The sequence below is a fragment of the Gordonia marina genome (assembly GCF_052036135.1).
Classification (GTDB): Bacteria; Actinomycetota; Actinomycetes; order Mycobacteriales; family Mycobacteriaceae; genus Gordonia.
Genome location: NZ_JBPSDN010000001.1, coordinates 1 through 44,865 on the forward strand (window position 1 = coordinate 1; position 44,865 = coordinate 44,865).

The 44,865-nt window shown below is 72.4% G+C and carries 24 protein-coding genes; 8 read left to right on the top strand and 16 right to left on the bottom strand.

The genetic code is table 11. The features are described from left to right. Positions 1 to 826: 826 nt before the first annotated feature. The 3 genes from ACSEEN_RS00005 to ACSEEN_RS00015 all read right to left on the bottom strand — a co-directional run bounded on the left by ACSEEN_RS00005 (position 827) and on the right by ACSEEN_RS00015 (position 4,054). Complete coding sequence (locus tag ACSEEN_RS00005; RefSeq protein ID WP_371308094.1) at positions 827 to 2,560, bottom strand: hypothetical protein; 1,734 nt, start codon at positions 2,558 to 2,560, stop codon at positions 827 to 829. Between the two features lie 145 nt (positions 2,561 to 2,705). After that, positions 2,706 to 3,425, bottom strand: a complete 720-nt coding sequence (locus ACSEEN_RS00010; RefSeq protein ID WP_298443783.1) for an SDR family oxidoreductase — start codon at positions 3,423 to 3,425, stop codon at positions 2,706 to 2,708. After that, complete coding sequence (locus tag ACSEEN_RS00015; protein ID WP_298443780.1) at positions 3,422 to 4,054, bottom strand: isochorismatase family protein; 633 nt, start codon at positions 4,052 to 4,054, stop codon at positions 3,422 to 3,424. The genes ACSEEN_RS00010 and ACSEEN_RS00015 overlap by 4 nt, the downstream gene beginning before the upstream one ends. A 23-nt stretch (positions 4,055 to 4,077) precedes the next feature. Between ACSEEN_RS00015 and ACSEEN_RS00020 the strand changes: the two genes are divergently transcribed. Next, entirely contained in the window at positions 4,078 to 5,655 is a 1,578-nt protein-coding gene (locus ACSEEN_RS00020; RefSeq protein WP_371308093.1) for a (2,3-dihydroxybenzoyl)adenylate synthase, read from the top strand. 31 nt (positions 5,656 to 5,686) lie between these two features. On the opposite strand, the gene ACSEEN_RS00025 is transcribed toward ACSEEN_RS00020, so the two are convergent. The 5 genes from ACSEEN_RS00025 to ACSEEN_RS00045 all read right to left on the bottom strand — a co-directional run bounded on the left by ACSEEN_RS00025 (position 5,687) and on the right by ACSEEN_RS00045 (position 26,338). Next, the gene (locus ACSEEN_RS00025; RefSeq protein WP_371308092.1) at positions 5,687 to 6,571 is read right to left on the bottom strand and encodes a siderophore-interacting protein; all 885 of its coding nucleotides are present in this window, start codon (positions 6,569 to 6,571) and stop codon (positions 5,687 to 5,689) included. Between the two features lie 38 nt (positions 6,572 to 6,609). After that, positions 6,610 to 11,127 (bottom strand): non-ribosomal peptide synthetase, encoded by a 4,518-nt coding sequence (locus ACSEEN_RS00030; RefSeq protein WP_440711903.1) that lies wholly within the window; start codon positions 11,125 to 11,127, stop codon positions 6,610 to 6,612. After that, positions 11,124 to 17,528, bottom strand: a complete 6,405-nt coding sequence (locus ACSEEN_RS00035; RefSeq protein WP_440711904.1) for a condensation domain-containing protein — start codon at positions 17,526 to 17,528, stop codon at positions 11,124 to 11,126. The genes ACSEEN_RS00030 and ACSEEN_RS00035 overlap by 4 nt, the downstream gene beginning before the upstream one ends. After that, positions 17,528 to 18,562 carry an ABC transporter substrate-binding protein gene (locus ACSEEN_RS00040; RefSeq protein WP_247867195.1) on the bottom strand — a complete coding sequence of 345 codons (1,035 nt, stop codon included), beginning with the start codon at positions 18,560 to 18,562 and terminating at the stop codon, positions 17,528 to 17,530. Before ACSEEN_RS00040 ends, ACSEEN_RS00035 begins: the two co-directional genes overlap by 1 nt. 267 nt (positions 18,563 to 18,829) lie before the next feature. Continuing rightward, on the bottom strand, positions 18,830 to 26,338 hold the full coding sequence (locus tag ACSEEN_RS00045; protein ID WP_440711905.1) for a non-ribosomal peptide synthetase: 7,509 nt from the start codon (positions 26,336 to 26,338) through the stop codon (positions 18,830 to 18,832). 130 nt (positions 26,339 to 26,468) lie between these two features. Here ACSEEN_RS00045 and ACSEEN_RS00050 point away from each other — a divergent pair, with 130 nt between their 5' ends. From ACSEEN_RS00050 to ACSEEN_RS00060, 3 genes are read left to right on the top strand one after another with little or no spacing between them, the layout of a single operon-like run. Then, a complete protein-coding gene (locus ACSEEN_RS00050) occupies positions 26,469 to 27,536 on the top strand; it encodes an iron chelate uptake ABC transporter family permease subunit (RefSeq protein ID WP_298443138.1) in 1,068 nt (355 codons plus the stop codon). Next, positions 27,533 to 28,597 (top strand): FecCD family ABC transporter permease, encoded by a 1,065-nt coding sequence (locus ACSEEN_RS00055; RefSeq protein WP_298443139.1) that lies wholly within the window; start codon positions 27,533 to 27,535, stop codon positions 28,595 to 28,597. Before ACSEEN_RS00050 ends, ACSEEN_RS00055 begins: the two co-directional genes overlap by 4 nt. 17 nt (positions 28,598 to 28,614) lie before the next feature. Continuing rightward, entirely contained in the window at positions 28,615 to 29,475 is an 861-nt protein-coding gene (locus ACSEEN_RS00060; protein WP_247867962.1) for an ABC transporter ATP-binding protein, read from the top strand. Here ACSEEN_RS00060 and ACSEEN_RS00065 read toward each other — a convergent pair. Continuing rightward, entirely contained in the window at positions 29,435 to 30,739 is a 1,305-nt protein-coding gene (locus ACSEEN_RS00065; RefSeq protein ID WP_440711906.1) for an MFS transporter, read from the bottom strand. The two genes, ACSEEN_RS00060 and ACSEEN_RS00065, sit on opposite strands and share 41 nt — an antisense overlap. 63 nt (positions 30,740 to 30,802) lie before the next feature. Here ACSEEN_RS00065 and ACSEEN_RS00070 point away from each other — a divergent pair, with 63 nt between their 5' ends. Further along, complete coding sequence (locus ACSEEN_RS00070) at positions 30,803 to 31,033, top strand: phosphopantetheine-binding protein (RefSeq protein ID WP_247867200.1); 231 nt, start codon at positions 30,803 to 30,805, stop codon at positions 31,031 to 31,033. On the opposite strand, the gene ACSEEN_RS00075 is transcribed toward ACSEEN_RS00070, so the two are convergent. Beyond that, positions 31,023 to 32,195: an isochorismate synthase gene (locus ACSEEN_RS00075; RefSeq protein ID WP_440711907.1), complete on the bottom strand. Its 1,173-nt coding sequence runs from the start codon at positions 32,193 to 32,195 to the stop codon at positions 31,023 to 31,025. The two genes, ACSEEN_RS00070 and ACSEEN_RS00075, sit on opposite strands and share 11 nt — an antisense overlap. 129 nt (positions 32,196 to 32,324) lie before the next feature. Between ACSEEN_RS00075 and ACSEEN_RS00080 the strand changes: the two genes are divergently transcribed. Then, entirely contained in the window at positions 32,325 to 33,605 is a 1,281-nt protein-coding gene (locus ACSEEN_RS00080; protein ID WP_247867202.1) for a lysine N(6)-hydroxylase/L-ornithine N(5)-oxygenase family protein, read from the top strand. Positions 33,606 to 33,712: 107 nt separating this feature from the next. Here the strand turns inward: ACSEEN_RS00080 and ACSEEN_RS00085 are convergent, their stop codons facing one another. The 6 genes from ACSEEN_RS00085 to ACSEEN_RS00110 form a co-directional block, all read right to left on the bottom strand. Further along, complete coding sequence (locus ACSEEN_RS00085; protein WP_247867203.1) at positions 33,713 to 35,167, bottom strand: NAD-dependent succinate-semialdehyde dehydrogenase; 1,455 nt, start codon at positions 35,165 to 35,167, stop codon at positions 33,713 to 33,715. A 32-nt stretch (positions 35,168 to 35,199) separates the two neighbouring features. Continuing rightward, entirely contained in the window at positions 35,200 to 36,531 is a 1,332-nt protein-coding gene (gene gabT / locus ACSEEN_RS00090) for a 4-aminobutyrate--2-oxoglutarate transaminase (protein ID WP_440711908.1), read from the bottom strand. A gap of 61 nt (positions 36,532 to 36,592) precedes the next feature. After that, entirely contained in the window at positions 36,593 to 38,131 is a 1,539-nt protein-coding gene (locus tag ACSEEN_RS00095) for an APC family permease (protein WP_247867205.1), read from the bottom strand. Further along, positions 38,132 to 38,992 (bottom strand): universal stress protein, encoded by an 861-nt coding sequence (locus ACSEEN_RS00100; protein WP_247867206.1) that lies wholly within the window; start codon positions 38,990 to 38,992, stop codon positions 38,132 to 38,134. It abuts the gene before it with no gap. A 21-nt stretch (positions 38,993 to 39,013) separates the two neighbouring features. Then, positions 39,014 to 40,996: a primary-amine oxidase gene (locus tag ACSEEN_RS00105; protein ID WP_440711909.1), complete on the bottom strand. Its 1,983-nt coding sequence runs from the start codon at positions 40,994 to 40,996 to the stop codon at positions 39,014 to 39,016. A gap of 47 nt (positions 40,997 to 41,043) precedes the next feature. Continuing rightward, positions 41,044 to 42,468 (bottom strand): aminobutyraldehyde dehydrogenase, encoded by a 1,425-nt coding sequence (locus ACSEEN_RS00110; protein ID WP_247867208.1) that lies wholly within the window; start codon positions 42,466 to 42,468, stop codon positions 41,044 to 41,046. Positions 42,469 to 42,582: 114 nt separating this feature from the next. Here ACSEEN_RS00110 and ACSEEN_RS00115 point away from each other — a divergent pair, with 114 nt between their 5' ends. Beyond that, positions 42,583 to 44,109, top strand: coding sequence for a helix-turn-helix domain-containing protein (locus ACSEEN_RS00115; protein WP_440711910.1), 1,527 nt, complete (start codon positions 42,583 to 42,585; stop codon positions 44,107 to 44,109). An 18-nt stretch (positions 44,110 to 44,127) separates the two neighbouring features. After that, positions 44,128 to 44,811: an endonuclease NucS gene (nucS, locus tag ACSEEN_RS00120; RefSeq protein ID WP_298440999.1), complete on the top strand. Its 684-nt coding sequence runs from the start codon at positions 44,128 to 44,130 to the stop codon at positions 44,809 to 44,811. Positions 44,812 to 44,865: the final 54 nt, after the last annotated feature.

The following is a 44,865-nucleotide window of genomic DNA, read 5'->3' on the forward strand; positions in this document are numbered from 1 at the left end:
ACCGGACCCGCTCCCGACGGGAGCTCCTCACAACTTCGCCCGAACCGGGCGAACAGCAGTAACCAACCATCAAAGGGGGTCAGGTTTCAGACGTCGATAGGGGGTCAGATTTCACCCGCCGTTGACAGAGGTGTCGCCCTGTGACAGGGTGCCCGGCACCCACCCCCGTTCTCGGACCCTCGGCGATGGGGCGAAGACGAGTGACTGGATGAAGGGAGCAGGAATCTTGGTGCAGGGCTACTGCTGTCGCGGTCCCGAGCATGGGTGGCTGACCGAAGCGACGACACCGCGGTCGAAGGGCGCCCGTCTCGGACTGCGCTCGACCATCGTGGGTGCGCTTGACCGGCATAGCGGTTCCACACGGCCGGGACGGGGACCCGAGCCCGCTCGACCGTACTATTCGTGCATTCGACCGTTCCGGGATGGGGGGGTGCCGCGTTCGACCGTCATCGGGGCTCACCGGGAGCGGTGGCAAGTGTCGCCCCGTGGCAGGGGTGCCGGCACCCATACCTCGTTCTCGCCCCCTCGGCAGTGGGGGCGAGAACGAGGTACCGGGCGAAGGGGCGAAAGCCCGGAGTCGGGTGACTCTGATCTGGCCTGTGCCGTTCCGGGTGTGGGCGTGGTCTCGACTCCGCCGGTCCCGCGCATGGGTGTCCGACCGAAGCGACGACCCTCGGTCGAAGGGCGCCCATCATGGACTCCGCTCGACCGCCGGCGGAGCCGATCGACCACCGGGGCCGCGTTCGCCGGTCAGGGGAGGTCGACCATCATCGACCTCCGGTCGACCCGTCGTCAACTTCCTCGGACCGTCGCGGCCCGGCCGGCGCTACGAAGGTGTGGCGGAGCCGGTGGGAGGCGTCGTGCGGGACGGGGGCGTCCGCTTGGACGGGGTCTGTCGCGGCGTGGAGTGGGACCGCTTCGGCTGGCGCGCCTTCGACTTCGCCGCCTTCGACTTCGTGGCCTTCGCGGCGTCGGCCTTCTTCTTGGCGGCGACGGCCTTGTCGTGGGCGGCCGGGTCGAGCTTGTTGGCCTCGGCGCCGCGGCCGGTACCGGTGGTGTCGTCCTCGATCAAGCACATGCTGCGGACCACGTGGTGGAAGGTCACCAGGCCGTAGGTGAGCGGCAGGCCGAGAACGGCGCCGATGACCCGCACCGGGCTGAGCGGAAGCGGATCGATGCCGGTGGCCTGGTAGATCGGATCGAGGGCGAGCCCGCCGACGGTGGTGAAGAGATACAGCGAGAAGTAGTACGTGTAGTAGGCCGCGGTGAGTGACTTGGTCACCGTCAGATCGTGCAGGCTGACCATCTCGCCCATGTCGTCGCCCTGGCCGATGTTGTGGCCGAGGCCGATGAGGATGTCGAGCGGGGCGCCGCCGATGTACGGAACCATGTTGCCGGCGAACGACGCGATCGATTCGACGTTGCTGAAGTCGGCGGGATCGGCCGGAATCAGATTGTGCGGCACACGGGTGGTCTTCATGGTGCGCAGGATCTTCGCCACCTCGGCGTCGATCCGGCGCTTGGTGGCGGCGTTAGGCGCCGTCGACTTGGCGTAGTCGCCGGTGCGGGTGACGATCCGGGCGAGAGTGAGGTCACCGATCGGCTGGCAGGTGTCGCTGTCGGCGAGCGCGAGCTGATCGGCGGCGCCCTGGATCAGCGGGTGGATCGGGATGTCGTACTTGACCTTCTCGCTCGGCTTGCCCGCGCGCTCCTTCTGCTCCTCGGTCACCTGCGCGACGCACTGGTTGAGGATCGCGCTCGACGTCCCCTGGTACAGGTACTGCATGCCGAGCTGGCTCATGGTCAGGCCGAGGCTGAGCAGCGTGTTGTAGGTGACGAAGCCACCGAGGAACGACAGCGGCGTGGCGGCGAGCGGCGGCTCGCTGAACGGACTGCCCAGGCTCGGCACGAACGACAGGCCGAATTTGGCGGGCGCCAGGATCCCGACGAACACGTACAGCCACACCGATTCGACGGCCTGGCTCAGCGTGATGTTGGCGACCGGGATGGCGTCGTTCTGCTTGCCGTCGCGGATCTTCAGCAGATCGTCGACGACCAGCTGGGAGAGGGCGGTGCGGTATTGCGGATCGTCGAGGTCGGCGCCGCGGGTCAGCGGATTGTTCGAGACGGCGAGGGTCGAGACGGTGACTTCGCGCATCCACTTCTTGATCCCGGCCTGGTTGGCGGTCGCGGCCTCCCGCAACTGCGGCGGGAGGCTCGGCAGCAACGACTCGACGACTGAGTCGAAGACCACGTCGAGGGTGGTGAACTCCGCGCTCACACAGGTGGTCTGCTTACCCTTGTTCTCGGCGAGCGGCGCCAGCATCGACCGCTGGGACCCGCCGATCCGCTGCTGGCGCTCCTGGTAGGTCTCCGCCGGCTTGGTGCGCTTCTTCTTCAGCGTCGCCGCCGGTGTGGCGGCCGGGGCGGTCACGGTGCGCTGCGGTACGAACAGTTCCGCCGCCCGGGCATCGGGGACCGCGTCGTTGAGCGCGAGCGTGCTCAGCATGCCCACGGCGGCGAGGCGGACGGCCCACTGCTGGGCAGATTTCGGCGTCATCGATCCACTCCTTGTCGGTGCTGAGTGGATGTCCGCGCGCGTTCTCGTCCGCGTGGCCCCGACCCACCCAAGAATGGACTTAGCTTAGCCATAAGTCATGGTGTTCGATTTGTCGGGGTGGCGAGGGTCACGCCGTGCCGGGAGCTCACTGGTCGAGGGTGGCTCCGCCGTCCACGCGCAGGTCGTGAAGGGTGATGTGCCGCGCGGCATCGGACGCCAGGAACAGGACCGTTTCGGCGATGTCCGCCGGTGCGGCGATCCGGCCGAGCGGGATCCCCAGGCGGAAGCGGGCTGGATCGCCGTCGAGCACGGCCTGGCGGGCGGTGTCGTCGTCGAGCAGCTGGGTGAGCATCGGGGTATCGGTGGAGCCGGGCGAGACGATGTTGACTCGAACCCCGGCGGCAGCCGCATCGATGCCGCGGCTGCGTGTATAGGCGGTCGCCGCGGCCTTGGAGGCGGCGTACGACGGCATCGCCGCGCGCGGGGTGGCCGCGGCATTGCTGGAGATCACGACGACCGACCCCCGGCGCCGCTCGATCATGGCCGGCAACGCGGCGTCGAGCAGATTGCGCACTCCGCCGGCGTTCACCGCCAGGCAGCGGTCCCAGTCGTCGCTCATCACGCCGGCGGCGCAGATCAGTCCGGTGATGGGGCCGTAGCGGCGCTCGGCGTCCACCCACGCCGCGGCGACGGCGGCGGTGTCGGTGACGTCGAGCGGTTCGATACCGTCGCCGGCCAGATCCCAGGCGACGACGGTCGCGCCGGCCGTGCGCAACGCCGCGCACACCGCCGAGCCGATACCGCCGGCGGCACCGGTCACGGCGACCGTCTCGCCGGTGACGCCCGGAACGACGGTGCCGGTCACGGCCGGTCCAGGGCCGCGATGACGTCTGCGGCGGACAGCACGCGCCCGGCTCGCTTGCCGATGTACTCGGCGGCCATCTCGTGTTCGTCGCGGCTGAAGTCGGCCATCGCGTCGACCACGAAGAACGGTTCGACGTCGCTCATGAAGGCCTCGGTCGCGGTGATCATGCAGCCCATGTGCGCGTACACGCCGACGACGATCAGCTGGTCACGTCCATGGTGCGCGAGCAGCTGCCGCAGGTCGGTGCGCTGGAACGCCGAGTAGCGCCACTTGGTGACCTGGATGTCGTCGCCGGTGGGCGCGAGTTCGGGGACGATGCCCTCGTCCGGGCCGCCGGCCAGACCGTCGCCCCAGAAATCGGCGAGGATGCCGCGGCGGGACGGGTGCTGATCGCCCGGCTGCGCCGTGTAGATCACCGGCACGCCCGCGCGATGGCAGGCCTCCCGGATGGCGACCATGTTCGGCAGTGCGGTCGCGATCGGTTCGGCGTCGGGCCGGTAGGCGGTGATGAAGTAGCGCTGCATGTCGTGGACGAGGAGAGCGCTGCGCCCGGGTTCGAGGTCCCAGTCCACGCGCTGGGGGAACGGGCCGCTCGGAATCGGATAGGGGGCGATGGCGGGGATAGGCACTGTATTAGGCTAGCCTGACCTTCATGCGAGTGACACCGTGGCCCCCCGAACTCCGTGCTCAGTACCTGGCTGACGGCGTGTGGACCGACCAGGTCTTCGACGACCTGCTCACCGCCCGGTCGACGGACCCGGCGTTCGCCGGCCGGATCGCCGTGGCCGACGCCGAGCGCGCGCTCACCTACGCCGAACTGGACGAGCGGGTGGGCGCCTTGGCCGCCGGATTCGCAGCCCGCGGAATCGGCCCGGACACCCGGGTGCTGTTGCAGATCCCGAACTGCGTGGCCTTCATCGAGGCGCTGTTCGCGCTCTGGCGGGCGCGGGCGCTGCCGATCTTCGGCCTCCCCGCGCACCGGGAGAGCGAGCTCGTCGGCATCGCGCGGGCGGCCGGCGCGGCGGCGATCATCTCGCCCGCGGCCCGGCCCGGATTCGACTACCGGGCACTGGCCGAGACGGTCGCCGCACAGGTCGACAGTGTGACTCAGCTGATCGACTGCGACGGTCTGGAGGACCTGTGGGCGCCGCCGATCGACCACGGCCGGGCCGATCCGGAGGACCTCGGTTTCCTCCAACTGTCCGGTGGCAGCACCGGCACCCCGAAGCTGATCCCGCGAACCCACGCCGACTATCTCTACAGCGTGCGCCGCAGCAACGAGGTCTGCGGCGTCGACGACGCCACCGTCTACCTGGTGGTGCTGCCGTGCGGTCACAACTTCCCGATGAGCTCGCCGGGCATCCTCGGCGCGCTGCACGCCGGCGGCACGGTGGTGCTCGCCGATTCGCCCGCGCCGTCGGCGGCCTGGCCGCTGCTCGAGGCGCGGCGCGCGACGATGGTGGGCCTGGTTCCGCCGCTGGCCCGGCTCTGGACCGAGACCGCGGAGAACGGCGCCGCGCACGACCTGTCGAGTCTGCGCACGGTGCAGGTCGGCGGGGCGCGCTGCCCCGACGAGCTGGCCCGGCGCATCGGCCCGGCCCTCGGCGTGGAGCTGCAACAGGTGTTCGGCATGGCCGAGGGGCTGGTCTGCTACACCCGGTTCGGCGACGACGAAGACGAGGTCGTCACCACCCAGGGCCGGCCGATGTCGACCTGGGATCAGCTGCGGCTGGTCGACGAGGACGGCGCGCTCGTCACCGACGGTCCCGGCTTCCTGGAGACCCAGGGGCCGTACACGATCCGCTCGTACTGGGACGGGGTCAGCCCGTCGTCGTTCGCCCCGGACGGCTGGTACCGCACCGGAGACGTGGTCGAATTCTCGCCGGCCGGTAATCTGATCGTCCGCGGGCGCGGCACCGACCGGATCAACCGGGGCGGCGAGAAGGTCTCGGCGGAGCAGGTGGAGGAGCACCTGCTGGCGCATCCGGCCGTCCGCGATGCCATCGTGGTGGCCGTCGCCGACCAGTACCTCGGCGAACGCACCTGCGCCTACGTGATCCCGGCGGACCTCGAGGCGCCGCCGAAGCTGGCCGAGTTGCGGTCCAGTCTGCGCGGCGCCGGGCTGGCGGAGTGGAAGCTGCCGGACACCGTGAAGATCCTCGAGACGTTCCCGGAGACCGGGGTCGGCAAGGTCAGCCGGCGCGCCCTGCGCGAGGCGCTCTCCGGCTGAGCCGGCGCTCGGGACGGCTCAGCCGGCGTGCTCAGCGCTTCCGGCTGAGCCGGGAGGCCAGGCGCGCGGCGCCGCCGCGGACGGTGTCGCCGACGCCGTGGTGGTCGTGGTCGTCGTACTCCCGGTCGTCGCGGTCGTGGTTGGCCTTGCGGGCGTACCCGTTCTCGTCGAGGCCTCGCCGCCAGTAGCCGATCACCAGCATCTTCCGGCGCTCGACGCCGCGGCCGCGCAGGTCCTTGCGGATGGCCAGGACCTCCGCCGACTCGGCGGCGGCCCAGGCGAAGGTGCCGTCGGTGACCGGGTGATCGGCGACGGCCGCCGAGAGCAGGGTGGCGGTGCCCGCCGGGGCGCCCTCCCGGCAGAGCCACCGGATCTCGAATCCGGCCGGGGCGGTCAGCTCCTGCCGTGCGGACTCGTCGCCGACCTCGATGTACGCGGTGCCGCGCGCGTGCGCGGGCAGATTCTCCAGGATGTTGCCGATCGCCGGGAGCGCGGTCTCGTCGCCGGCGATCACGTAGTCGTCGGCGGGGCTGATCGGGCGCCCACCGCCACCGGCGATGCCCAGGGTGGTGCCGGGCTGCGCGCGGTGCGCCCACGCGGAGGCGAGGCCCTCGTCGCCGTGCAGCACGAAGTCGATGGCGAGGGTCTGCTCCTGCGCGTCGTACCGCCGCACGGTGTAGGTGCGGACGCGTTCGTGCAGTTCGGGGATCGTCCGGATCGCGGTGTCGGCGCCGCACGACGGGTCGTCGAGCTCGGGCACCCCGTACGACCCGTCCGGCCGCGGCAGCAGGATCTTGATGTTCGGGAACTGGCCGGTGGCGATGTACCGGGCCACCGGCTCGCCGCGGAAGACGATCCGGCGCATGTGCGGGGTGATGTCCTCGACGGACTCGGCGGTGAACAGGAGGGCAGGCATGGCGTCTTTCTGTGATCGGCGGAGGATGCTCGCCGGGGTCAGGCGAACAGGGCGGAGAACTCGTCGATCTCGTCCTGGGTCAGGTCGTCGACGAGCGAGTCCGAGGGGGTGGCACCGCCGAGCGCGGGGTGCAGCTCGGGGTCGTCCAGCAGGGTGAGCAGCGCGGTCCAGGCCCGGGCGATCTCGTCGATGTGCGCGTCGTCGACGACTCCCGCGGCCCAGGAGAACTCGGCGCGGACCACACTTCCGGAGACGGCGGGCACCGTCACGGCGTTGACCTCGAGCGGGTGCGACGCGGGCATCGCGTCGTCGTGGAGGACCAGGAGCGGACGCTGCGGCCAGAGCGACGAGAACGGCGCGTCTCCCTCGCCGGTGGTGAGCCGCCCCAGGTAGTTGAACAGCACGGGCGACGCCGGGCGTGCCGTCGCCGCGGGACCCAGCTCGGTGAGCAGCCCGTACTCCAGACCGGAGAAGCGCGGTGCGGCGAGGGTCTCCTTGACCTGCTTGATCACCGCGTCGACCTCGGCCGCGTCGATCTCGGCCGGGCCGGTCCCGGACGGCAGATCGACCGGTATCGGCCGCAGCGCGGTGAACCAGCCGACCGTGCGCGACAGATCCGTGCCGGGGACCAGTGCCTCGTCACGGCCGTGACCTTCGACGTCGACGAACAGCCGCCGGGAGCCCGGCACCGCGGCGACGGTGCCGATCGCCACCGCGAGGGTGCCGAGCAGGATCTCGGTGGGGCCGGTGTTGTACAGCTGGGGCAGGCGCCCGACGGCCGCGTCGGCCGGGAACTCGATCTCCCGGCGCCGCATCCCGGTCGCGGTGTCGACGGCCGGGTCGAGGGGACGGGTCCCGAGGCCGATCTCGGACGGCGCGCCGCCCGGGTGCGCCCACCGCGGGGACGAGTCGAGGATGTCGGGCTCCTGAGCACGCGCGGTGAGCGCCAGCGCCCACTCCCGCCACGACGTGCCCTCCGGGTCGGGGGCGGCCGCCCGGGCACGGGAGAGCTGCCCGGTCACCGCGCGCAGATCCTCGGTGAGGATCCGCCACGACACCCCGTCGACGGCCAGGTGATGCACCACGAGGACCAGCGCGTCCCAGTCGTCCTCGCCCGGGAGGCCGCGGAGCAGCAGCGCCCGCAGCAGGCCCGGGCCCGCGGGGTCGAGATCGCGAGCGGCGGCCGCGGCGAGGGCCTCGACGCGCGCCTCGAGGTCGACGGTGCCGGACAGGTCGTGCTCGGTGAGGGCGACGGCCGGTGTCGCCTCCGGCCCGGGTACGACGAGGGCGTCGCCGTCCAGGGCGGCGGCCAGCACCGGGTGGGCGTGCACGACGGCGGTCAGCGCCTCGTCGAGCAGCCCGGTCCCGAGCCCGGCGGGCACCCGCAGTACCCGCGCCTGTGCGAAGCCGCCGATTCCGCCGTGGCGCAGCACCCGGCGCATGAGCGGGGTCAGCGGTGCCCGGCCGGCCGCGTGCACCGGGTCGGCCGCTCCCGCGGGTCCGGCGCTGTCGGTGGCGGCCGCGGCGAGGGCCCGCGGAGTACGCAATTCGAAGACCTGGCGGGGCGTCACGGTCAGGCCGGCGGCGCGGGCCCGCGAGGTCACGCCGATGGCGATGATGCTGTCCCCGCCGAGCGTGAAGAAGTCGTCGTCCGGGTCCACCTCGTCCAGGTCGAGGAGATCGGCGACGATCTTCGCGAGGATCGCTTCGGCGCCGTCGCCCGGCGCGACGATCGCCCCGGTTCGGCCCGCCCAGGGGTCCGGCAGCGCGGCGCGGTCCGTCTTGCCGGACGGGGCGCGCGGCAGCGTCGCCGCCGGAACGAAGACGGCGGGCACCAGGTGGGCCGGCGCGGTCGCGGCGAGTGCGGCGCGGAGCCCGGCGAAGTCGTCGCCGTCGGTGCCGACGAGGTACGCCACGAGCCGGCGCGTCCCGCTCGGGGCGGGCCGGACGTCGGCGACGACACGCTCCACACCGATCCCGGTCTGCCGGGCCGCGGCCTCGACCAGCGCCTCGACCTCGCCGAACTCGATCCGGAAGCCGGCCAGCTGCACCTGGTCGTCGGCGCGGCCGAGGTAGTCCAGCCCGCCGAAGGCGTTCCAACGCACCAGATCACCGGTGCGGTACAGGCGTGTTCCGTCGCCGAACGGACTCGCCACGAAGCGTTCGGCGGTGAGCGCGGGCCGGTCGTGGTAGCCGCGTGCCAGCTGCGGCGTGCCGACGTACAGTTCCCCGGTCGCCCCCTCGGCGACCAACTGCAGATGGGCGTCGAGCACGTACAGCCGCGCGCCGAGCGCGGGCACCCCGATCGACGGGACGGGGGTGTCGGTGACCTCGGTGTAGGTGATCTCCACCGTGGCCTCGGTCGGGCCGTACAGGTTGAAGACGGTCACGTCGGGACGGTCGGTCAGTCGCTCCCACAGCCCCGATGGGAAGGCCTCGCCGCCGGTGGAGAGCGTGCCAGGGACATGCCGCCTCGCCGCGGGCTCGATCAGCCCGGCGCGGACGTACTCCTCGATCAGGACCGGCACCGCGTCGACGTAGTCGATCCGGTGCCGGCGCACGTAGTCGACCACCAGGTCCGCGGAGGTGACATCGGCGCGCTCGATGACGTGCAGCGTGTGGCCGTCGCACAGCCACGCGATGTTCGAGACCGACGAATCGAACGAGAGGGTGTGGGTGGCGAGCAGTCGCTGCCGCGGTGCCCGCATCGTGAAGTTCCGGTGCGCGCCGAGCAGGGTGGCGATCGCCCGCTGGGTGATCACCACGCCCTTGGGCGTGCCGGTGGAACCGGAGGTGTAGATCACGTAGGCGGCCGCATCCGGGTGCGAGCGTCGTCCGGCGGATTCGCCGGACGACGCCGGGTGCCCGGCGAGGTCGAGGATCGTCGCGCCGGTCAGACCCTCCACCAGACCGCGATCGGGCGCGCCGACCAGCACCGCCGCGGGCCGGCTGTCGGTGAGCTGATGAGCGATCCGCGCGGCCGGATACGACGGGTCGACCGGCACGTACGCCGCTCCGGCGCGCCAGACGCCGAGGATCGCCGCCAGCGCGGCCGCCGACGACTCGGCGACGACGGCGACGCGGTCCTCCGCCTCGACCCCCGCCGCACGCAGCGCGACGGCGACCCGGCGTGACCGTTCGGCCAGCGCGGCGAAGGTGAGCGTCGCGTCGTGGGCGACGACGGCGAGCGCCTCGGGCTGCGCGGCGACGGTCGCGTCGAAGCGGTCCAGCACCGGGGTCGTGCCCTCCGGATTCGTGCCGCCGTCCCCGAGGGCGAGCACGTGGGCGCGCTGTGCCGCGGTGGTCAGCGGCAACGACGCCAGCGGGCGCCCGGCGGCCTCCGGCGCCGCGAAATCCTGCAGGAACGCCGCGAAGGCATCGAGCAGCGCGGTGGCTTCCGCGACGTCGTACCGGGCGGCGTCGGCGTCGAGGATCACCTCCGGACGGCCGTCGGGGCCGATCGCCACGGTCAGCGCGTAGTCCTGCACGGGCCCGCGGTCGATCGAGTGAACGACGCCGCGGATCCCGGCGAAGTCGAGGACGGTGGCGAAGGGTTTGACGTTGACGACGGTGCCCGCGTGCCGGGCCAGGCCCGCGGTGAGAGTGGGGTCGTCGCCGATGAGTGCACCGCGATGGCGCTGGTGCGCGGAGACCGTGCGCATCGCGGTGGCGGTGGCCTCGATGACGGCCGCGACCTGGTCCGCGGGCCGGGTCGGCACGGCGAGCGGCACCAGATTCACCGCGGTGGTCGGGACGCGGGCGGCGGCGAGACCGAGCCGGTTCATCAGCAGGAAGCCGAGGCTCTGGTGGCGGGTACCGGTGCGGCGGGCCCCGAAGGCGGCGGCCGCGGCGACCACCGTCGCGGCCCAGTTCCCACCGGTCAGCGGCGCGATGGTGGTGCGGATGCTGCGGACCGTGCGGGCCTGTGCGGCGTCCGCCGGGCGATCGCTCGACCCGTCGAGCCGTCCGGCCCAGAACGCGGCGTCGTCGGCGCAGGTGGGGGAGTCCAGGTAGTCCAGGTCGGCGGTGATCACCTCGTGCAGGGAACCGAGCCGTCGGCCGGCGGCGTCGTCCCCGGCGGCCAGGCCGCGGTAGATCTCGGCGCCCCGGGTGAACACCAGCGAGAGCCCGTACGCGTCGATCAGCGCGTGGTGAGCGGCGAGGATCCAGAGCGTGCGGTCGCCGCCGTGCAGGATCCAGTGCGCCACCCCCGGTTCGGCGGTCAGGTCGTGCGGCCGGGCGGTCCACGCGGAGATCACCTCGTGCGCGCGGTCCCAGAGGTTCCCGGTCCCGGCGGCCAGTACCGGCGGCGGATCGAGGACGGCATCGCCCGGCAGTTGCCGGATGCCGTCGCCGGTCTCGACGAACCGGGTGGTCAGCGCGTCGGACTCGGTGACCGCGAGATGCGTTGCGCGGGTGAGGAGTTCGAGGTCGATCTCGCCGGACAACTCGACCGCGTCGCAGACGTTGAAGGTCGGGTTCTCCGGGTCGAGGGTCTGGCCGAACCAGAGCGCGGCCTGGCTCATGGTGAGCGGGACGGGGGTGCGGTTCGTCATGCGGTGGGATCTCCGGCCAGGAAGTCGGTCAGCGCCGGGCCCCACGCCGCGACGGCGTCGGGTCCGAGGAGGTCGCCGTGCGCCCACGGCACGGGCAGGTGCCGGCGCGGTGCCAGGGTGCCGCCCCAGGTGGCCAGCGAGCCGGCGGGTTCGGCCTCGACATAGAGCACGTCGGCATCGACCGGCGTCTGTCGGGCGGGCAGCTCGCGCATCACCCGCAGCGACCACGCGCTCGAATCGAGCACGGCGGCGACGAGTTCCGCGTCGAGACCGGCGAACACCGAGGCTCCGCCGCGAACCAGGTCGATGGCCTCCTCGCGGCTCAGGTCGGTGCCGCGTCCGCCGGGCACCGGTACCCCCAGTGCGCCGAGCGCCGAGGCGTCCGGCGAGAGCGTGTCCAGATACGCGAAGTACTCGTCCGGGGACTGCGCCCAGGCGTCGAGCAGCACCAGCGCGTCGATCGACCGGCCGCGCCGGATCAGTTCGTCGGCGACGGCCGGCGTCAGCGAACCGCCGAACGACCAGCCGAGCAGTACGACCGGCCCGGCGGGGACCGCCGCATCGATCCGGTCGGCGAAGGCGGCCACCACGTCCGCCGGACGCTCCGGGGCATCGTCGCCGCTGATCTGCGGGGACTGGACCGCGTACACCCCGCGCTCTTCGGGCAGGTGCGGCAGGAGCTGGCCGAAGCGCCAGCCCAGGCCGGTGCCCGGCGGGAGCACCACCACCGGGGCGGTCCCGGGGCGGCCGGTGCGGAAACCGATCACCGGCGCGCGGAGCCGGTCGGCGGCGGCGGTGTCGCCGTCGAGCATCGCCGCGATCGCCGCGATGGACGGATCAGCGAAGACCTGGGAGACCGCGAGTTCCACACCGAGCCGGGCGCGGACGGCGTCGGCGAAGGTCATCAGTTGCAGGGAGTGTGCGCCCAGGTCGAACAGATTGGCGTCGACGTCCACCTCGGGCAGCCCGAAGGTCTGCGCGGCGATCTCGGCGAGGACCCGTTCGAGCAGCGATCCGGTCCGTGAGCCGTTCGCGAGTTCGGCGGCCGGGGCCGGCAGCGCCGCCAGATCCCGCTTGCCGTTGACGGTCACCGGGATCTCGTCGATGAGCGTGTACGACGACGGAATCATGTACGGCGGCAACGTGATCGCGAGTGTCCGGCGCACCTCACGGAAGTCTGGTGGTGTGCCGTCCGGTACCAGATATGCGGCCAGCGTGGCCTGCGCGCCGGTGCCGCGGGCGGTGACCACCGCGCGGCCGATGCCGTCGATCGCGACGAGGGCGGCCTCGATCTCGGTCGGTTCCACCCGGAATCCGCGGATCTTGAGCTGGAAGTCGGTGCGGCCCAGGTAGTCGAGCAGACCGTCGGTGACATTCGGCCCGCTCGCCGCGCTCCCGGCGCCGGCCCGGCGCCGCATCAGGTCGCCGGTGCGGTAGAGCCGGCGACCGGGATCGTCCGGATGTGCGACGAAGCTCAGCGCGGTCAGACCGGGCCGGTCGTGATAGCCCCGCGCCAGGCCGTCGCCCTCGACGTACAGTTCCCCGGCGACGCCGGGCGGTACCGGCCGCAGCCACGGATCGAGCAGATGGACGACGGTGTTGCCGATCGGGCGGCCGACGGTCGGTGACGCCGAATCGGTGGTGCCGCCGCCGAGCGTGTTGATCGTGTACTCGGTGGGGCCGTACAGGTTGTAGCCGAGGGTGCCGGGCTCGTCACGCAGCCGGTCCCACACCCCGGTGCCGACAGCCTCGCCGCCGAGCAGCACGAGCGCCGGCCGATGGTTGTCCAGCAGACCGGCGCCGATCAGGTATTCGGCGTAGGTCGGGGTCACGTTGACGACGTCCACCCGGTGGGCATCGCAGTAGGTGACGAGCGCCTGCGGATCGCGGCGCAGGTCCTCGTCACAGATGTGGACGGTGTGCCCGTAGGTGAGCCACAGCAGTTCCTCCCACGACATGTCGAAGGCGAAGGAGACGGTGTGGGCCACCGCGAGGCGCCGGCGGCCCTCCCGGCTCGCCAGCGCGACGGACGGCCGGAAGATCTCGTCCTCGTGGTTGAGATACATCGTGGTCAGGCCGCGATAGCCGGTGACGACGCCCTTGGGCTTCCCGGTGGAGCCCGAGGTGTAGATGAGATAGGCGGGATGGTCCAGGCGGCGCGGCCGGTCGTGGGCGAACGCGCCCAGTTCGGTGTCGTCGAGCGGGTCGCCGGACAGCTCGTCCAGCCGGGCGCGGACGTCCGGGGCGCGCAGGTCGAGCGGGGGCCGCCGTCCGTCGAAGATCACGTCGAGATCGCCGGGATCGGCCCCGGCCGTCAGCGCCAGCACCGGGCGCGCATCGTCGACCAGACCGCGCAGCCGCGATGCCGGATGGACCAGTTCCAGCGGCAGGTAGGCCGCGCCGGTCCGCAGCACCGCGAACAGGGCGACGACCATCTCGATGGACCGCTCGATCGCCAGCGCGACCACCGTCTCGCAGCGTGCGCCCTCGGCGAGCAGCAGCCGGGCGAGCCGGTTGATCTCGGCGTCGAGTTCACCGAAGGTCAGGGTGGCGTCGGCGAAGACCAGTGCCGGGGCCGCGGGCTCGCGGGCCGCGGTGGCGGCGAGCAGTTCCGACACCGACAGGCCGGGCACGTCGAGGGTGCGCCCGCGGTCGGGCGGCTCGGCGGCCGTCACCGGGAGCCGGGCGAGCGGCACGTCGTCGACGTCCGGGCGTGACAGCGCGGTGAGCAGTGCGAACAGGTCGTCGGCCAGGCCCGCGGCGGTGGCGTCGTCGATCAGGTCGTCGCGGGTCTCGACGGCGACCGCGAGCTGCGGCCCGCGCGTCGCGACGACGGTTAGTGCGAAGTGGGTGTGATCCTCGCTGTCGTGGTCGGTCACCCCGTGCTCCGCGCCGAGCCGGCCGTCGTCGATGAAGTTCTGCAGGACCAGGAGCACGTCGAACAGGGCGGGGGTACCGGCGGCCGCGGCGATCTCGCCGAGGCTGAGCCAGTCGTGCCCGAGGACGTCGAGGCGGCCGGCCTGCTGCTCGCGCAGGAACTCGGCGACGCCCGGGGCCGGGCGCAGCCGGGCGCGGACGGGGACGGTGTTGAGGAACATGCCGACGGCAGTATCGGCGCCGTCCACCTCGCTCGGGCGGCCGGCGACGGTCTGACCGATCACCACGTCGCCGCGGCCGGACCACCGGCCGGTCACCAGGGCGAGCGCGGTGGCCAGCACGGTGTTGAGGGTGACTCCGGCGCGCTGCGCGGTGGCGGTGAGACCGGCAGAGGCCGCGGCATCGAGCGTCCGCCGGACGACGCGGGTGCCGCCGCGGACCACCGGGTCGGCGCCGGGGCGCAGCAGCGAGGGCTCGTCGTAGCCGTCGAGGTAGCCGGCCCAGGCGGCGGTCGCGGCGTCGCGGTCGCGCTCGTCGATCCAGCGCAGATAGCGGGCGAAGACCGGCTCGCCGGTGTCGCGGCGGGCCGGTGCGGTGCCGGCGTAATGGGCGAGGAGACCGCCGATCACGAGGCCGTTGGACCAGCCGTCCCAGAGCAGGAAGCGGCGGGAGACCACCAGCGCGTCGCCGCCGGTCCGGCGGACCAGGGTGACGCGCCACAGCGGCGGCGTGTCCAGGTCGAAGCGGCGGATGCGATCGGCGGCGATCACCTGATCGGTGGCGGCGGCCAGCGCGTCACCGGTGAGCCCACGCAGGTCGACGGTCTCCAGCGGCGGCTTGAGGGGGTCGACCAGGAACTGGACCGGCGCGGGCCGGCCGTCGTGGGTGAACCCGGCACGCAGCACCGGGTGATCGGCCATCAGGGCGGCGAGGGCGCGGCGCAGGCGCCCGGGTTCCAGGGCACGGTCGAAGGTGAGGACGAACTGAGCGTTGTAGACGTCGTGCTCACCGGAGACCGCAGACTGGAAGTAGAGGCCTTCCTGCAGCGGTGACAGCCCCCAGACCGCGGCGATCGGCCGGTTCGCCGGATCGGCGGCCGCCGCGGCGAGCAGTTCCAGGGCCCGGCGCAGCGCCTCGAGGAAGGTCTCGGGGGCGGCGGCACCGGGCGGCCGGGCGCGCAGGGTGATCGTCGTGCCGGCGTCGCCGAGACTCAGGTGCAGGTCGGGGTGGGCCGCGGTGCCGTGGTCGACGACGGTCAGTCCGCGGTCGTCGTCGGCGCCGACGGTGAACAGCGGACCGGGCGGGGTGAGCGCGGGTCCGGCCTGCGGATGCAGGTGGCGCAGCAGACCGAAATCGGCCGTCGTCGACGCGCCGTCCTCGAGTGCGGCGCTTCGTGCGTCGCGCAGCGCCGCGGCCGGGTCGGTGCCGATCCGCACGACGGCGGGTGTCGCCACGCCGAGCGGCAGGGTGGTGCGCACGCCGTCGCGCCGGTCGTCCGCGGCGGCGACGACGCTGTGCGCCGACTCGCCCAGCAGGCCGAGCGCGAGGCCGAGGGCGGCGAGTGCCGCGCCGGTGGGCGTCAGGCCGGCGGCGGCGAAGACCGCCGTGTCGAGGCCGTCGACCACCGCCGTCCGCGGGGCGTCGAGCGGTGCCGCGGGCAGCGCACGGACGGTCAGGTCGCGCCAGCGGTCGAGCCGTGCCAGCACCTCGGGGGCACCGGCGCGCTGCGCGCACCGGTCGAACAGGGCGGCCGGTTCGTCGGCGGCGGGCGGCGCGGGTGGCTCACCGCGGCCGATGGCCGCGAACGCCTCGGCCACCTCGTCGCGCAGCAGGGCGCGGCCGGGACCGTCGACGAGGAGCGGATGCGCGCTGATCACCAGGGTGCCGGGCACCGCGCCGGTGCCGGGGATCCAGCCGAAGGCGGCGCCGTCCGGGCCGGGCACGTACTCCCACAGGCCGGGGATCGGCCGCTCGGGGCGCAGGGCCAGCTCGGGATGGGCGGCGCTCACGGCCGCGCACACCGCGCGGACCTGAGCCGGCAGCGCACGCGGCGGGGTCGGGACGGTGAAGACGGCCGGAGTCACCGCCGGGGCATCCTCGTCCAGGTCGTCGTGCGCGATGACCCACTCCTCGGTACCGGGCAGGGTGCCGACCGGTACGTCGTGCGGGTGCCCGGCGGGGAGCACGGATGCCGGCCGCAGCGGCGGACCGATCGGGGCATCCGTCCCGGTCAGCAGCTCGCGCAGGTAGTCGGCGTACTCGGCGGCGAGCCGGGTCATCTCCGGCCGTTGCGCGCCGGGGCCGTGGAAGAAGATCGCGACGGAGCGGGCCGCCGCGTCGACCTCGAAGAAGACGTCGACGTCGCCGGTGGGACCGGACGAGAGGATCTCCAGGCGGGCGTCCAGACCGGCGGCGGTGAACGCCCGGGTGGTGATCGGCAGGATGTTGGCGCCGACCCCGAAGAGCGGGCGCGGGGGCGCGACGTCGCGCAGGGCGCGGCGCAGGTCCTCGCCGCGGAAGCGGCTGTGCGGGTGGACGTCGCTCAGGAGCGTGTCGATGTCCCCGGCGAGCTGTCGCCAGGTGGTGCCCGCGCGCAGTCGTACCCGCAGCGGGAGGACGGTGGCGAGGGTGCCGAGGTGGGCGCGCAGATCGGGTTCGCTGCGTCCGGACATCGGGGTCGCGAGGAGCAGATCGGGTTGGCCGGTGCGGCGGTAGAGGAAGCCGGCGAGGGTCGCCAAGAGCAGTCCCGCGGTGCGAACCCGCAGTTCCCGGGCCCGGCCGTAGAGTGCCGTGCTCTCATCGGAGGTCAGCGGCACGGCGACGATCTCGGCGCGCCGGGCGCCGGGTTCGACGTTCTCCAGCAGCCGCGGCGGGACCGGGGCGTCGGCCACCTGACCGAGCCAGAAGTCCCGGTCGGCCGCGAACCGCGGCGAGGTGCGGTAGGTCTCGTCGGCGGCGACGAGGGTGTCCAGCGACCAGGCGGTCTCGTCGGATTCACGGTCCGCACGGGCCCGGGTCCCGGCTTCCCTGCTCCGGGCGTAGCGGGTCAGCGCCGCCGACAGCAGCATGCCGACGGCCGTGCCGTCGAGCACCAGATGATGGGCGGCGAGGAAGGCGAGCGTGCGGTCGTCGGTGACCCGCAGCAGGCACGCGCGCAGTAGCGGGCCGGCCGCGGTGTCGTAGGGCCGGGCGAGTGCGTCGTCGATCCACGCGCGCGCCGCCGATGATGGATCAGTCTTCCCCCGGAAGTCGATCACCTCGCACCGCGGGTCGCGGTCGGTGATCTCCTGCCACACCTCGCCGCCGGTGGTGACGAACCGCACGCGGGCCGCCTCCGAGCGGGCGAGGGTCGCATCGATCGCGGCCGTCATCGCGGGGAAGTCGACCGGTCCGGCCGTGTGCGCGACCAGGGCGGTCGAGTACGCGGTGGCGTCGTCGGCCACCCGGTCGGCCAGCCAGATCTCGCGCTGGGCCGCGGTGAGCGGGGTGAGGGTGCGGGTGGGGGAAGACTGATCCGTCGTCATTACGGCGCGGGCTTCGCGGCCTTCACCGCGGCGGCGATGTCCTGTGCCTGACGCTCGACGGCGGCCGTCGTGTACGAGTACGGCGTGCGGTACGGGAACAGGTTGCCCGCCTTGACCGCGGGCAGTTCCTTGAACGCCGGGTTGTCGAGCAGGGCCTGGGTGCGCTTGGTGGGCTTACCCTCGTAGTCGGCCTCGTAGAACAGCACGTTCGCCGACGACAGGCGGCCCAGATCCTCCATCGAGATCTTCTGGTTGAAGCGCTGCGGATTCGGGACGGCGTCGAAGTACTTCAGGCCGGCCATGGTGAGGCGCTCGTAGACCAGGGACTTGCTGGTGGCCACGGTGTAGGTGCCGGGCTCGGTCGACGCCTCGACGTAGCCGACGCTGCCGAGCTTGGCGATGGCGTCCTTGTTGTCGGTGCCGATCGCCTTGAGCTGGTCGTCCAGGCCGGCCAGCCGCTTCTTGGCGAACTCACCGCAGCCGATCGAGTCGGCGACCTTCTGGTAGTCGTCCCAGACGTCGGTCGGCTCCTGGATCTCGAAGGCGACGGTCGGCGCCGCGATCTCGTTGACCTCCTTGATCGCGAGCTTGTCGGCGACGTCCTTGCGGACGTACGAGATCACCATGTCCGGGTTGAGCTTGAGCACCTGCTCGGTGTTCACGCCCGCGGTGATCGAACCGATGTCCGGCACGCCCTGGACCTTCTTCAGCTCCTCGGGGGTGGCGTTCTGCTTGTAGTCGTCGAGCATGCCGACCGGCGTCACGCCGAGGTCGATCAGCTGGGTACCGACCAGCCAGCCCGAGACGATGCGCTTCGGCGCGGCGGGGACCTTCACGTCGCCGAGGTAGGTGCCGGTCACGGTGCGCTCGCCGCTCAGGTCGCCGGATGCGCAGGGCACCGCGGGATTGGCGCCGGTGGAGGGCGACGACGAGTCGTTGCCGTCGTTGCTGCTGCACGCGGCGAGCAGGGTGCCGGTCGCCAGCAACGCGGCGGCCAGGCGCACCCGGCGACGCCGGGGAGAAAGGGTTGCCATCGTGGGATTTCCTTCGCGGGTCGGGGCCGACGGTCTCGGCACTGAGGTTAGGGTAACCTACAGTTCACGAGGTGGCGGCTCGGGGGATATGCCCGGTACGCCGCGCGCGGTCGTGCCGCGACACCCGCACCACGTCGGCGACAGCCGGCGGCGATGCGACACCCGCGGTCGTCGCGTCACCGCCGGCTGTCGTGTGGGCGGAAGGAGTGTCGCGGGCGAGCCGAGACGGTCTTCCCGAGCGGGCGTTTTGGGCCGAGACCCGGATCGTCAGGCCGGGGCGGGGAGGGCGGCGCCGAGGTGGGCCGCGATCGCGTCCACGTCACCGTCGGTGAGTACGGTGCACGACCAGGTCAGTTCCACCACCAGCGTCTGGGCGCCGTCGGCCGCGACCTCCACGCGGCCGTCGACGGTCAGCGGGTGGTCCACCTCCAGATCCGCCGCCGGGGTGGTGCGTGTCCACCGCGACTGCGGGGCCGGCCGCCACGGCTGCTCCGCGCCGAGGTCGAGTACGCCCAGGAAGTTGACCAGCACCTGCGCCCGCGGGGACCGCGCCAACAGACGAGCGGTGCGCGGATTGCAGTAGCGGGCCAGCCCGTAGCCGTATCCCGGTTCCGCCAGCTGCTCCTCGATCCGGTCCCGCCCGTCGGACGCGGCCGGATCGCACCGCACCGGCCACAGCGCGGTGAGCCAGCCGACGGTCTCCGACAGATCGGCGTCGACCAGATCACGGCCGTGGCCTTCGACGTCCACGAGGAACGGCGCCGCGTCGCCCGAGGTGTGCCCGGCCCGCCAGCGGTCGAGGGCATCGGCGACGGCCGCGACGAACGACGGCGCGGTCGGCGTCTCGGCGGGCAGGCGCAGCGTCCGGGTGCGCAGGTCGGCCTGGGTGACGGCCGGACCGGCGGCCGCCGGGAACAGTGGCGAGGCGCTCGCCAGCAACGTCCGCCATCGGGCGGCGTCGGCGGTGGTCTCCGGGGCCGCGGCGAGCGCGGCGACCGCGTCGGCGTAATCGGCGAAACCGGTCAGGGGTGCGCCGAGCGCGGCGCGGCGCCCGGCGGTGAGCGCCGCGTCGGCGACGGCGAGGTCGTCGAGCAGGAGGCGCCAGGACACCGCATCGATCGCCAGATGATGGATCACCAGGACCAGCCACGCGCCGTCCGGCGCGAACACCGCCCCGGCCTGCAGGCAGCCGTCGACGGTCGGGTCGAGGCGGGCGTGAACCCGGTCCGCGATCGAGGCGAATTCGGCCTCGCCGGGATCGGCGGCCACCTGGTGCACGGACAGGAGGTCCGCCGCGCGACAGTCGGTGACGGCGCGCGGCGTGGGCGACCACACGCCGCCCGCGGCGACCCCGACTCGCAGACGCAGCGCCTCGTGGCGGGCGAGCACGGCGTCGAGCACGGCGGTCAGGCGATCGACGCCGATACCGTGCGGAAGCGCGACGGTGACCGACTGGGCCAACGACTGCCAGCGCCCGGTCCGCGCGGCCAGCTGCGCGGCGATCGGGGTGAGCGGGAGCGGCCGGGTGCGTTCGGTGATCGGGACGACGCCGTCGGGATCGCTCACCGCGACCTCCCGGGCGAGACCGGCGAGACGCGCCACCGTGCGGGCCTCGAAGACCTCGCGCACGGAGAGTTCCAGACCGCGCCGCCGCAGCCGGTTGACGACGGTGATCGCCACGATGCTGTCGCCGCCGAGGGCGAAGAAGTCGTCGTCGCGGGCCGCGCTCACCCCCTCCGGGAGGCGCAGCACCTCACCGAAGACCTCGGCGATCACGCGCTCCGCGGCCCCCTCGACCGCCTCCCCGGTACCGGAGATCACCGGATCCGGCAGCGCCGCGCGATCGAGCTTCCCGTTCGCGGTCACCGGCAGCGCGTCGAGCAGGGTGAGCGTGGCCGGGACCAGATGCGCGGGCAGCTCGTCGGCGACGGCCGCGAGCAGGCCGGCGGGCTCGACGCCGTCGGCGCCGCTCGAGGCGACCCCGTAGGCGGCGAGCACGGTCCGGTCGTCGGCCGTGCGATGGCCCACGACGACGGCCTGCGCCAACGAGCCGGTGCGCAGCAGCGCGTGCTCGATCTCGCCCGGTTCAACGCGTTGACCACGCAGTTTGAGCTGCGCATCGCTGCGTCCGGCGTATTCCAGGACACCGTCGGCGGTCCACCGGGCGACGTCGCCGGTGCGGTACATGCGCTCACCCGGGGAGAACGGCGACGCGACGAAATGCGCCGCGGACAGGCCCGGTCGCCGTGCGTAGCCGCGGGCCAGCTGCACCCCGGTGAGATAGAGGTCGCCCCAGACGCCGATCGGGCGCTCATCGAGGGCCGGACCCAGCACCCGGGCGCCGGTGTTCCACACCGGCCGGCCGATCGGCACGACCGGTCCGGTCAGCCCGGTGACGTCGATCTCGGTGACGTCGACGGCGGCCTCGGTGGGGCCGTACAGATTGTGCAGGCGCGCATCGGGGAAACGCTCCGCGACGCCGTCGCGCAGGGGTGCGGTCAGCGCCTCGCCGGAGCAGAGGATCCGGCGCAGCCCTTCGACGGGCTCAGGGAGCGTCGTGGGGTCAGGGGGCGGCGCGAGGTCAGGGGGCGGCGCGAGGTCAGGGGGCGTCGTGGGGATAGGGGGCGTCGTGGGCTGAGTGGCCGCGGCGAGAAACGCCCGGAGCATCGACGGCACGAAGTGCACGGTCGTGACGGCATCCCGGCGCAGGATCTCGGCGATCCGCGCGGGGTCTCGATGGGCGTCCGGCTCGGCCATCACCACCGTCGCCCCGGCGATGAGCGGCCAGAACAGCTCCCAGACCGAGACGTCGAAGCCGGTCGGCGTCTTGTGCAGCACCCGCTCGCCGGGCACCAGCCCGTAGCGATCCTGCATCCAGCACAGCCGGTTCACGATCGCCCGATGCTCGACGACGACCGCCTTCGGGGTGCCTGTCGACCCCGACGTGTAGATCAGATACGCGGCGCGCCGGTCCGGGAGGGATCCGGGTGCGGGCAGGCCGGAGGCGGGCACGGGCCGGTCGCAGATTCCGCGCGCGTTCACGACCGGCGTGGGCACCTCGTCGCCGGTATCGGCGCGGTCGGTGATCAGCGCAGCCGGTGCGGCGTCATCGAGCAGGAAGCGCCGCCGCGCGGGTGGATGTTCGCGGTCGAGCGGCAGATACGCCGCGCCCACCCGGTGCGCGGCGAGCAGCGCCACCGAGAGCGCCGTCCCGCGCGGCAGATCGACGGCGACGACGTCGTCGACCCCGGCGCCCGCGGTGGCGAGCTGTGCGGCGAGCCGGCCGGATGCGGCGAGCAGGTCGGCGTAGGTCGTGGTCTCGCCGTCGGCGAGCACCGCCGTCACGGTGGGATGTGCCGCGGCGGCCGCCGCGATGAGCCCGGTCAGGTCGGCGCCCGGGGGCACCGGATGCGCGGTGGTGTTCGCCGCGTCCAGGCTCCGGCGGTCGGCGGCACCGAGCAGGTCGAGCCGGCGCAGCCGCAGCCCGGGATCGGCCGTCATCTGTGCCAGGGCGGCGGCGAGGAGTCCGGCGATCCGTTCGACGGTCGGCCGGTCGAACAGATCACGGGCGTACTCGATCCGGGCGGAGAGCGCCGGAGAATCGGCCCGCTCCAGGAACTCGACGGTGAGATCGAACTTCGCGCCCACCGGCGCGAGCGGTTCGACCCGGGCTTCGAGCCCGGCGAAGTCCGGGACGGGGACCGGGCCGCGGTACTGAATCATGGTCTGGAACAACGGGTTCCGGCCGAATCGCCGGGGCGGGTCGACGGCGTCGACCATCTCGGTGAAGGGCATCAGCTGATGCTCCAGAGCCGCGAGGTCGGTCTCCCGGACGCGGGCGAGCAACTCGGTGACGGTGGGGTCGTCGTCGACGCGGGTGCGTACCGCGACGGTGTTGGTGAACATGCCGATCACCGCGTCCAGATCGGGATGGCCGCGGCCGGCGACCGGGGTGCCCAGAACGATGTCGCCGGACCCGCTCAGCCGGGCCCAGACCGCGACGACCGCGGCGTGGATCACCATGAACGGAGTCGCGGAGGCGCGGGCGGCCAGCGCCCGCATGGCGGTGCCGAGGTCGCCGGGCAGCGTGAACTCGACCGTGCCGCCGCGCCAGGTCGGCGTCTCGGGCCGCGGCCGGTCGTAGGGGAGAGCCAGTTCGTCGGGGATCCCGGCGAGGGCCGCGCGATGGTGCTCACGCTCGCGCGGCCGGTCGACGGACCGCTCCTGCCAGCCGGCGGCGTCGGCGTACTGCAACCGGGCGGGCCCGGCGGGAGCCTCGCCGTTCACGACCGCCCGGTAGTCCTCGGCGAGTTCGGCGAACAGCTGCGGCGCGCACCATTCGTCGGCGGCGATGTGGTGCACGGTCAGCTGCACGGTCCACGACGCGTCGCCGCGACGGGCGACGTCGACCCGCAGCGGAAGCTCACTGGCCAGGTCGAACGGCCGCTCGCGGGCCGCGGCGAGGCCGTCGGGGTCGTCGTGCACGACGAACGGAACGGGCGTGCCGGGCGGTGCGATGACCTGCACGAGGGCGCCGCCGTCACCGGCGATCAGGCGCGTGCGCAGGGCCTCGTGCCGGTCGGCGAGGTGCCCGCAGGCGGCGGCGAGTGCCGCGGTGTCGAGTAGTCCGCGCAACGACACCGCGAAGGGCAGGTTGTACGACGCCTCGGCCGTCCCGGGTGCTTGCCGGGTGAGCTGTTCGGCGGCCCAGACGCCGCGCTGGGCGGCGGTCGCCGGCAGCGGGTCGGGGCGCGGCCCGGGCGGCACCGGACCGGTCGGCGCCGGATCGGCGGCATGCCGGTCGATCTCGGCGGCCAGCGCCGCGACGGTCGGGTGGTCGAAGACGCTCCGCACCGTCAGCGGCAGATCCCGGTCGGTGGTGATCCGGTGGAGGAGCCGGGTGGCGAGCAGGGAATGCCCGCCGAGCGCGAAGAAGTCGTCCCCGGTCCCGACCCGCTCGACGCCGAGTACCTCGGCGAACGCCGCGGCAAGGCCGATCTCGGTCGGCGTGCGCGGCGCCTCGTCGGCGACGGTGAGCAGACCGGCCGGATCGGGAAGGGCACGCCGGTCCACCTTGCCGTTGGGCAGTGTGGGCATCGCGTCGAGCAGGACCACCGCGGGCACCTGATACGAGGGCAGCCGCGCGGCGAGCGCCGCGGTGATCCGCTCGCGGTCGGGGCCGCCGGGTGCGACGGTGAGGTAGGCCCAGAGGGCCGATGCCCTGGTGGCGTCCGGACGGGTGACGACGGCCGCCCCGGTGACCCCGGGGACCGCGCGCAGCGCGGCTTCGACGCCGACCGTCTCGACCCGGTGGCCGCGGATGGTGACCTGCCCGTCCACACGGCCGTGGAATTCGAGAAGACCGCCGGGCCGCCAGCGGCCGAGGTCGCCGGTGCGGTAGAGGCGGCCGGGGCCGAACGGATCGGCGACGAACCGTTCGGCGGTCAGCGCGGACCGCCCCAGGTATCCCCGGGCGATCTGCGGTCCGGCGACGTAGATCTCGCCGATCACCCCCGGCGGCGACGGCCGCAGCAGCGGGTCGAGTACGCGCACCGTCGATCCCGGGACCGGCCGCCCGAGGGTCACCGGCTCGCCGTCGGCATCCAGCTCGGCGACCGTCACATCACCGGCCACCTCCGACGACCCGTACGAGTTCACCACCCGGGCGGAGGGCGAGACCGCCCGGAGGGCCGCGGCCACGTCGGCGCCGAGCGGTTCCCCGGACAGCACCCACCGGGTGATGCCGGCGCACGCCGCCGGTTCGGTGGCGGCGAGGGTGGCCGCGAGTGACGGCACCGCGGTGACCTGGGCGACCGGTTCGGCGCGCAGCAAGGCGGCCTGGGCGGCGAGGTCGACGCGCTCGGCGTCGTCGGCGATCACCAGGCGCGCACCGGCGGCGAGGGCGCCGAGCAATTCGGTGAGCCCGTCGATGAAGGCGAACGAGCTCTTCAGCAGTCGCGCGTCGCCCGGCGCGGCCGGCCACCGAGCGGTGGCCCACGCGATCCGGGTGGCGAGCGCGTCCCGGGTGCCGGCGACACCCTTGGGGACCCCGGTCGATCCGGAGGTGTAGGCGAGGTAGGCCAGCGCCGAGCCGGGCGCGGCGGGATGCGGATGGTCGTCGGCGTCGTCCGGCAGGTCGTCGACGACGATCCGGTGCGCTGCGACGGGCGGCAGCGCGGCATCGGCGGTCGTGACGAGCACCGCGGGACCGGCGTCGCCGAGGATGTATTCGACCAGCTCGCGCGGGTAGCCGAGGTCGATCGGCAACACCGCGGCCCCGGCGCGCAGCGTCGCCAGGATCGCGGCCGCCGCATCGTCGCCGCGGGGCAGGGCGACGGCGACCACCGCGTCGGTGCCCGCGCCGGCGGCGCGCAGCGCCGCCGTCAGCGCGCGGACCCGGGGTTCGCGCGGCCCGGCATCCCGGAGCAGCCCGGCGAGATCGGGCTGCTCCCGCTCGGGTCCGGCACCCAGGGCGAGCACCGCGGCGGGCGGCGGTGCCGAGGCCGCGACGGGTGTGTCCGGCCGGTCGGCGAGCACCTCGAGCATCGAGACCAGCGTCCCGGCGATCCGGGTCACGCGCTCGGCACCGAGCGCGGCGGGCAGGTGGTGCAGGCGGATCTCCAGGTGCGGCGTGACGACCACCTGCACGGTGAGCGGATAGTGCGTCGAATCGCGCGGGGCGATCCCGGCGAGCCCGAGACCGGTCGCCGCGAAGGCCTCGCGCAGCGGCCCGGACGACGCCGGATGGTTCTCGACGACGAGCAGGGTGTCGGCCAGCTCGCCCGCGCCGATCGCGCCGGCGATCGCCGGCAGGCCCACCCAGTGGTCGGTGAGCACCGTCGACTGGTCGTGCTGCACGCGCCCGGCGACGTCGATCACCCGGTCGGCGCCGGCGGCGCGGACCCGGACCGGAACGGCGCCGATCGTCATCCCGATCAATGACTCGGCACCGGAGAAGTCCGGGCTGCGGCCGGAGACCGTCGCGGCGAACAGCACATCGGTGCGCCCGGTCTCGTACCCGAGGGTCAGTCCCCATGCCGTCTGGACGAGGCTGCCGAGGGTGACCCCGGCGGCGCGGGCCCGGTCGGCCAGCCGTTCGCCGAGGGTTCCCAGGTCATCGAGACGGACCTCGCGCGGCCGCGCGCCCATCCCCGCCGGGTCGGGTCCGGCGAGGAGCGTCGCCTCGGCCCCGTCGAGCAGTGGGCGCCAGCGGTCGAGCGCCGCTTCGCGGTCCTGCTCGCCGAGCCAGGTGAGGTAGTCGCGGAACGGCCGGACCGGTGGCAAGGTCGCGGTGGAGCCACCGGCGGCGTAGGTCAGCGCGATCTCCCGCAGCAGCAGCGGCGCCGACCAGCCGTCGAGGATCAGGTGGTGGTTGGTGATGAGGAGCCGCCAGTCGCGCTCTCCGGTCCGGGCCAGGGTCAGCCGCAGCAGCGGCGGCCGGGCCAGGTCGAAGCGTTCGTCGCGGGCGTCGTCGCAGATCGCCGCCCACCGGTCGGGGTCCTCCCGCAGGTCGTGCTCCGCCCAGCCGATCTCGGCCCCGTCGAGGACCAGGGCCACCGGCATCCCGTTCTTGCGCCGGCTGAACGCCGTGCGCAGGTTGGGGTGCCGGGTGAAGACGGCCTGGGCGCTGCGGTGCAGCAGTCCCGGGTCGAGGTCGCCGGTCAGGGCGATGTCGGCCTGTACCGTGTACGGGTCAGGGCCGTCGCCGACCAGGGTGGACGCGTACAGCAGTCCATCCTGCACCGGAGTCAGCGGCAAGATCTCGGCGAGTTTCATCGGCGGCGGGGGTCCTGTTCGATCGGGACAATGCTCTTATTAAGGTAAGCATTACCAAACCTTTGAAAGATGTTCGGGTCCGTACGATCCGAACCCGGACTGTGGGAGCCGCTGTGCGCGTGGTGCATCGATGACGGGGGTGGCGGAGGTGGCCGCGCCGCCCGGCGAGAGCGCCGCCGAGCGCACGGTCGGCGTGGCCCGGACCGATGCGTTCCGGGCGCTGGGCCTGCTGGTGCTGGCGGCGGTCCTGCTCGGCGTGGTCGTCGGCAGCCTGGCGATCGGCCCGACGTCGATCCCGCTGAGCACGGTGTGGGACACGGTCTTTCACTACACCGGCTCGCTGGAGCAGCTGACCGTGCGCGACGGCCGGATCTCCCGCACCCTGCTGGGCATCCTGGTCGGCATCGCGCTGGCCGTCGCCGGTGCGCTGATCCAGGCCATGACCCGCAATCCGCTCGCCGATCCCGGCATCCTCGGTGTCAACGCCGGCGCCGCGTTCTTCGTCGCCCTCGCGATCGGGGTGTTCGGCTACACCGGCATCTGGACGTACATCTGGTTCGCCTTCGTCGGCGCGATCGTCGCGGCCGCGGTGGTCTACGCGGTGGGCTCGCGAGGCGTCGGGGGAGCCAGCCCGGTCCGGCTCACCCTCGCCGGGGTCGCGGTTACCGCCCTGCTCACCGGCATCACCACCGCACTGGTCCTGCTCGATCCGAAGGCCTTCGACCAGATGCGGTTCTGGCAGGCCGGCTCCATCGCCGGGCGCACCCTGAGCGTGACGACCGCGATCGTGCCGTTCGTCGTGGCCGGGGTGGTTCTCGCGGTGGCCGTCGCGCGCCCGCTCAACGCCCTCGCGCTGGGTGACGACCTGGCCCGTGCGCTCGGCGCCAACACCCTGCGCACCCGGCTGATCGGCTTCCTCGCGGTGACCCTGCTCTGCGGTGCGGCGACGGCCGCGGCCGGCCCGATCGCCTTCGTCGGGCTGATGATCCCGCACGTCGCGCGCTGGATCGTCGGTCCCGAGCAACGCTGGATCCTGGTCTACAGCCTGGTCCTCGGCCCGATTCTGCTGCTGGTGTCCGACATCATCGGGCGCGTCGTGGTGCGTCCCGACGAATTGCAGGTGGGCATCGTCACCTCGTTCGTGGGTGCGCCGGTGCTGATCTGGCTGGTCCGCCGAAGCAAGGCGAGCGGCCTGTGAGCGTCGACTTCGGCCGCCCGGTGGCGGTCCTCGGCAGGCGAACCGGTCCGTTCTCGCTGCGGATGGACGTCCGCGTCGCCGTCGTGGTGACGGTGATGGTCGTGGCGGCGCTCGGCATCACGCTGACCGCGCTGATGGTGGGCGACTACCAGGTGAGCGCCGGCGGTGTGTTCCGGGCGATCTTCACCGAGGCCACCACCCGCGTCGAACACCGCGAGCACTACGTGGTGGTCACCAAACGGCTGCCGCGGGCGCTGCTCGCCGTGCTGCTGGGGATCGCCCTGGGCATCAGCGGCGCGGTGATCCAGTCGCTGACGCGCAACCCGCTCGGCAGCCCGGACGTGATCGGTTTCAACATCGGTGCCTACACCGGTGCGCTGGTGGTGATCGTGCTCGGCGGCGGCAGCGCCGTCCTCGGCCAGTCCGGCGGCGCCCTGGTCGGCGGTATCGCGACCGCGCTGGCGGTGTACTTCCTGGCGTACCGGCAGGGTGTGCAGGGCTTCCGGCTGATCATCGTCGGCATCGGGCTCAGCGCCATGCTGGCCTCGTTCAACACCTGGCTCATCCTCACCGCCGACCTGGACACCGCGATGTCGGCCGCCGCCTGGGGCGCGGGCTCGCTGAGCACGTCGACGTGGGCGCAGGTGTGGATCGCGGTCGTCGTGCTCGTCGTCCTCGCGGTGGCGCTGGTGCCGTACGCCGGGCGGATGAAGCTGCTGGAGATGGGCGACGATGCCGCGACGGCGCTCGGCGTCCGGGCCGAGCGCACGCGGCTGGTGCTGCTGATCCTGGGTGTGGCGCTCACCGCCCTCGCGACCGCCATCGCCGGGCCGATCGCCTTCGTCGCGCTGGCCGCGCCGCAGCTCGCCAAGCGGCTCACCCGCACCGCCGGGGTGAGCCTGGTGCCCGCGGCGGCGATGGGCGCGCTGCTGCTCTCGGCGTCGGATCTGGTGGCGCAGCGGCTGTTCGCGCCGACCCAGCTGCCGGTCGGCGTGGTCACGGTGTCGATCGGTGGCCTGTACCTGGTGTGGCTGGTGGCCCGCGAGACGAGAAGGAACTGACGATGGGAAGAAGTGACATGAGCTGGTTCCGCCGCGGCGCGCACGTGCCCGCACCGGTGACCGACGGGCCGCGGCTGATGGCCGAGGACCTGACCCTCAGCTACGACAAGCGGGTGATCAGCACCGAGCTGAGCCTGACCGTGCCGGAGAACTCGTTCACGGTGATCATCGGCCCGAACGCCTGCGGCAAGTCGACGCTGTTGCGCGCGCTCTCCCGCCTGCTCTCCCCGGAGAGCGGGACCGTCCTGCTCGACGGCGCGCAGATCACCTCGCTGCCGGCCAAGGAGGTGGCTCGCCGCCTCGGGCTGCTGCCGCAGACCTCCACCGCGCCCGACGGCATCCGGGTGGCCGACCTGGTCGCGCGCGGGCGTTTCCCGCACCAGAGCCTGATCCGCCAGTGGACCGACGACGACGAGGCCGCCGTCGTCGCGGCGATGCGGGCCACCCGGGTCGATGCCCTCTCCGGACGGCTGGTCGACGAACTGTCCGGCGGGCAGCGCCAGCGCGTCTGGATCTCGATGGTGCTGGCCCAGCAGACCCCGCTGATCCTGCTCGACGAGCCGACCACGTATCTCGACCTGGCCCACCAGATCGAACTCCTCGACCTCTGCGCCGAGCTCAACCGGGAACAGAACCGGACGCTGGTCGCGGTGCTGCACGACCTGAACCACGCGTTCCGGTACGCCGATCACCTGGTGGTGATGAAGGACGGCGAGATCGTCGCTCAGGGGGCGCCCGGTGAGATCGTCGACGCCGGCCTGATCCAGCGGGTGTTCGACCTGCCGTGCCGGATCATCGACGACCCGGAATCGCATACCCCGCTGGTGGTGCCGCTGGTCAGCAGCCGGGCTGCCGGGCGGTCCACAGCGACCGCATGACGAGCACGGCGATCACGGCCAGCGCGGTGAGCACCAGGCCGTAGTAGGCGATCGCGGTCGGCGCGGCCCAGAGCGTGCCGAGAGCACCGGCGATCAGCGAGCCGACCGTGACGCCGCTGACCTCCTGCGCCATCCAGATGCCGTTGACACGGCCGAGGAGCGGTCCCGGCGTGTGCTGCTGGATCAGCGTGTACCGGATCACCTCGGCCGTCGCATCGAGGAAGCCGATCGCCACCAGCACGATCACGACCACCCACAGCGCCGTGGCGACGCCGACCACGACGATCAGCGCGAGTCCGGCGGTCGTGGCGCTCAGCAGAATCGCACCGGGGCGTCGTGCATGGCCGATCCAGCCGCTGGTCAGGGTGGCCAGCAGGGCGCCGGCCGCGGTGGCCGCCATCAGATAGCCGACCACCCCGGTCTGGTCGCCGAAACGGTGGGAGACCAGGGCGGGCAGCAGCGCGACGAGGCCGGTGGCCAGCATGGTCAGGACGCCGACGCCCATCACCGACAGGACCACCGGGCACTCCCGGAAGAACGCGGCGAGCCCCGGGGGCGCGACACCGCCGCGCCGCGGGTCGTCGGCGCCGGCCGCCTCGTCGGTGACGGGCACGTCGCCGGCGGGCGGGGCGTCGTCGGCGAGGGCGGCGTGCGGGGACAGTTCCGGGAGACCGAGCAGGATCACCACGGTCACGGCGGCCAGAAGGGTCGCCGCCGCGTAGGCCCATTCGACCCCGGCGGCCCCGATGATCGCCGCCGCGATACCGGGCGACACGGCGGTCCCCACCCGGACGGTCAGCGAGGTCAGCGCGCCGACGGCGGCCAGTCGCCGGCGGGGGATCAGGGTGGGCACCGCGGCCATCAGCGCCGCGCTCGACAGCGCGCCGAGCAGGCCGTCGACCGCGGCCAGTGCGTAGACCATCCACACCAGGGGCGAGCCGCCGAAGACGCCGAAGGCGTTGAGGCTCAGCCCGAGGAACGACGCGGCGGCCGCGGATCGGCCGGCCAGGATGAGCGTCCGCCGGTCCATCCGGTCGGCCGCGGCACCGCCGATCAGCATGCCCGCGAAGGTGGTCGTGCCGGTCACCGCCGTGGCGGCGCCGACCTGGAACGACGACCCGGTCAGCTGCCACATCTGCACGGGCACCGACACCATCAGCATGCCGATGCCGATCAGCGAAACGGCCCGCGCGACGAAGATCCGCCGGAAGGCCGGCGAGATCCGCAGCGGGGACAGGTCGAGGAGAACGGGTGTGGTGGACATCAGCGCGTCCGTGGGTATGCTGGCCGCCGCCGATACTCCGATACCCGACCGAAGGAGCAATTCATGACCAACACCCTGGACCGCGAACGCATCGTCGCCGACCTCGCCGAGGTGCTCGACGTGCCCGCCGAGGAACTCGGCGACGACGCGAACGTGCTGGATATGGGGCTGGACTCGGTGCGGCTGATGTCGCTGGTTGAGCGCTGGCGCGCGGCCGGGGCCACCCGCGCCGACATCGTCGTGCTGGCCGGCGAGCCGGTCGTCGGGGCGTGGGTGCGCGAACTCACCGCGTAGCCCGCTCGACGCCGACGGCGCGCAGCACCGTCGCCAGCTTGGCCTCGGTCTCGGCCACTTCCGAGTCCGGGTCCGAGTCGGCGACGATGCCGCCGCCGGCCCAGGTGCGAATCGACCGGCCGTCGCCCGAGACCTCGGCGCAGCGGATGGAGACCATCCACTCGCCGTCGCCGCCATCGTGGCCGGCCCGGGCCCAGCCGACCGCGCCCGAGTAGAAGCCGCGGGAGGACTCGGTGGCCAGGATGTGATCGCGCGCGGTGCGGGTCGGGGTGCCGCAGATCGCCGGCGTCGGGTGCACGGCGAGTGCCAGATCGAGGGCGGTGAGCGTGGGGTCGGCCAGCTCACCGGTGATCGGGGTGCCGAGATGCCACATCGCGGGCGTCGACATCAGTTCGGGGCGCGCGGGCACGTCGAGACGACGGCACAGGGGCGCCAGCGCATCGGCGATCGCCGCCACCACGTAGCCGTGCTCGGCGTGGTCCTTCGGCGAGCCGGCGAGGGCGCGGCGCCGGGCGTCGTCGACGGCCGGGTCGGCAGAGCGCGGCGCCGACCCGGCGAGCGGATGGGCGCTCACCGTCGTGCCGGTCTTGCGGACGAGGACCTCGGGACTCGCGCCGACCAGGGTGCCGGGCCGGCCGGCCGGGGCCAGTCCGGTGACGAACACCGATCCGGCCGGGTCCTGCGCGCGCAGTGCGGCGGCGAGCTCCCAGGCGCCGATCGGGTCGGGGCAGTCGAGCAGCACGCTGCGGGCCAGGACGACCTTCTGCAGGTCGGTGCCCGGGTCGGCGAGTGCCGCCACGGCGGCGGTGACGCGCCGCCGGTGTTCGTCGAGCGGGGGATCGAGGCGTGCGATGCGAGTCGACGGTCCGAGTGTCACCGGGCCGGGCGCCCAGGCGCCGTGCACGACGTCGATGCGCCGGGGCACCGAGAGGGCCGCGGCCTCGCGGATGTCGAACGGGAGTGCCCCGGTGACGGCCGGAGCGCGCCCGGAGCGCAGCGCTTCGGCGGCCTCGGCGGCGTCGTCGAAGCTTCCGGCCCGGCCGTGGGCCACCGCGCGGTATCCGTTGCGGCATAACAGGAAGTCCGGTCGATCGGCCTTCCGGCCTGCGTCGTCGGCGAGGTCGTCTCGGCCGGGGGCCGGCGCTGTCGTCGACACGGTCATCGGTCTCCTCCTAGGCGGTGGGGGTCCGATTTGACCCCTTTGGTTAGGATAGACTCACCTACTTAGCGGTGCGAGTGTGCGGTGTGTGAATCCGGCCTCACGCATGGGCGATGACACGAGGAGTGGACAGTGCGCAGTGAGTCGATCCGGGTCTACGACCTCATCGGCGTCGGCTTCGGTCCGTCGAATCTGGCCTTGGCGATCGCGCTCGAAGAGCACAACGCCGCCTTCGGGACCGGCCTGACCGCACGTTTCTTCGAGCGCCGCGCGTCGTTCGCGTGGCATCCCGGCATGCTGTTGCCGGGAGCGACGATGCAGGTGTCGTTCTTCAAAGACCTGGCGACCCAGCGTGACACCCGCAGCGGGTACACCTTCCTGGCGTACCTCGCCGACCGCGGGCGGCTGGCCGACTTCATCAACCTGCAGAGCTTCTTCCCGCTGCGCGCGGAGTTCTGCGACTACCTGCGCTGGGCCGCCGCGCGGGTGAGCGTGCCGGTCGACTACGGCTGCGAGATCACGTCTGTGGACTGGGACGGTGACGCCTTCGTGGTGCGCGGTCGCGGTGGCGTGTATCGCGCCCGGAACCTGGTGCTGGGCAGCGGTATCCGGGCCAAGCTCCCCGCCGGGGTGACGCCGTCCCGGCACGTCTTCCACAATCACGACCTGCTCGACCGGCTCGCCGAACTGCCCGAGCCCGCGCACGGACGGTACGCGGTGATCGGCTCCGGACAGAGCGGCGCCGAGGTCGCCGAGTACCTGCTGTCGACCACCGGCGCGCAGGTGCACGCGGTCTTCGGCAAGTACGGCTACACCCCGGCCGACGACAGCCCGTACGCGAACCGGGTGTTCGACGCGTCCACCGTCGACGAGTTCTTCGGCGCCGACGCCGGTTCCCGCGAGCGGCTCCTGCACGACCATCGCGGCACCAACTACTCCGCGGTCGACGGCGAGCTGATCGAGCAGCTGTACCGGCGCGAGTACGCCGAGCGGGTGAGCGGCGCGCGTCGCTTCTTCGTCCACGGCGCCTCCGAGACGGCCGATCTCGCCGAGACTGGCGACGGCGCGCGCCTGCGGGTGCGGAGCCGGCTCACCGGTGAGGTGACCGTGCTCGACTGCGACGCGGTGATCCTGGCGACCGGCTTCGAGCCGGTGCCGGTGGAGCGGCTGCTCGGCGGCCTGGCGTCGTCGTGCCGCACCGATGCGGCCGGGCGGCCGGTGCTGGACCGCCGCTACCGACTGTCGACGGACCCGCACATCACCGGCTCGATCTTCGTGCAGGGCAACTCGGAGCACTCGCACGGGCTCACCTCGAGCCTGCTCTCGAACGTCGCCGTCCGCGCCGGCGAGATCGTCGACACGCTCGCCGAGACGGTCGATCACTCCCGCCTCGCCGCCCCGCGCGCCGGCTGAGCGGCGAGGCACCGGCTGAGCCGCCTGGCCGCCGGCTGAGCCCGTCGACTTCGCTCAGGAACCACCGGTCGAGCCCGCCAGGGCGAGACCGTGTCGAAGCCCCGCCCCTACGTCAGCGCGATGTACTTGGTGTTCAGGTACTCCTCGATGCCCTCGCTGCCGCCTTCGACACCCAGCCCGGACGACTTGATGCCGCCGAACGGGGCCGCCGGATCGGAGATCACGCCGCGGTTGACGCCGACCATGCCGTATTCCAGCGCCGCCGACACCCGCATGGCCCGGTCGAGGTCGCGCGTGTAGAAGTACGACGCCAGGCCGTACTCGGTGTCGTTGGCCCGGGCGATGGCCTCGGCCTCGGTGTCGAATCCGGAGATCACCGCGACCGGCCCGAAGATCTCGTCACCGGCGATCCGCGAGTCCTCCGGCGCGCCGGTGATCAGCGTCGGCGCGTAGAAGTAGCCCGGCCGGTCGAGGCGGTGCCCGCCGGTGTGCACGGTCGCGCCACCGGCGACGGCCTCGTCGACCAGCGCGGCCACGCTGTCCACCTGCTTGGCGTTGATGATCGGCCCGAGGTCGCTGCCGTCGTCGTAGCCGGGGCCCACCGACATGGCGGCGATCCGGGCGGTCAGCGCCTCGGTGAACGCCGGGCGGATGCCGTTCTGCACCAGGATCCGGTTCGCGGCGGTGCAGGCCTCGCCGCCGTTGCGCATCTTCGCGAGCATGGCGCCGTCGACGGCGGCGTCGAGGTCGGCGTCGTCGAACACGATGAACGGGGCGTTGCCGCCCAGCTCCATCGAGGTCCGCAGCACCTGGTCGGCGGACTGCCGGATCAGTGCGCGGCCCACACCGGTGGAGCCGGTGAAGCTCACCTTGCGCAGGCGCGGGTCGGACATCAGCGCGGCGGAGACGTCGGCCGCGCTGGTCGTCGGGATCACCGACAGCACGCCCGGCGGCAGGCCGACATCGGCGAACACCTTGGCCAGCAGCAGCATCGTCAGCGGAGTGTCCTCGGCCGGCTTGACGATGATCGGGCATCCCGCGGCGAGCGCCGGCCCGATCTTGCGGGTGCCCATCGCCAGCGGGAAGTTCCACGGCGTGATGGCCAGCGCCGGGCCCACCGGCTGCTTGACGACGACGATCCGGCCGTTCCCGGCCGGGGCGGTCGCGGTGCGCCCGTGCACGCGCACCGCCTCCTCGCTGAACCAGCGGAGGAATTCGGCGCCGTAGGTCACCTCGCCGCGGCTTTCGGCCAGGATCTTGCCCATCTCCAGGGTCATCAGCAGGGCGAAGTCGTCGGCGCGCGCGGTCACCGCGTCGAAGGCCGCGCGGAGGATCTCGCCGCGCCGGCGGGGCGCCGTGGCGGCCCAGGCGGCCCCGGCTTCCACGGCTTGATCGAGGGCGAGGTGGGCGTCGGTGACCCCGGCATCGGCGACACCGACGAGCACGTCGCCGGTTGCCGGGTTGACGACGTCGAAGGTGGCGCCGGAGGCGGCCGCGGCCGGACCGCCGGCCAGCCACAGGCCGGTGGGCACGGAGTCGAGCAGAGCGTTCACATCGTTCATCGGGTGCGGAGCCTTCCGTGAGGGGAGTTCTTCTACAGCGCGTTCGCCAGCGCGGCGGCCAGGACCTCGAGGCCGTCGTCGAGCAGGTCGTCGCCGATCACCAGGGGCGGCAGCAGCCGGATCACGTTGCCGTAGGTGCCGCAGGTGAGGATCACGACGCCCTCGGCGAGGGCGGCCGCGGCCGCGGCACGCGCGTATTCGGGTGCCGGTTCGGTGGTCCCGGGGTGAACCAGCTCGGCGGCGATCATCGCGCCGCGGCCGCGCAGGTCGCCGATGATGCCGGTCTCGTCGGCCACCCGCCGCAGCCGGGTCACGATCCGCTCGCCGATCTCCCGGGCCCGACGGGCCAGCTGCCGTTCCTCCATCACGTCGAGCGCGGCGAGGGCCGCGGCGCAGGCGACCGGGTTGCCGCCGTAGGTGCCGCCGAGCCCGCCGGGGTGCACGGCGTCGAGCAGGTCGGCGCGTCCGGTGACCGCCGACAGCGGCATGCCGCCGGCGATGCCCTTGGCCATCGTGATCAGATCGGGGACCACGCCCTCGTCGTCGCACGCGAACCAGTCGCCGGCACGCGCGAAACCGGTCTGCACCTCGTCGGCGATGAAGACGACGCCGTTGATCCGCGCCCACTCGGCGAGCGCGGGCAGGAAACCCGGAGCCGGCACGATGAAGCCGCCCTCACCCTGGATGGGCTCGATGATGATCGCGGCCAGCGAGTCCGCGCCGATCTGCTTCTCGATACGGTCGATCGCGTCGGCCGCGGCCTGCTTGCCGTCGGTGCCCGCCGGATCGCGATACGGGTACGACGCCGGCATCCGGTACAGCTCCGGCGCGAACGGCCCGAAGTTCTTCTTGTACGGCATCGACTTCGCGGTCAGGCCCATCGTCAGGTTGGTGCGGCCGTGGTAGGCGTGATCGAACGCGACGACGGCGTCCCGGCCGGTCGCCAGCCGGGCGATCTTGATCGCGTTCTCCACGGCCTCGGCGCCCGAGTTGAACAGCACGGTCCGCTTCTCGTGCTCGCCCGGGGTGAGGGCGTTGAGCCGTTCGGCGACGGCCACGTAGCTCTCGTACGGCGTCACCATGAAACAGGTGTGGGTGAAGTGCGCGGCCTGATCGGCGACGGCGGCCGCCACCGCCGGATCGGACGCGCCGACCGAGGTGACGGCGATACCCGACCCGAAGTCGATGAGCGAGTTCCCGTCGATGTCGACGATCACTCCGCCGTCGGCGTCGGCGGCGTAGACCGGCACCGACGACCCGACCCCGGCGGCGACGGCGGCGGTGCGGCGGGCGGCGAGCGCGGCCGAGCGCGGACCCGGCAGCTCGGTGACGAGGTTTCGGACCTGCGGGATCCGGGTGGTCATGAAGGCTCCGTTCGGGAGAGTCGTTTCGGGGGAGTCGTGAGGTCGTGACGGATCGGGTAGGTCATTCGACGAGCGGCGGGGTGTCCCGGGTCAGCGTCTCCCCGCGGAAGAATGCGGGGGATTTCGTGCGCCAGACCAGCATCAGGATCACACCGAGGATCAGCAGTCCGAACCCGATGTAGAAGACGAGGCTGATCCCGAAGATCGCGGTGCCGCTGCCGTTCGCCGGATCGAGGCTCTCCTTGACCGCGATGATGAAGACGGCGGCCAGCATGATGCCGCCGAGCAGCGGGAACACGAGCTTGTAGACGATGTTGTGCACCGAATCGAACAGCTCCTTCCGGAAGAACCAGACGCACGCGAAGGCGGTGATTCCGTAGTACCAGCAGATCATGATGCCCAGCGCCGCGATGGTGTCCCAGAGGGCGTGTTCGGACAGCAGTTTGACCGCGACATAGAAGATGCCGGTGACGACGGCGGAGACGACGGTCGCGTACGTGGGCACCAGGAAACGCGGGTGCACGCTGGCCAGTTTCTTCGGGAACGCCCCGTAGGCGCCCATCGCCAGCATGGTGCGGGCGGCGGGCAGGAACGTCGTCTGCAGGCTCGCGATCGACGAGGCGAAGATCGCCAGGAAGAGCAGCAGACCACCCACGGAGCCGAGGACCGGATCGGCCAGCGGCTTGAACACGTTCTCCGAGTTCGCCTCGGCGCCCAGTCCGATGCCGGTCGTCCCGACGCCGGCGTACATCATCACCGCGACGGCGACGAGCAGGTAGGTCAGCAGGATGGTGACCACGGCGAGCAGGCCGGCGCGGCCCGGGGTCTTCTGCGGATCCTTCGACTCCTCACCGAGCGTGAGGCAGGTGTCCCAGCCCCAGAAGGCGAAGATCGAGCCGGTCAGGCCGATCACGAAGGCGCCCAGCGCCAGCCCGCTGAACGGATTGAACCAGTCGGCGGAGAAGTCGAGATGCGTGGGCGACGATCCCGAGCGCACGATCGCGGTGATCGCGAACACCACCAGCACCACCATCTGGAAGCCGACCAGCGCGTACTGCACCCACTGGCTGGTGGTGATGCCGCGTCCGGCGATCCAGGCCGCGATCACGATGAACACCAGCGTCGTCACGATGTTGATCGCCTTGTTCTCGGCGAGGTCGGCGATGCTGTCGACCCGGAACAACTGCGAGATGAACAGATAGAAGAACTCGACGGCGATCGCCGCCAGGTTCGACAGCACGATGATCGTCGCCAGCACCATGCCCCAGCCGCACATCCAGCCGACGTACGGGCCGAAGGCCTTGGTCGACCAGGTGAACGACGCGCCGCAGTCCGGGGCGCGGGAGTTGAGCTCGCGGTAGGCGTACGCGGTCAGGAACATCGGGATGAAACCGGCGATGAAGATGGCCGGCATCTTCAGGGCGACGGCCGAGACGATGATGCCGATACTCGCGGTCAGGGTGTAGCCGGGGGCCACGCACGACACGCCGAGCACCGCGCCGGCGAACGTGCCGACCTTGCCGCCGGCCAGGCCCTTGTCGACCAGATCGGCACCGTGGGGAGTGGTCGTGACCACCGGTTCCTTGTCGGAGGTGCTCATCTACGACTCCTCTTTCGGCACGATCACCATCGGCACGTCGAGGACGCGCAACATCTTCGCCGCCGTGGAACTGAGGAACAGGCGCCGCTGCGCGGCGAGTCTGCTCGAGCCGACCATGATGATGTCGCCGTCGTGCCAGTCGAGCTTGTTCACCGCGTCCTCCACGGTCGGGCCGGAGACGATGGTCCAGCTGACATCGGTATCGACCGGAATCCGGGAGCGGGCCTCATCGAAGGCGGACTGCGCGTGCGCGGTGGCCTCGGCGATCACCTGGTCGTCGGGCTTATGGCCGTGCGGGACGCGGTCGAGCGCGATGAGGGAGACCACCCGCAGCGGGCTGTGGGAGCGGGCGGCGGCGCGGATCGCGGTGTCGAGCAGATGCTGGGCGCCCGCCCGCCGGCCCATCGCGCAGGTGATCGCCCGCACGTGCTGCACCTTCGACCGGCGCAGGCCGCGCGGGGACAGCACCAGCGGCAACGGCGACGAGTGCACGAGTTCGTTCACCACCGAGCCGAGCGTGTGCCCGCCGACCAGCCCGCCGCCCGAACCTCCGACGACGATCGCCGACGCGCCGACGCGCTGTGCCTCGCCGATGATGCCCTCGGCCGACGACTCGGAGAACGCGATGTGCGTCGCCACGTCGATGTCGTCGGGCACCATGGCGCGAGCCTGCGCGAGCCACTGATCGGCCTGCTCGGTGAGCACCTGCTCGAAATCACCGGCGTGCAGTGGCGCCATCGCGTCCGGCGGAAGCACCATGCCGATGTCCAGGCCGGCCTTGAGCGTGCGGGCGAGGCGCCCGCCCATCGCGACTGCATCGGCGCCACCGTCGGTGGCGAGGTAGGCGACGTAGATCCGCATGGCAGGTCTTCCTCTCGGCTCTCAGTGCCCGCAGCCGCAGGCGGAGTCGTCCTGGGCGGCCGATCCGGTGGATTCGGTGGCGCAGCACGACGAGGACTTCGGCGGTGACGGAGCGACGTCCAGCGAGGGATTGCGATCGAAGAACCCGAACGGCTTGAGCCAGAAGCTCACGATGTCCGCGGGCATGATCGGCCAGTCCTCCGGCCGGGTGATGTGGTGGATGCCGAAGGTGTACCAGAGCACCACATCGGTGTTCTCGATGTTCCGGTTCTCCTTCGTCCACACCGCCAGGCCGGTGTCGGCCTTGTTCTGGTTGACGAACTCGCCCGCGGGCCAGCGTTCGTCCGGCGCGTACGGGGTGACCCACAGCGAGTGCTTGATCGCCTCGCAGCGGGCGAGGATCGGGGAGTCCTCGGGGAACATCGCCGGGAACGCGCCCGCCGGGGACAGCTTGTACGCCGGGTGCAGGCCGAGCGCGGTCGTCACGTTGTCGTTGGCGATCTTCCAGGCGCGCTGCGCCTGGAAGTTCGGGTTCTGTTTGCCGTCGGCCTCGGTCCGCAACGGGGTGTTGCGCACCCGCAACGACAGGCCGTACGGGTTGTCCGGGCCGACCGGCACCATCTCGGTGTCGCTCTGGTAGACGGTGTTCGGGCCGCCGTCGATGTCGAGGTCCATCCGCGCGGTGAGGAAGTGCTGATGGAACGGCGCGTAGGTGCGGTCGTCCACGATCGTGCCGTGATCGTTGGTCGCACCCGGATTCAGGTGGCTGACCACCATGATGCCGGTGGCGCGGACCTCGCACTCGATGTTGCCGTCCTGGTAGAAGCGCCAGTACGTCAGGTACTCGTAGTTCGCGACGGTCACGTGGAACGACACGGTGAGTCGCCGCATCCGGCGCACCTGGGCGTCGCCGTTGTGGTCGACGTGCTTCCACAGGACGGCGTTGTCCTCCTCGTGGATGCAGATGGCGTTCTTGATGGTGTACGGCTCGCCCTTGCTGTTGTGCAGGGTCGCGTCCAGGTACCGGATCTCGCCGAGGCAGTCGCAGCCCAGCTCCAGCGAGGTGGTCATGAAGCCCAGTCCCCACTCGCCGATGTCGAAGGCGGTGCGGCGGTAGTGGTCGTCGCAGTGGTCGCGGTAGGGGACCATCATCTCGGCGAAACTCAGCCGGTGGGCGATCTTGCGCTCGGTGCCGTTGTCGTCGTACGTGACGGCGTGGATGGTCATGCCCTCGCGGTAGTTGAAGCCCACGCGCATCGACCAGTTCTGCCACTTCAGCAGATTGCCGTCGAGCGTGAACGACGGCCCGTCGGGCTGGGTGATGTCCAGCGGCTTCAACGGCCCGCGGCTGAAGCTCTCGCGCAGGCGCTCGGGCAGCAGATGCGGCAGGTACTCGCCCATGATCTCCGGGCGGTCGACGACGAAGGTGTCTTCGATCTCCAGCAGTTCCATGGTGTTCAGATCGATCACGCAGTGGAAGCCGTTGACCGGACCGGCGTACGGGTTCGCGTCTTCGCTCGCCCGCACCCAGGTGTCCGACCAGCCGATACGACGATCCTTCCACTTGTCGGGGATCAGCACGTCGCCGTAGGTCCAGGTGTCCATGAACACCAGATCGAGGTCGGTGATGCCGCGGCGCGCCAGTGCCGCGATCACGTCGGGATGGGCGCGCAGCGCGGCATCGGCCTCCTCCCACTCATCGACGGTGACGTTCGGCTGCACGCCCGGAATGTGCTCCCAGGACAGCACCTCGCCGGTCTGGAGGGAGACCAGTGCCTTGTAGGTGGCGTTCGCCGCGCAGTGCAGGACGGTCGCCTCGGCCCGGCGTTCGCACGGCGTGCCGTCGGTGTCGTACGCCGCGAGGGCGGCCTTGTCCGGCTCGGCCATCTCGATCGACGTGTAGCGCCAGCCGTCGCCGACGCCGTGCGCGCCGGCCAGGATCTGCGTGACGCGGGTGAACTCGTCGGCGGACAGCGGATCGAGCGGATGGAAGGTGTCGGTCATGGTCGGTCGGCCTTTCGCTGGGGTATCGGGCTGAGGGGAAGGGGGAGTCAGTGGGCGCTCATCACGTGCTTGATGCGCGTGTAGTCCTCCAGTCCGTATACCGAGAGATCCTTGCCGTAGCCGGACCGCTTGAAGCCGCCGTGCGGCATCTCCGCGACCAGCGGGATGTGGCAGTTGACCCAGACGCAGCCGGCGTCGATCGCGGCGGTCATCCGCAGCGAGGTGGAGTGGTCGCTGGTCCACACGCTGGCGGCGAGGCCGTAGTCGACCCCGTTGGCCAGTTCGATCGCCTCGTCCTCGGTGGTGAAGCGCTGCACGGTGAGGACCGGCCCGAAGGTCTCCTCCTGGACGATCGGATCGTCCTGGGCGACGTCGGTGATGACCGTGGGCGCCACGTAGAAGCCCCGATCGCCGATCCGGTGACCGCCGGCGGCGACGGTCGCGTGCCCGGGCAGTGCCGCCAGCTTGTCCATCACCGCGGTGAAGTGGTGGACGTTGTTGAGCGCGCCGTAGAACGCGTCCGCGTCGTCCGGTGCTCCCGGCCGCAGTTTCGCGGCCTGGTCGACGAGGGCGGACACGACACCGTCGTAGACCGATTCGTGGACGATCGCGCGGGTGGCCGCGGTGCAGTCCTGCCCGCCGTTGAAGAACGCGGCCTGGGCGATGCCCTCGGCGGCCGCGGCGACGTCGGCGTCGCCGAAGACCACCGCCGGAGCCTTGCCGCCGAGTTCCAGATGCGGGCGCTTGAGATCCTTGGCGGCGCTGGTCGCCACCGCGATGCCTGCCCGGACCGAGCCGGTGATCGACACCAGTCCGATCCCGGGGCTCTCGACCACCGCGGCACCGGTGCGGCCGTTGCCGAGTACGACGTTGAAGACGCCGGCGGGCAGGATGTCCCGGGTGAGATCGGCCAGCACCAGGGTGCTCTCCGGGGTGGTGTCACTCGGCTTGAGCACGATGGTGTTGCCGGCGGCGAGGGCGGGGGCGATCTTCCAGATCGCCATCATGAACGGGTAGTTCCACGGGGTCACCTGGCCGACCACGCCGATCGGCTCGCGCCGCACGTACGACGTGAAGCCCTCCATGTACTCCCCGGCGGCCCGGCCCTCCAGCGTGCGGGCGGCGCCGGCGAAGAAGCGGACCTGGTCGGCGGAGACCAGCACCTCCTCGGTCTTGACCATCGCGGCCAGCTGCCCGGTGTTGCGGACCTGCGCGGCGACGATCTCGTCGGCGCGGTCCTCGATGGCGTCGGCGAGCTTCAACAGCGCGTTCTGCCGGTGGCTCGGGGTGGTCTTGCCCCACGAGACGAAGGCCCGTCGTGCCGCCGCGACCGCGGCGGACACCTCGTCGTCGGTGGAGATCGGGGAGATCGCGACCACCGATTCGTCGGCCGGGTTCACGATGTTCAGGGTCTCGGTCGAAACCGAATCGACGAAGGCTCCGTCGATGTAGTTCGCTAGGCGCGGGGTCATCTGTTCACTCCTGTCCGTGGTGGAACAGGTCTAACTGTGCCCCCGATCACTCCGCGCCGCATTGGTCGAAATGGATAAGATGACCCGACTTGACTGGACGAAATGGAGTGTGTCGTGGCGGTGTCTCTGCAATGGCTGCTCGGCCGCCGCGAGCTCGACCTGCGGCTGCTGACGCCCGGGATCACCGGCCCGGAGATCGACATCGCGGTGACCTCCGAGCTGGGTGACCCCTCGCCGTGGCTGTCCGGAAACGAGCTGGTCCTGACCACCGGTCTGGGGTCGGCGGGCCGGGATCAGGACGAGTACGTGCGGCGACTCGCCGCGTCCGGGGCGGCCGCGCTCGGGATGGGGACGGGACTGACCTTCGATCGGGTTCCCCCCGCACTCGTCGACGCCGCGCATCGCCACGGGATTCCGTTGATCGAGGTGCCGCTGCCGACCCCGTTCGTCGCCGTCGCCCGGGCCGTCGCCGACCGCATCGGTGAGCTGTCGGCGCGCGCGACGCAGTCGGCGGCGCGGGCGCAGCCCCGGATGACGCGGGCGGCGGTCACCGGGGGAGCCCCCGCGGTGCTGCGCGAGCTGGCGACCGCCTGCCGGGGCACCGTGGTTCTCACCGACTCCGCCGGAGCGCTGACGCACACCCGGCCGGCGCAGGTCGCGCCGGAGATCGCCGCGATGGTGACCCGGGAGGTGCGCGAGCTGCGCGCGGGCACGGCGTCGGTGGCACACACCCCGGCCGCGTCGGTCGTCGTGCAACCGGTCGCCTCGCCCGGCCGCACACACGGGTATCTCGTGGTGGTCACCGAGCGGCCGCCGCTGCCCGCCGATCAAGTGCTGATCGGGCACGCCGCCTCGCTGCTCGCGCTGCAGTTCGAGCCGCCGCGTGAGGCCGCAGAGGCCGGCTGGGCGCTGAACGGGGCCGCCGTGGGGCTGTTGCTCACCGGCGAGGCGGACCTGTCGGCGGCCCGGCGGCTCGTCGCGACGGTCACCGACGAGACCGGACACGTTCGGGCCATGGTGCTGTCGGCGCCGCCGGACAAGGCGCGAGCGCTGGCCCGGACACTCGAACGAGGGCTCGTCGCCGCCGGTCTGCCCGTCTTCGTCTGGACGTCGGCCCCGGAGTTGGGCGAAGTGGTGGTGCTGCTGCGGGGCGGGCACTCCGCCGCGAGCGCACTGCTCGACGGCGTCGCCGCGCCGTCACGCCGCCGCGTGCGGGCGGGCCTGAGCCGGCCGTATCCGGCCGGGCAGCTCACCGACGCCGTGGACGAGGCGCGGTACGCCGCGCGCGGCGGGCGGCCCGGCGGCCGCGTGCACGACGCTTCGGCCCGACCGCCGCTGCTGGCCGACGCCGCGGTGCGGACGGCGCTGGAGAAGGTCGCGGCGCAGGCCGTCGTGCCGCTGGCCGCCTACGACGCCGAGCACGGGACGGTGCTCGTCGATTCGCTGCGCACCTACCTCGAGTGTCACGGGCAGTGGGAGGCGGCCGGCGCGGCGCTCGGTGTGCACCGGCATACGCTGCGCGCCCGGATCGTGCGGGCGCAGGAGGTGGCGGCCGTCGACCTGAGCTCGGCGACCACGCGCGCGGAGTTGCTGCTGGCGCTGCTCGCCGTTGGCGAGGGCGGAACGGCCGCCGCCGGGTGATGTCCTAAGCTGGCTGCCGTGCGTCTCGTGATTGCCGAATGCCAGGTCGACTATGTGGGGCGCCTGACGGCGCACCTGCCGATGGCCCGCCGGCTGCTGCTGATCAAGTCCGACGGCTCGGTCAGCGTGCACGCCGATGACCGGGCCTACAAGCCGCTGAACTGGATGAGCCCGCCGTGCTGGCTCACCGAGGAGCCCCCGGTCGAGGGCAGTGCGGCGCAGGCCGTCTGGGTGGTGGAGAACAAGGCCGGCGAGCAGTTGCGCATCACGATCAACGACGTCGAGCACGACTCGTCGCATGAACTGGGGGTGGATCCCGGTCTGGTGAAGGACGGTGTCGAGGCGCACCTGCAGGAACTGCTCGCCGAGCACGTGCAGACCCTCGGCGAGGGCTACACGCTGGTCCGCCGCGAGTACATGACGGCGATCGGCCCGGTCGATCTGCTGTGCCGCGACGCCGACGGCGGGACCGTCGCGGTGGAGATCAAGCGGCGCGGCGAGATCGACGGCGTCGAGCAGCTCACCCGCTACCTCGAACTCCTGAACCGCGACGCGACGCTCGCCCCGGTCGCCGGGATCTTCGCCGCCCAGCAGATCAGGCCGCAGGCCAAGACTCTCGCCACCGATCGCGGAATCCGGTGCGTCACCCTCGATTACGACCGCCTGCGCGGCACCGAGAGCACCGAGTTCCGGCTCTTCTGAGAGGCGCCGCGACACCCGGCCCCGACGCGACACCCGCGGAGATCGGAAGAGCGT

Coding starts and splice junctions, on each gene's coding strand:
- ACSEEN_RS00085 (WP_247867203.1), bottom strand. CDS start 35,167: ATGAACGATGTGAACGCTCTGCTCGACTCCGTGCCCACCGGCCTGTGG.
- ACSEEN_RS00095 (WP_247867205.1), bottom strand. CDS start 38,131: ATGAGCACCTCCGACAAGGAACCGGTGGTCACGACCACTCCCCACGGT.
- ACSEEN_RS00060 (WP_247867962.1), top strand. CDS start 28,615: ATGAGCTGGTTCCGCCGCGGCGCGCACGTGCCCGCACCGGTGACCGAC.
- ACSEEN_RS00065 (WP_440711906.1), bottom strand. CDS start 30,739: ATGTCCACCACACCCGTTCTCCTCGACCTGTCCCCGCTGCGGATCTCG.
- ACSEEN_RS00070 (WP_247867200.1), top strand. CDS start 30,803: ATGACCAACACCCTGGACCGCGAACGCATCGTCGCCGACCTCGCCGAG.
- ACSEEN_RS00045 (WP_440711905.1), bottom strand. CDS start 26,338: ATGAAACTCGCCGAGATCTTGCCGCTGACTCCGGTGCAGGATGGACTG.
- ACSEEN_RS00050 (WP_298443138.1), top strand. CDS start 26,469: ATGACGGGGGTGGCGGAGGTGGCCGCGCCGCCCGGCGAGAGCGCCGCC.
- ACSEEN_RS00020 (WP_371308093.1), top strand. CDS start 4,078: ATGCGAGTGACACCGTGGCCCCCCGAACTCCGTGCTCAGTACCTGGCT.
- gabT (WP_440711908.1), bottom strand. CDS start 36,531: ATGACCACCCGGATCCCGCAGGTCCGAAACCTCGTCACCGAGCTGCCG.
- ACSEEN_RS00110 (WP_247867208.1), bottom strand. CDS start 42,468: ATGACCCCGCGCCTAGCGAACTACATCGACGGAGCCTTCGTCGATTCG.
- ACSEEN_RS00025 (WP_371308092.1), bottom strand. CDS start 6,571: ATGCCTGCCCTCCTGTTCACCGCCGAGTCCGTCGAGGACATCACCCCG.
- ACSEEN_RS00005 (WP_371308094.1), bottom strand. CDS start 2,560: ATGACGCCGAAATCTGCCCAGCAGTGGGCCGTCCGCCTCGCCGCCGTG.
- ACSEEN_RS00040 (WP_247867195.1), bottom strand. CDS start 18,562: ATGGCAACCCTTTCTCCCCGGCGTCGCCGGGTGCGCCTGGCCGCCGCG.
- ACSEEN_RS00105 (WP_440711909.1), bottom strand. CDS start 40,996: ATGACCGACACCTTCCATCCGCTCGATCCGCTGTCCGCCGACGAGTTC.
- ACSEEN_RS00100 (WP_247867206.1), bottom strand. CDS start 38,992: ATGCGGATCTACGTCGCCTACCTCGCCACCGACGGTGGCGCCGATGCA.
- ACSEEN_RS00035 (WP_440711904.1), bottom strand. CDS start 17,528: ATGACGACGGATCAGTCTTCCCCCACCCGCACCCTCACCCCGCTCACC.
- ACSEEN_RS00030 (WP_440711903.1), bottom strand. CDS start 11,127: ATGACGAACCGCACCCCCGTCCCGCTCACCATGAGCCAGGCCGCGCTC.
- ACSEEN_RS00075 (WP_440711907.1), bottom strand. CDS start 32,195: ATGACCGTGTCGACGACAGCGCCGGCCCCCGGCCGAGACGACCTCGCC.